The 54,761-nt window shown below is 72.6% G+C and carries 54 protein-coding genes and 1 pseudogene (1 of these 55 running past the window's edge); 27 read left to right on the top strand and 28 right to left on the bottom strand.

The features are described from left to right. A protein-coding gene (locus tag DMH12_RS12045) for a serine hydrolase (protein ID WP_125491565.1) crosses the window boundary here: on the top strand, nucleotides 1-1,173 show its 3' portion. Its footprint begins 21 nt before the window's first position; only the last 1,173 of its 1,194 coding nucleotides appear in the window; the start codon falls outside the window, past its left edge; the stop codon is at nucleotides 1,171-1,173. 9 nt (nucleotides 1,174-1,182) lie between these two features. Here DMH12_RS12045 and DMH12_RS12040 read toward each other — a convergent pair whose 3' ends face one another. Continuing rightward, entirely contained in the window at nucleotides 1,183-2,205 is a 1,023-nt protein-coding gene (locus tag DMH12_RS12040) for a helix-turn-helix transcriptional regulator (protein WP_185832272.1), read from the bottom strand. A gap of 146 nt (nucleotides 2,206-2,351) precedes the next feature. Between DMH12_RS12040 and DMH12_RS12035 the strand changes: the two genes are divergently transcribed. Beyond that, nucleotides 2,352-2,759 (top strand): VOC family protein, encoded by a 408-nt coding sequence (locus DMH12_RS12035; protein ID WP_125491563.1) that lies wholly within the window; start codon nucleotides 2,352-2,354, stop codon nucleotides 2,757-2,759. 18 nt (nucleotides 2,760-2,777) lie between these two features. On the opposite strand, the gene DMH12_RS12030 is transcribed toward DMH12_RS12035, so the two are convergent. Together DMH12_RS12030 and DMH12_RS12025 are read right to left on the bottom strand one after the other, a co-directional pair. After that, nucleotides 2,778-3,767, bottom strand: coding sequence for a ferric reductase-like transmembrane domain-containing protein (locus tag DMH12_RS12030; protein ID WP_125491562.1), 990 nt, complete (start codon nucleotides 3,765-3,767; stop codon nucleotides 2,778-2,780). A gap of 165 nt (nucleotides 3,768-3,932) precedes the next feature. Continuing rightward, nucleotides 3,933-5,339, bottom strand: coding sequence for a short-chain fatty acyl-CoA regulator family protein (locus DMH12_RS12025; protein ID WP_125491561.1), 1,407 nt, complete (start codon nucleotides 5,337-5,339; stop codon nucleotides 3,933-3,935). 381 nt (nucleotides 5,340-5,720) lie between these two features. Here DMH12_RS12025 and aceA point away from each other — a divergent pair, with 381 nt between their 5' ends. From aceA to DMH12_RS12010, 3 genes are read left to right on the top strand one after another with little or no spacing between them, the layout of a single operon-like run. Further along, entirely contained in the window at nucleotides 5,721-7,004 is a 1,284-nt protein-coding gene (gene aceA, locus DMH12_RS12020) for an isocitrate lyase (protein WP_125491560.1), read from the top strand. A gap of 60 nt (nucleotides 7,005-7,064) precedes the next feature. Further along, complete coding sequence (gene aceB / locus DMH12_RS12015; RefSeq protein WP_125491559.1) at nucleotides 7,065-8,663, top strand: malate synthase A; 1,599 nt, start codon at nucleotides 7,065-7,067, stop codon at nucleotides 8,661-8,663. Next, nucleotides 8,660-9,529 (top strand): 3-hydroxybutyryl-CoA dehydrogenase, encoded by an 870-nt coding sequence (locus DMH12_RS12010; RefSeq protein ID WP_125491558.1) that lies wholly within the window; start codon nucleotides 8,660-8,662, stop codon nucleotides 9,527-9,529. Before aceB ends, DMH12_RS12010 begins: the two co-directional genes overlap by 4 nt. Here DMH12_RS12010 and DMH12_RS12005 read toward each other — a convergent pair. The 3 genes from DMH12_RS12005 to DMH12_RS11995 all read right to left on the bottom strand — a co-directional run bounded on the left by DMH12_RS12005 (nucleotide 9,514) and on the right by DMH12_RS11995 (nucleotide 11,824). After that, nucleotides 9,514-10,605: an enoyl-CoA hydratase/isomerase family protein gene (locus DMH12_RS12005; RefSeq protein ID WP_125491557.1), complete on the bottom strand. Its 1,092-nt coding sequence runs from the start codon at nucleotides 10,603-10,605 to the stop codon at nucleotides 9,514-9,516. The two genes, DMH12_RS12010 and DMH12_RS12005, sit on opposite strands and share 16 nt — an antisense overlap. A 67-nt stretch (nucleotides 10,606-10,672) precedes the next feature. After that, nucleotides 10,673-11,137, bottom strand: coding sequence for a spore-associated protein A (locus DMH12_RS12000; RefSeq protein ID WP_125491572.1), 465 nt, complete (start codon nucleotides 11,135-11,137; stop codon nucleotides 10,673-10,675). Nucleotides 11,138-11,290: 153 nt separating this feature from the next. Next, nucleotides 11,291-11,824: a diadenosine tetraphosphate hydrolase gene (locus DMH12_RS11995; protein WP_260474193.1), complete on the bottom strand. Its 534-nt coding sequence runs from the start codon at nucleotides 11,822-11,824 to the stop codon at nucleotides 11,291-11,293. Between the two features lie 162 nt (nucleotides 11,825-11,986). Between DMH12_RS11995 and DMH12_RS11990 the strand changes: the two genes are divergently transcribed. Continuing rightward, the gene (locus DMH12_RS11990; protein WP_125491556.1) at nucleotides 11,987-13,078 is read left to right on the top strand and encodes a DUF4037 domain-containing protein; all 1,092 of its coding nucleotides are present in this window, start codon (nucleotides 11,987-11,989) and stop codon (nucleotides 13,076-13,078) included. Nucleotides 13,079-13,099: 21 nt separating this feature from the next. On the opposite strand, the gene DMH12_RS11985 is transcribed toward DMH12_RS11990, so the two are convergent. The 4 genes from DMH12_RS11985 to DMH12_RS11970 form a co-directional block, all read right to left on the bottom strand. Continuing rightward, nucleotides 13,100-13,882 (bottom strand): DUF899 domain-containing protein, encoded by a 783-nt coding sequence (locus tag DMH12_RS11985; RefSeq protein ID WP_125491555.1) that lies wholly within the window; start codon nucleotides 13,880-13,882, stop codon nucleotides 13,100-13,102. Between the two features lie 165 nt (nucleotides 13,883-14,047). Further along, nucleotides 14,048-14,596: a TetR/AcrR family transcriptional regulator gene (locus tag DMH12_RS11980; protein WP_125491554.1), complete on the bottom strand. Its 549-nt coding sequence runs from the start codon at nucleotides 14,594-14,596 to the stop codon at nucleotides 14,048-14,050. A gap of 52 nt (nucleotides 14,597-14,648) precedes the next feature. After that, nucleotides 14,649-16,040: an amidase gene (locus DMH12_RS11975; RefSeq protein ID WP_125491553.1), complete on the bottom strand. Its 1,392-nt coding sequence runs from the start codon at nucleotides 16,038-16,040 to the stop codon at nucleotides 14,649-14,651. Continuing rightward, a complete protein-coding gene (locus tag DMH12_RS11970; RefSeq protein WP_125491552.1) occupies nucleotides 16,027-16,236 on the bottom strand; it encodes a hypothetical protein in 210 nt (69 codons plus the stop codon). The genes DMH12_RS11975 and DMH12_RS11970 overlap by 14 nt, the downstream gene beginning before the upstream one ends. A gap of 148 nt (nucleotides 16,237-16,384) precedes the next feature. On the opposite strand from DMH12_RS11970, the gene DMH12_RS11965 reads away from it, so the two are divergent. From DMH12_RS11965 to DMH12_RS11955, 3 genes are all read left to right on the top strand, one after another. Further along, nucleotides 16,385-17,260: an MBL fold metallo-hydrolase gene (locus tag DMH12_RS11965; protein WP_125491551.1), complete on the top strand. Its 876-nt coding sequence runs from the start codon at nucleotides 16,385-16,387 to the stop codon at nucleotides 17,258-17,260. Between the two features lie 78 nt (nucleotides 17,261-17,338). After that, a complete protein-coding gene (locus tag DMH12_RS11960; protein WP_125491550.1) occupies nucleotides 17,339-17,722 on the top strand; it encodes a helix-turn-helix domain-containing protein in 384 nt (127 codons plus the stop codon). 27 nt (nucleotides 17,723-17,749) lie between these two features. Further along, the gene (locus DMH12_RS11955; protein WP_125491549.1) at nucleotides 17,750-18,772 is read left to right on the top strand and encodes an NAD(P)-dependent alcohol dehydrogenase; all 1,023 of its coding nucleotides are present in this window, start codon (nucleotides 17,750-17,752) and stop codon (nucleotides 18,770-18,772) included. On the opposite strand, the gene DMH12_RS11950 is transcribed toward DMH12_RS11955, so the two are convergent. Further along, nucleotides 18,744-19,754, bottom strand: a complete 1,011-nt coding sequence (locus DMH12_RS11950; RefSeq protein ID WP_125491548.1) for a homoserine dehydrogenase — start codon at nucleotides 19,752-19,754, stop codon at nucleotides 18,744-18,746. The two genes, DMH12_RS11955 and DMH12_RS11950, sit on opposite strands and share 29 nt — an antisense overlap. 146 nt (nucleotides 19,755-19,900) lie before the next feature. Here DMH12_RS11950 and DMH12_RS11945 point away from each other — a divergent pair, with 146 nt between their 5' ends. Then, nucleotides 19,901-20,656: a DUF427 domain-containing protein gene (locus tag DMH12_RS11945; RefSeq protein WP_125491547.1), complete on the top strand. Its 756-nt coding sequence runs from the start codon at nucleotides 19,901-19,903 to the stop codon at nucleotides 20,654-20,656. Here the strand turns inward: DMH12_RS11945 and DMH12_RS11940 are convergent. From DMH12_RS11940 to DMH12_RS11910, 7 genes are all read right to left on the bottom strand, one after another. Further along, the gene (locus DMH12_RS11940; RefSeq protein ID WP_185832271.1) at nucleotides 20,611-21,279 is read right to left on the bottom strand and encodes a hypothetical protein; all 669 of its coding nucleotides are present in this window, start codon (nucleotides 21,277-21,279) and stop codon (nucleotides 20,611-20,613) included. The two genes, DMH12_RS11945 and DMH12_RS11940, sit on opposite strands and share 46 nt — an antisense overlap. Before the next feature lie 4 nt (nucleotides 21,280-21,283). Continuing rightward, entirely contained in the window at nucleotides 21,284-22,120 is an 837-nt protein-coding gene (locus tag DMH12_RS11935; protein ID WP_125491546.1) for a carbohydrate ABC transporter permease, read from the bottom strand. Continuing rightward, nucleotides 22,117-23,088, bottom strand: a complete 972-nt coding sequence (locus tag DMH12_RS11930; RefSeq protein ID WP_125491545.1) for a carbohydrate ABC transporter permease — start codon at nucleotides 23,086-23,088, stop codon at nucleotides 22,117-22,119. The genes DMH12_RS11935 and DMH12_RS11930 overlap by 4 nt, the downstream gene beginning before the upstream one ends. Next, the gene (locus DMH12_RS11925; RefSeq protein ID WP_125491544.1) at nucleotides 23,085-24,425 is read right to left on the bottom strand and encodes an ABC transporter substrate-binding protein; all 1,341 of its coding nucleotides are present in this window, start codon (nucleotides 24,423-24,425) and stop codon (nucleotides 23,085-23,087) included. Before DMH12_RS11925 ends, DMH12_RS11930 begins: the two co-directional genes overlap by 4 nt. A gap of 142 nt (nucleotides 24,426-24,567) precedes the next feature. Further along, on the bottom strand, nucleotides 24,568-25,293 hold the full coding sequence (locus DMH12_RS11920) for a cupin domain-containing protein (protein ID WP_399187112.1): 726 nt from the start codon (nucleotides 25,291-25,293) through the stop codon (nucleotides 24,568-24,570). After that, a complete protein-coding gene (locus DMH12_RS11915; protein ID WP_125491542.1) occupies nucleotides 25,290-26,222 on the bottom strand; it encodes a PmoA family protein in 933 nt (310 codons plus the stop codon). Before DMH12_RS11915 ends, DMH12_RS11920 begins: the two co-directional genes overlap by 4 nt. Then, nucleotides 26,219-27,367: a Gfo/Idh/MocA family protein gene (locus DMH12_RS11910; protein WP_125491541.1), complete on the bottom strand. Its 1,149-nt coding sequence runs from the start codon at nucleotides 27,365-27,367 to the stop codon at nucleotides 26,219-26,221. The genes DMH12_RS11915 and DMH12_RS11910 overlap by 4 nt, the downstream gene beginning before the upstream one ends. Before the next feature lie 259 nt (nucleotides 27,368-27,626). Here DMH12_RS11910 and DMH12_RS11905 point away from each other — a divergent pair, with 259 nt between their 5' ends. The 4 genes from DMH12_RS11905 to DMH12_RS11890 all read left to right on the top strand — a co-directional run bounded on the left by DMH12_RS11905 (nucleotide 27,627) and on the right by DMH12_RS11890 (nucleotide 31,719). After that, complete coding sequence (locus DMH12_RS11905) at nucleotides 27,627-28,670, top strand: LacI family DNA-binding transcriptional regulator (RefSeq protein ID WP_125491540.1); 1,044 nt, start codon at nucleotides 27,627-27,629, stop codon at nucleotides 28,668-28,670. Between the two features lie 105 nt (nucleotides 28,671-28,775). Then, entirely contained in the window at nucleotides 28,776-29,066 is a 291-nt protein-coding gene (locus DMH12_RS11900) for a hypothetical protein (RefSeq protein ID WP_260474192.1), read from the top strand. A 25-nt stretch (nucleotides 29,067-29,091) separates the two neighbouring features. Beyond that, nucleotides 29,092-30,798 (top strand): cytosine permease, encoded by a 1,707-nt coding sequence (locus DMH12_RS11895; protein ID WP_260474191.1) that lies wholly within the window; start codon nucleotides 29,092-29,094, stop codon nucleotides 30,796-30,798. An 84-nt stretch (nucleotides 30,799-30,882) separates the two neighbouring features. Next, nucleotides 30,883-31,719, top strand: coding sequence for an alpha/beta fold hydrolase (locus DMH12_RS11890; protein ID WP_125491539.1), 837 nt, complete (start codon nucleotides 30,883-30,885; stop codon nucleotides 31,717-31,719). A gap of 54 nt (nucleotides 31,720-31,773) precedes the next feature. Here DMH12_RS11890 and DMH12_RS11885 read toward each other — a convergent pair. Next, nucleotides 31,774-32,830 (bottom strand): annotated as a pseudogene (locus DMH12_RS11885) (phosphotransferase family protein). Between the two features lie 380 nt (nucleotides 32,831-33,210). Here DMH12_RS11885 and malX point away from each other — a divergent pair. The 4 genes from malX (at nucleotide 33,211) to DMH12_RS11865 (ending at nucleotide 37,181) form a co-directional block, all read left to right on the top strand. Next, nucleotides 33,211-34,848: a maltose/glucose-specific PTS transporter subunit IIBC gene (gene malX, locus DMH12_RS11880; protein WP_125491538.1), complete on the top strand. Its 1,638-nt coding sequence runs from the start codon at nucleotides 33,211-33,213 to the stop codon at nucleotides 34,846-34,848. Between the two features lie 2 nt (nucleotides 34,849-34,850). After that, on the top strand, nucleotides 34,851-36,023 hold the full coding sequence (locus tag DMH12_RS11875) for a MalY/PatB family protein (RefSeq protein ID WP_125491537.1): 1,173 nt from the start codon (nucleotides 34,851-34,853) through the stop codon (nucleotides 36,021-36,023). 94 nt (nucleotides 36,024-36,117) lie between these two features. Continuing rightward, entirely contained in the window at nucleotides 36,118-36,288 is a 171-nt protein-coding gene (gene rpmF / locus DMH12_RS11870) for a 50S ribosomal protein L32 (RefSeq protein WP_125491536.1), read from the top strand. 107 nt (nucleotides 36,289-36,395) lie between these two features. Then, complete coding sequence (locus DMH12_RS11865; protein WP_125491535.1) at nucleotides 36,396-37,181, top strand: alpha/beta fold hydrolase; 786 nt, start codon at nucleotides 36,396-36,398, stop codon at nucleotides 37,179-37,181. A gap of 7 nt (nucleotides 37,182-37,188) precedes the next feature. Here DMH12_RS11865 and DMH12_RS11860 read toward each other — a convergent pair whose 3' ends face one another. The 4 genes from DMH12_RS11860 to DMH12_RS11845 are packed head-to-tail and all read right to left on the bottom strand — an operon-like array spanning nucleotide 37,189 to nucleotide 40,578. Continuing rightward, nucleotides 37,189-38,202, bottom strand: a complete 1,014-nt coding sequence (locus DMH12_RS11860; RefSeq protein WP_125491534.1) for a DUF2891 domain-containing protein — start codon at nucleotides 38,200-38,202, stop codon at nucleotides 37,189-37,191. After that, complete coding sequence (gene pcp / locus DMH12_RS11855) at nucleotides 38,202-38,852, bottom strand: pyroglutamyl-peptidase I (RefSeq protein WP_125491533.1); 651 nt, start codon at nucleotides 38,850-38,852, stop codon at nucleotides 38,202-38,204. The genes DMH12_RS11860 and pcp overlap by 1 nt, the downstream gene beginning before the upstream one ends. Nucleotides 38,853-38,887: 35 nt before the next feature. Further along, on the bottom strand, nucleotides 38,888-39,862 hold the full coding sequence (locus DMH12_RS11850; RefSeq protein WP_125491532.1) for a DUF979 domain-containing protein: 975 nt from the start codon (nucleotides 39,860-39,862) through the stop codon (nucleotides 38,888-38,890). Then, nucleotides 39,859-40,578 carry a DUF969 domain-containing protein gene (locus DMH12_RS11845; RefSeq protein WP_125491531.1) on the bottom strand — a complete coding sequence of 240 codons (720 nt, stop codon included), beginning with the start codon at nucleotides 40,576-40,578 and terminating at the stop codon, nucleotides 39,859-39,861. The genes DMH12_RS11850 and DMH12_RS11845 overlap by 4 nt, the downstream gene beginning before the upstream one ends. Before the next feature lie 220 nt (nucleotides 40,579-40,798). On the opposite strand from DMH12_RS11845, the gene DMH12_RS11840 reads away from it, so the two are divergent. From DMH12_RS11840 to DMH12_RS11820, 5 genes are all read left to right on the top strand, one after another. Continuing rightward, nucleotides 40,799-41,551 carry a LamB/YcsF family protein gene (locus DMH12_RS11840; protein WP_125491530.1) on the top strand — a complete coding sequence of 251 codons (753 nt, stop codon included), beginning with the start codon at nucleotides 40,799-40,801 and terminating at the stop codon, nucleotides 41,549-41,551. Beyond that, complete coding sequence (locus tag DMH12_RS11835; protein WP_125491529.1) at nucleotides 41,548-42,210, top strand: allophanate hydrolase subunit 1; 663 nt, start codon at nucleotides 41,548-41,550, stop codon at nucleotides 42,208-42,210. The genes DMH12_RS11840 and DMH12_RS11835 overlap by 4 nt, the downstream gene beginning before the upstream one ends. Further along, entirely contained in the window at nucleotides 42,207-43,064 is an 858-nt protein-coding gene (locus DMH12_RS11830) for a biotin-dependent carboxyltransferase family protein (RefSeq protein WP_125491528.1), read from the top strand. Before DMH12_RS11835 ends, DMH12_RS11830 begins: the two co-directional genes overlap by 4 nt. Before the next feature lie 117 nt (nucleotides 43,065-43,181). Then, a complete protein-coding gene (locus tag DMH12_RS11825; RefSeq protein ID WP_125491527.1) occupies nucleotides 43,182-43,694 on the top strand; it encodes a hypothetical protein in 513 nt (170 codons plus the stop codon). A 40-nt stretch (nucleotides 43,695-43,734) separates the two neighbouring features. After that, nucleotides 43,735-44,784, top strand: a complete 1,050-nt coding sequence (locus DMH12_RS11820; RefSeq protein WP_260474190.1) for a winged helix-turn-helix domain-containing protein — start codon at nucleotides 43,735-43,737, stop codon at nucleotides 44,782-44,784. On the opposite strand, the gene DMH12_RS11815 is transcribed toward DMH12_RS11820, so the two are convergent. Together DMH12_RS11815 and DMH12_RS11810 are read right to left on the bottom strand one after the other, a co-directional pair. Then, nucleotides 44,721-46,013: a hypothetical protein gene (locus DMH12_RS11815; RefSeq protein WP_125491526.1), complete on the bottom strand. Its 1,293-nt coding sequence runs from the start codon at nucleotides 46,011-46,013 to the stop codon at nucleotides 44,721-44,723. The two genes, DMH12_RS11820 and DMH12_RS11815, sit on opposite strands and share 64 nt — an antisense overlap. Further along, a complete protein-coding gene (locus DMH12_RS11810; RefSeq protein WP_125491525.1) occupies nucleotides 46,007-47,383 on the bottom strand; it encodes an N-acetylmuramoyl-L-alanine amidase in 1,377 nt (458 codons plus the stop codon). The genes DMH12_RS11815 and DMH12_RS11810 overlap by 7 nt, the downstream gene beginning before the upstream one ends. A gap of 564 nt (nucleotides 47,384-47,947) precedes the next feature. Here DMH12_RS11810 and DMH12_RS11805 point away from each other — a divergent pair. Next, a complete protein-coding gene (locus DMH12_RS11805) occupies nucleotides 47,948-49,051 on the top strand; it encodes an ABC transporter substrate-binding protein (RefSeq protein ID WP_260474189.1) in 1,104 nt (367 codons plus the stop codon). Between the two features lie 91 nt (nucleotides 49,052-49,142). Here DMH12_RS11805 and DMH12_RS11800 read toward each other — a convergent pair whose 3' ends face one another. Further along, nucleotides 49,143-49,706, bottom strand: a complete 564-nt coding sequence (locus DMH12_RS11800; RefSeq protein WP_125491523.1) for a TetR/AcrR family transcriptional regulator — start codon at nucleotides 49,704-49,706, stop codon at nucleotides 49,143-49,145. A gap of 110 nt (nucleotides 49,707-49,816) precedes the next feature. On the opposite strand from DMH12_RS11800, the gene DMH12_RS11795 reads away from it, so the two are divergent. The 3 genes from DMH12_RS11795 (at nucleotide 49,817) to DMH12_RS11785 (ending at nucleotide 52,670) form a co-directional block, all read left to right on the top strand. After that, nucleotides 49,817-50,725 (top strand): NmrA family NAD(P)-binding protein, encoded by a 909-nt coding sequence (locus tag DMH12_RS11795; protein ID WP_125491522.1) that lies wholly within the window; start codon nucleotides 49,817-49,819, stop codon nucleotides 50,723-50,725. Between the two features lie 90 nt (nucleotides 50,726-50,815). Next, nucleotides 50,816-51,262 (top strand): MarR family winged helix-turn-helix transcriptional regulator, encoded by a 447-nt coding sequence (locus DMH12_RS11790; RefSeq protein WP_125491521.1) that lies wholly within the window; start codon nucleotides 50,816-50,818, stop codon nucleotides 51,260-51,262. Between the two features lie 64 nt (nucleotides 51,263-51,326). Beyond that, nucleotides 51,327-52,670, top strand: a complete 1,344-nt coding sequence (locus DMH12_RS11785; protein WP_125491569.1) for an MFS transporter — start codon at nucleotides 51,327-51,329, stop codon at nucleotides 52,668-52,670. A gap of 120 nt (nucleotides 52,671-52,790) precedes the next feature. Here DMH12_RS11785 and DMH12_RS11780 read toward each other — a convergent pair whose 3' ends face one another. After that, nucleotides 52,791-53,771 (bottom strand): MASE1 domain-containing protein, encoded by a 981-nt coding sequence (locus DMH12_RS11780; protein ID WP_260474188.1) that lies wholly within the window; start codon nucleotides 53,769-53,771, stop codon nucleotides 52,791-52,793. A 58-nt stretch (nucleotides 53,772-53,829) separates the two neighbouring features. After that, nucleotides 53,830-54,660 (bottom strand): PP2C family protein-serine/threonine phosphatase, encoded by an 831-nt coding sequence (locus tag DMH12_RS11775; RefSeq protein ID WP_125491519.1) that lies wholly within the window; start codon nucleotides 54,658-54,660, stop codon nucleotides 53,830-53,832. Nucleotides 54,661-54,761: the final 101 nt, after the last annotated feature.

The raw sequence follows: 54,761 nt of genomic DNA, 5'->3' as shown, positions 1-54,761 counted from the left end.
CGAAGGGCATTCGGGCACGTGGCGGTCGCCGGGGCCGCCGCAGTGGCCACCGGCCTGGCCCTGCCCGCCCGTCGCGCCGGTGCCGCGCCGATGTCGCCGCAGCCGCTGCCGCCCTTGGACCCCGCCGCGCTTCAGGCGGTCATCGACGACCGCGCGGCCCCTCCGTCGACCGCGGCACAGCTCCGGATCGGCGGGACGGCCGGCCACTGGCGTGGCACCTCGGGCCTCGCCGACCTCGGGAGCCGGCGTCCGGTGCGGGCGGGTGACAGGGTCCGGATCGGCAGCGTGACCAAGGTCTTCGTCGCCACGGTCGTCCTCCAGCTGGTGGCGGAGCGCCGGCTGACGCTGGACACACCGGTGCGGCGGATCCTGCCGGGCCTCTTGCCGGACCGGTACCGCTCGATCACCGTGGCCCACCTGTTGAACCACACCAGCGGGCTGCCCGACCACGTCGGCATCCCGGAGCCGGATACCGCCGAGGAGGTGTTCCGGCACCGCTTCGACCACTGGACGCCGCGGGAGTGGGTGGCGACGGCGACGCGCGGTCCGCTGAAGTTCGCGCCGGGGACGCGGCAGGAGTACCGCGGCATCAACTACGTGCTGGCCGCCCTGATCGTCGACACGCTGACCGGCCGCCCGTACGGGGAGGCGGTGGCGGCCCGCGTCCTGCGCCCGCTGGGCCTGGCCCGCACCACCGTGCCGGGAGACGACCCGCGCATCCGTGGCCGGCATGTGCACGGGTACCTCAGGACGGCGGACGGCCGGCTGCGGGACATCACCGAGTACGACCAGTCGTCGGCCCGGGGCGAAGGCGACATGATCTCCACGGTGGACGACGTGGACCGGCTGCTCACCGCGCTGTTCTCGGGCGCACTGCTGCCGCCCCGGCTGCTCCGGCTGATGTTCACCCTGCCGCCGGACGGGGTGCGCATGCTCGACGGCAGCCCCGCCCGCTACAGCACCGGACTGCAGCGGGCCACCGTCAACGGCGTCGACCTGTGGGGCAAGACCGGCGAGACGTACGGCTACAAGAACGCCGCGTTCTCCACCCGCGACCAGCGCCGCCGCTTCGTCCTCGCGTACCACCCGACGACGGTCCGCGACGGTACGGAGAGCCAGATGACCGCCCGGGTCGCCGACCTGTTGACGCGGGAAGCCGGCGGCACCGGGTGACGCACCCGGTCACGGTGGCGGCGACCCGGCGGACGGGTGGGTCTGCGGGGACGGGCGCAGGAAGGCGCGGGCCCGGGGTGTGTGCTGGTAGTGGACGTGCCGGCCGGAGCGGGTGCGGTGCACCAGGTCGGCGGCGAGGAGGCGGGTGAGGTGGAAGGAGACCGTCGCGGGGGCGAGGTGGTGCAGGGCGGCCAGGGCCGTGGTGGTGCGCGGTTCGGTCAGGCTGTGGAGGATCGCCAGTCGGGTGGTACCTAGGACGGGGGCGATGCGCGGGCCCGGGCGGCGTACGGCGCCCATCGGGATGGCGAGCTGGGCCTCCTCGCGTCGCAGGGGGGCGTGCAGGCCGACCCGGTTCAGGAAGAGGCTCGGGATGAGCGTGAGGGGGTGCGTGCCGCCGACCTCGCCCTCGTAGGCCGAGGTGACCTGTAGTGCGCCGTCCTGCCAGCGCAGGGAGGAGTGCAGGGCCGCGAGGGCACCGCCGAGTCCTTCGCGGGCCGCGACGGCGCCGTGCCGTTCCACGAAGCCCTCGAAACTCGCGGTGGTCTCGGACCAGCGCGGTGCCATCGCCTTCGACCACAGCCAGTGCAGCTCGCGGGCGAGACGCTCCCGCAGTTCGCTCTCGCCGACCTCGATCCTGGGCCGCACCCGCTCCTCGGCCCGTTCGAGCTGGCCTTCGCGCAGCCAGGGGCAGCGGCTGCCCCGCGCCTGTCCCCCGGCCAGGAAGGCGGTGAACTGGGTCCCCACCGTGCTCGTCGGGGTCGTGGCGACGGCGTGCAACTGGTCCTCGACCGACGGCAGGAAGGTACGGGGCGCCGGTGTGAGCAGTTCCGGGAGGTAGGCGGTGTATCCGCGGGACACCGCGGCGAGCGTCGGCAGCCGGCCGGAGGACAGCAGGGCCCCGACCTGACGGAGGGCGGGCGGAGGTCTGCGGACCTCGGACACCGCTACCAGCGCGGCCGCCAACTCCCCCACGGGTGACACGGCCCAGCGCAGACCGGCCAGCCGCTCGGCGGGCATGTGCAGGCGAATCACGAGTCCGCTCCCCTGTGCGTTCTCAACCCCGATGAACGGTTCGTCGCAGACCGGCATTCGAACCTGATCGAATCAACGCGTCAGGCAGGCGTTCGGTTCCTAGGCTCCGGGGACCACCGTCACAGCCGTAGGAAGGGCATGACCCCGTGCACCAGCAGATGATCTACGTGAACCTGGCCACCAACGACCTCGAGGCTGCCAGGAAGTTCTTCACCGAACTGGGCTTCGCCGCCGACGACAACTTCAGCGACGACACGACGGCCGCGATTCCCCTCAGCGACACCGTCAACGTCATGCTGCACACCCACCGAAAGTACGCCGAGTTCACGAAGAAGCGGATCGTGGACTCGACATCGTCCAGCGAGGTTCTGCTCGCCCTGAGCGCCGCCAGTCGGGAGGAGGTCGACGCGCTGGTCGAGAAGGCGGTGGCCGCGGGGGGCTCGGTCACCGGTGAGCCCCAGGACCACGGCTTCATGTACGGCCGCGCCTTCGACGACCTCGACGGGCACACGTGGGAGGTGATGTGGATGGACCCGACGGCGGCGCAGGGCTGATTCCGGCGGCCGTCGCGGTCACTCCGACGCCGGGGCGTGCGGGCCGGTCGCCGGTGGTTCGGCCGGACGGTCCCGTCCGCCGTCGCGGCCGGACACCACCACGATCAGGAGACCCACGACGACGGCGGCGGCGACGACGCGTCCGGCGGCTCGCGTCGTCCATCCCGCCCGGGACGCGCCCTCGTGCGTCCCGGGCGCGCCGAGTCGCTCGGCGCGCCGGGCGGGTCTCATCAGACGCAGCAACAGCAATGCCGCCACGGGGAGTTGCAGCAGCCAGAGCACGGTGCGCGGCCACTCTCCGTACCAGACGTTGGTCCCGTACAGCAGGGTGTGCCAGACGCTCAGCACATACACGACGATGACGAACCGGTGCAGTCGCCGCCAGGTGTTCGCGCCGATGCGGTGCCGGACGTAGAACAACAGACCCAGGGGAACGGCCAGGTACAGGGCGGCCTGGCCGATGGGGATGGCGATCCGGCCGGTGCCGGAGTCGTACCAGCCGGGCACGAAGCTGTCCGCGAAGGCGACCCAGAGCCGCTCGGCCCACCCCACCTTCGTCTCGTAGCGCACGAGTTCGGCCGCGAACATCAGCGCGTGCGCGAACATCAGGGCCATCGTGGTCAGGCTGGTCGTACGGTGCCAGCGTTCCAGCACCTGCCGGGATACGGGCAGTTGGGTGGGACGCGGTCCGGACAGCAGCAGTCCGAGCATCACCGTGCCCCACGCCCACAGCAGGCCGGACCAGCCGAACGCCTGGCTGAGCAGGTACATCCAGTAGGTGCCCGGGTCGTCCATGAACGGCATGACCGCGACGGTGGCCGACTCCCCCGACCCCATGCGTGCGTAGAGGAACGCGAACACGGCCGCGGTGACCACCACCGCCGCGGTCGCGTCGGGCACCGCGGACCGCAGATCACCTCGGAGGGCGGGGCGGTCGGCGGGGCGTCGCTCGCCTCCGGTCCGAGCGGCGGCCGGCCCGTCTTCCTCGGGCCTCGCGTTGGACAGCATCAGGGACCTCCCGGGCGCCGCCACCGCCGCGACGGTGCGCGTGTGTCGTGGGGCCATCAGTCTGGCCGACGGGACAGCGGAGCACCGAGTCGCGATCAAGCCATGGCGTCGGAGGTGCGCGGCCGAAAAGGCACGGTGGCGCCGGTACTTCGCGGCACGCCGCGCTCAGCGGGAACCGTCGTTCGTGACCGGATAGGGCACGAAGGTGCTGCTGTTCTGGTCGATGAGCAGCCCGCGGCCCAGCGGTGGCGCGGCCCGCTGGGAGCAGTCGAGGCGCTCACAGACGCGGCAGCCCATGCCGATGGGGGTCGCGGCGGCGGCGTTGCCGAGGTCGAGGCCGTCCGAGTAGACGAGCCGGTGGGCGTGGCGGGTCTCGCAGCCGAGGCCGATGGCGTACGTCCTGCCGGCGTCGTTCCACCGGCCGCGGTGGCGGGTGACCGCCCGGGCGGTCCACAGATAGCGCTGCCCATCGGGCATCTCGGCGATCTGGACGTGGATACGGCCGGGGGCGGCGAACGCCTCGTAGACGTTCCACAGCGGGCAGGTGCCGCCCGCCCGGGAGAAGTGGAAGCCGGTGGCCGACTGCCGCTTGGACATGTTGCCGGCCCGGTCGACGCGGACGAAGGAGAACGGTACGCCGCGCAGCCGGGGCCGCTGGAGGGTGCTCAGGCGGTGGCAGACCGTCTCGTAGCCGACGCCGTAGTGATCGGTGAGCAGGTCGATGTCGTAGCGGGCCTCCTCGGCCGCGGCGTGGAAGGTGCCGTAGGGCAGGATCAGCGCGGCGGCGAAGTAGTTGGCGATGCCGATGCGGGTCAGGGCGTGCGGTGCCGATCCGGGCGTGAAGTCCTCGGCGGCGTGCCGGTCGAGGGCGTCCCCGTGCTCCAGCAGGGCGAGCTGGGTGGCCATGCGGAAGGCGCGCCGCCCGGGACGCAGGCGCGGCGACAGGTAAAGGGTGCGGGTCGCCTCGTCGTAGCGGTGGAGCCGGTCGCCGGCCTCGGCGGCCAAGTGGACGCCGTGGGCCTGGGCGAGTCGGGCGGTGAGTGCGCCGATCACCTCGCCGGGCCGGACGCCGATCTCCGCGGCCAGGCTCTCGGCCGCGAGGTCGGTGTCGTGCAGGTAGTTCTCGCGCCGGTAGAAGAAGTCCCTGACCTCCTCGTGGGGTGAGGAGGCCGCCGACTCGCCGGCCCGGCCGTCCGTGGCACCGGCCAGCCGCTCGGACAGCCGCTGGTTGCGCCGGCCGAGGTCGAGCAGGACGCGGGCCACTTCGGGTGTCCGCGCCGCGAGGTCGGTCAGGTCGGCGGCGGAGACCCGGGATCCGGCGATCTCCGTGGACAGGGCCTCGCGCAGGTCGGCGACGAGGCGGGTCGTGTCGCGTGCCGAGAAGAACCCCGGGTCGACGCCGAACGCCTCGGTCAGCCGCAGCAGCACCGGCACCGTGAGCGGGCGGGAGTCGTGCTCCATCTGGTTGAGGTAGCTCGGCGAGATGCCGAGCACCCGGGCCAGCTCGGCCTGGCTCATCCGACGGTCCTCACGCAGGCGCCGCAGCCGCGCCCCCGCATAGGTCTTGCTCACGGCCACTCCTCCGCACCAGGAAATTGACCGCCAGAGTACGGGACGAGACCCGCCGACGAACCTTCGCAACCTTGGCAGAACCCCCGTCGGAAGATTCGCAGAACTTTGCAATCATCCCTACTTGATGGCACTCAGTGCCAGTGACAGAGTCTTAGAGCGGCCCGCCGGAACCGGTGGCCGGTCAACCGGTAGCGACTTGCGATTTCATGCCCTGACGTCGCACTAGGTCGGTGCGGTTGATCACTCTCACCGCCAGCATTGCTCATCCCCTACTCCAGGGGTCCGGCGGGCTGCAACCACCAGAACGACACGCAGTGCCACACCCGATTCCGATCAGCTCGGGATTGGCAGACACCACAGACCGAGGAGACGGTGACAGTCATGGCAGAGGCGAGGACACAGGCGGCCGAGGAACTCGCGCGGCGCTGGGCCACCGACCCGAGGTGGCAGGGCATCGAGCGCACCTACCGCGCCGACGAGGTGCTGCGGCTCTCCGGCAGCGTCCGCGAGGAGCACACCCTCGCCCGGCGCGGTGCCGAGCGGCTGTGGCGGCAGCTGCACGATCTGGACTACGTGCACGCGCTCGGAGCGCTCACCGGCGGGCAGGCCGTGCAGCAGGTCAAGGCGGGCCTCCAGGCCATCTACCTGTCCGGCTGGCAGGTCGCCGCCGACGCCAACCAGGCCGGACACACCTACCCGGACCAGAGCCTGTACCCGGCCAACTCGGTGCCGCAGGTGGTACGCCGCATCAACAACGCGCTGCTGCGTGCCGACCAGATCGCCACGTCCGAAGGCGCCGGGGACACCACCGACTGGCTTGCGCCGATCGTGGCGGACGCGGAGGCCGGTTTCGGCGGCCCGCTGAACGCCTTCGAACTGACCAAGGCGATGATCGCCGCCGGCGCGGCCGGCATCCACTACGAGGACCAGCTCGCCTCCGAGAAGAAGTGCGGCCACCTCGGCGGCAAGGTGCTGGTGCCGACCTCGCAGCACATCCGCACCCTCAACGCGGCCCGGCTGGCCGCCGACATCGCCGACGTGCCGACCGTGATCGTCGCCCGCACCGACGCGCTCGCCGCCAACCTGCTCACCAGCGACGTCGACGAGCGCGACGCCGAGTTCGTCACCGGCGAACGCACAGCGGAGGGCTTCTACCGGGTGCGCAACGGGATGGCCCCGGTCATCGCACGCGGCCTCGCCTACGCGCCGTACTCCGACCTGATCTGGGTCGAGACCGGCACCCCGGACCTCGCCCAGGCCCGTGAGTTCGCCGAGGCGATCCACGCGCAGTACCCCGACCAGATGCTCGCCTACAACTGCTCGCCGTCCTTCAACTGGAAGGCGGCGCTGGACGACGACCAGATCGCCAAGTTCCAGCGGGAGCTGGGCGCGATGGGCTACAAGTTCCAGTTCATCACCCTGGCCGGTTTCCACTCCCTGAACCACGGCATGTTCGACCTGGCCCGCGGCTACGCCGAGCACGGCATGACCGCCTACGTCGGCCTCCAGGAGAAGGAGTTCGCCGCCCAGGCCCAGGGCTTCACCGCCGTCAAGCACCAGCGCGAGGTCGGCACCGGCTACTTCGACCTGGTCTCCACCGCCGTCAACCCGGCCTCCTCCACCACCGCTCTCGCCGGGTCCACGGAGGAAGAGCAGTTCCACTAGGCAGCCCGGCCGGGCCGCCCGCGCGGCCCGGCCCGCCCTCCCCTCTCCCAGGAGATCGCCATGACCACCCTCGCACCGCCCCACCAACTCCGTGTCCTCGCCGCTCCGGGCCACCGGCACGACGAGATCCTCACCCCCGCCGCCCTGGACTTCGTCGGCCGTCTCGCCGCGGCCTTCGGGGAGCGCCGGCGGGACCTCATGAAGGAACGCCGCCGCCAGGCCCTGCGGCTCGCGTCGGGCTCTCCTCTCGTCTTCCCCATGGTCACCGCGGCGGTGCGGGACGATCCGTCCTGGCGGGTCGCGCCGCCCGCGCCCGGTCTGACCGACCGGCGGGTGGAGATCACCGGGCCGCCGGACCGCCGTATGGCCGTCAACGCGCTGAACTCGGGTGCCAGGGTGTGGATGGCGGACTTCGAGGACGCCACGGCCCCCACCTGGGACAACATCGTCAACGGCCAGCTCACCCTGCTCGACGCCGTCGAGCGCCGTATCGACTTCACCACGCCGGAGGGCAAGGAGTACCGGCTCGCCGACCGCGACCGGCTCGCCACCCTCATGGTCCGCCCGCGCGGCTGGCACCTCGACGAGGAGCACCTGGAGTTCGACGGCGGCCCCGTGCCCGCGGCCCTCGTCGACTTCGGCCTCTACTTCTTCCACTGCGCGCGGCTGCAGATAGACGCGGGCCGCGGCCCGTACTTCTACCTCCCCAAGCTGGAGAACCGCTACGAGGCCCGCCTCTGGAACGACGTCTTCCTGCTGGCGCAGGAGTTGCTCGGCATCCCCCGGGGCACGGTCCGGGCCACCGTCCTCATCGAGACGATCACCGCGGCGTTCGAGATGGAGGAGATCCTGTACGAGCTGCGCGAGCACTCCGCCGGTCTCAACGCCGGCCGCTGGGACTACCTCTTCAGCATCATCAAGACCTTCGGGCACCGCACCGACTTCCTCCTCCCGGACCGCGCGAGGGTCACGATGACCGCGCCCTTCATGCGCGCCTACACCGAACTGCTCGTGCGCACCTGCCACAGGCGCGGAGCGCACGCCGTCGGCGGCATGGCCGCCCAGGTGCCGGGCGGCGACCCGGCCGCGAACGAGGCGGCCTTCGCCAAGGTGCGGCTGGACAAGGAACGCGAGGCGGAGGACGGCTTCGACGGCTCCTGGGTGGCCCACCCGGCCCTGGTGCCGGTGTGCCGCGACGTCTTCGACGGCGTGCTCGGCGAACGGCCCCACCAGCTCGACCGCACCCGCGACGACGTCGAGGTCACGGCCGTCGATCTGCTGTCGGTCCGCCGGGTCACCGGCCCGCCGACCCCGGAGGGCGTGCGCACCAACATCTCCGTCGCGCTGCGCTACTTCGCCGGCTGGCTGCGCGGGGAGGGCGCGGTCGCGGTGGACGGGCTGATGGAGGACGCGGCCACCGCCGAGATCGCCCGCGTGCAGGTCTGGCAGTGGCTGCGGCACCGGGTGATCGACCGGGAGACCGTGCTGCGGCTGCTCGACGAGGAGGTCGTCGCGCTCGGCGCGATCTCCCCGTGGGCGTCCTTCGACGACATCCGGGCGCTGTTCGAGCGGACGGTGCTGGCGGGTGAACTGCCGCTGTTCTTCACCCCGGACGCGTACACCCGCCACCTCGTGCGGCGCACGGAGACCGGGTCATGAGCGTCGGCATCCGGCGCGTCGGTGTGGTCGGCGGCGGGCAGATGGGCGCCGGCATCGCCGAGGTGTGTGCCCGGGCGGGTCTGGACACGGTGGTGTGCGAGGCCGACGCCCTCGCCGCCCGCACCGCCCGGGAACGGGTGGCGGCCTCCCTCGACCGCGCGGTACGGCGCGGGAAGCTGGAGCCGTCGGGGGCGGAGGACGCGCTGGCCCACCTCGTGTTCACGGGCAGCCTCGACGACCTCGCCGACCGTCAGCTGGTCGTCGAGGCGGTGGTGGAGAACGCGGACGCCAAGGCGGAGGTCTTCGGCGCGCTCGACAAGATCGTCGAGGATCCGCGGGCCGTGCTGGCCACCAACACCTCCTCGCTGCCGGTCATGCGGCTGGGCATGGCGACCGGCCGCGCGGACCGGGTCGTGGGCCTGCACTTCTTCAATCCCGTGCCGGTGCTGCCCCTGGTCGAGGTCGTCTCGTCCCTTCACACGTCGGCGGACACGGTCTTGCTCGTCGAGGACTTCGCGACCCGCGCGCTCGGCAAGACGGTGGTCCGGTCGCAGGACCGGGCGGGATTCGTCGTCAACGCGCTGCTCGTCCCGTACCTGTTGTCCGCCGTGCGGATGGCGGAGTCCGGCTTCGCCACCGCGGCGGACATCGACGCGGGCATGGAGCTGGGCTGCGCCCATCCCATGGGGCCGCTGCGGCTGGCCGACCTGATCGGTCTGGACACGGTCGCCTCGATCGCGGAGTCGCTGTACGACGAGTTCCGCGAGCAGTTGTACGCCCCGCCGCCGCTGCTCCAGCGCATGGTGGAGGCGGGGCTCCTCGGCCGGAAGAGCGGCCGGGGGTTCCACACCTACGACCGGGTCTGACCGCCGGGTTCCGGCGCGGCGCCGGCCGTGGTGGCGAGCCCGAGCTCGCGCTCGCCGAGTGGGGTGAAGAACCGCTCGACGTCCGCGTCGGTGACGTCGGCGAGGGCGGCCGGCGTCCAGCGGGGGGCGCGGTCCTTGTCGATGATCTGGGCGCGGATGCCCTCGACCAGGTCGGGTGCGGTCAGTGCCGCGCAGGAGACGCGGTACTCCTGGTCCAGGACGCGTTCCAGGGAGCCGAGGCCGCGGGCCCGGCGTACGGCGGCCATGGTGACCTTGAGGGAGGTCGGCGACCTGGTGAGCAGGGTCTCGGCGGCCTCCTTGGCGGCCGGATCGCCGTGGTCGTACAGCCGCCGCACCGCCTCCTCGACGGCGTCCGTGGCGTAGCAGGAGTCGATCCAGGTACGGTGCGCGGCCAGGACACCCGTCGGGGGCGCCTGCGTGTACCGGGCCAGGGCCTCGGCGGCGGGCAGCTCGGCCAGCTCGTCGACGAGGTCGCCCAGCGCGGCGGAGGGCACGTAGTGGTCGGCGAGTCCGCAGAGCAGCGCGTCGGCGGCGCCGATCTGCGTGCCGGTCAGGGCGAGGTGAGTACCGAGTTCGCCGGGGGCGCGGGCGAGCAGATGGGTTCCGCCGACGTCGGGGACGAAGCCGATGCCGGTCTCGGGCATGGCGATCCGGGAGCGTTCGGTGACGATCCGGTGACTGCCGTGCGCGGAGATGCCGACGCCACCTCCCATGACGATGCCGTCCATGACCGCGACGTACGGCTTCGGGTAGCGGGCGATGCGGGCGTTGAGCCGGTACTCGTCACGCCAGAAGGCGGCCGAGGCGGTGCCGTCGCCGTCGCGGGCGTCGTCGTGGATGGTCCGGATGTCGCCGCCCGCGCACAGGCCGCGCTCCCCGGCGCCGGTGACGACGACGGTCTCGACGGCCGGGTCCCGTTCCCATGCGGTCAGCGCCTCGTCGACGCGGAGCACCATCTCGTGGGTGAGGGAGTTCAGGGCCCTGGGCCGGTTGAGGGTGATGTGCGCGGCGCGGCCGGTGGTGTGCAGGAGTACGGGTGCGTCGGTGCCGTTCATCTCGACACCGTACTCGGCGGCACGCGAGGAGGGGGCTCCGCCCACCGGCGGAGCCCCCTCAGGGCCGTCACCGGTCGCCGGCGAACCAGTCCTTCTGCGGGGTCTTGGCAGCGAGCGCGCCGCAGTTGGAGCCGTAGTTCCAGGCCTGCAGGTTGTCGATGACGCCGCCCCACTCCACGCAGGCACCTCGCGCGAAGGCGTACACCGGCCCCGCGTACGAGCGGTACTCGCCCGCGTCGTACGCGTCCTCGCCGCTGTCGACGTTGCGCACGTAGGCCACCATGTACTTCGGTGCGCCGGTGCTGTTGCGGATGGTCACCGTACAGTTCTTGCCCGTTGCCGAGTTGTAGGTGAGGTAGACCGTGCCGGTCTTCCCGATCGGCATGGAGTTCACCACCTTGTAGCCGGAGCCGCAGACCCCGTTGTACGCGGCGGTCGCGCCGTTGGTGGCCGCGCCGGCGGCGGGGGCGGTCACCAACAGCCCCGCTCCGATGACCCCGACGGCGATCAACGACGTACCCACGGCTTGCATGGAACGCTTCATGGCACCTCGATCCGTGAATTCGGACTGGCCTCCCCATGGTGTTGCTGAAGCCACCCGTTGAGACCTTTGCGCCCGTTCGGTGGTTGTAAGCCGTTGACAACTGTTTACGGCCATTCGCGAAGAAGATCGCGGAGTGGCCGCCTACTTCCCGTGCGGGTCGGTCGCGTCGAGTGCGGCCACGACGTGGTCGTCGTCCCCGCCGGCCCCTCCCAGCTCGTCCAGTTCGCGGACGATCGAGGCGCGCAGTGCGTCGTGTCGCGGCCCCAGCCGGAACCTCTCGTCGCTCCACCGGTCCCGGGGATGCAGCCAGACGGGGGCACCGACCAGGTCGGCCGGCTCCCAGTCGTAGCGCGGCCACACGTGCGCGTGCAGGAAGGGGTCCGTGTTGCCGAGGATCTCCAGGTTGACCCGGCGGAAGGCGGGGTCCAGGTGCCGGCAGGCACGTTCCACCGCTTCGCCGAGCCGGTCCATGTCGGACAGGAACGCCAGCCGTTTCGCCCTCGGCAGGCCGGACAGTCGCTGCACACCCGGCTCGTCGACGAGGAGTACCGAGTAGCCCGGCAGGAACTGGACGTCCCCGATCACCGCGAACCCGGCCGCCAGTCGCCGCATCACGGTCGGGTTCTCACCCCTCAGCGCGGACCCGATCCGATCCGTCCGCCAGTCATCAGCCATGGCCTGAACCTACCTTTGCCGCCACCGCCCTCGAAGACGGTGGAACGCTGAGCCGCTGACACGCGCCGACAGCCGGTGTCAGGCCGCCACGGTCACGCGTACGGACGGTGAACCCGGGAAATCGCTTCGCCCGATGCCTCCCCGTCCGGCAGTCTCCCGGGTATGACCACACCGCCTTTCGTGCCCGGCCTGGAGTTGTCCCGCCGTTTCTATGCCGAAGCCGTCCGGCCCCTTCTGGACGCGGCGGCTCCCGGGGTCGCTCACTCCGCCGCGCGGGTGGGCGGTGGTTCGGAGGTGCTGGGGTTCGACACCCCGCGCTCGGCCGATCACGAGTGGGGGCCTCGGCTGGAGCTCTTCCTGCGGCCGCAGGACGTCGAACGGCAGGGCGCGCGGATCAGGGACGTGCTCGCGGAGCGTCTGCCGAAGAGCTTCCACGGGTATCCGACCCACTTCGCCGCCACCGCGGAGGACGGGATCCGGGTGATGCGGGCGACCGACGGGCCGGTCCATCACCGTGTCGACATCACGGATGTGGGCGGGTGGTTCACCGAACGGCTGGGGTTCGATCCCGGCCGGGGCGTCACTGTGGCGGACTGGCTGTCCGCCCCCACTCAGCGGCTCGCCGAGGTCACCGCCGGCGCCGTGTTCCATGACGGGCTGGAACGGCTCGGTCCGGCCCGGGCGATGCTGGACTGGTATCCGCACGACGTCTGGCTGTACCTGCTCTCCTGCCAGTGGCGGCGCGTCTCGCAGGAGGAGGCCTTCGTCGGCAGGTGCGGCGAGGTGGGCGACGAGCTGGGTTCCGCCGTCGTCGCCGCGCGGCTGGTCCGCGACCTGATGCGGCTGTGCCTCCTGATGGACCGTCGCTACCCGCCGTACAGCAAGTGGCTCGGCAGTGCGTTCGCCCGCACCGTGCACGCGGCGTCCCTCACGCCTCACCTCAAGGCCGCTCTCGCCGCCACCGACGCGCAGTCCCGCGAGGACAGCCTCGCTCGCGCCTACGAGGTCGTGGCCGACGCGCACAACCGGCTCGGGCTGACCGACCCGGTCGACCCCGCCACGCGCCCCTATCACGGGCGGCCGTTTCGGGTCCTGCGCGCCGAGCGCTTCGCCGAGGCGCTGACCGCCCGTGTCGCCGACCCGTCCGTCAGGGCGCTGCCACCGGCCGGTGCCGTCGACCAGTTCGCCGACAGCACCGAGGTGCTGAGCCATCCCGGGCGGGCACGGGCACTCTCCGAGGGCCTGAGCCGCTGACGCCGTGACGGCGGCGCCGCCTCAGCCGCAGGGGCCGAGTCGGCCGAGGGTTTCCTCGGGGGTCGCGCCGGGGCGCGTCCACTGGGGAACGGGGCGGCTGGTCGGGCCCCAGGTGGCGTTGCCGTCCGCGTCGGAGCGCCACGAGTAACACGGCTCGCCGCCCTCCGGCCACCCCTCGGGCTTGTCCTCCCATGCTTCGCCGCGGCCGTACGGCGTCATGTCGAGCAGGCCGAGGGAGCCGTTGACTCGCTCGTTTCCGCGGCCCGTCGTGGAGTAGGTGAGGAAGACACGGTCGCCCTCGCGCAGGTAGGAGGTGAGGTAGCCCATGTCGCCGCCGGCCGGTCCGTCCACACCGCGGATCGAGTACCAGGGCTGGGTGTAGCCCATGAACTCGACGTAGGCGGCGACCTCCTCCCAGCGGCCCGTGGTCACGACGGCGAACGAGACGCCGCGGGCGTTGAGGTAGACGGGGTCCTTCAGGTGCCAGACCGTGGTGGTGCAGCCCTCGCACTGCCCCTGGTGCGGAGCGCCGTCGTACCACATGTGTTTGTAGACCACGAGCTCGTCGCGGCCCTGGAAGAGGTCCAGGAAGGGGACCGGCCCGTCGGGTCCGACGACCTCTGCCGTCCCGTCGAACTCGACCATCGGCAGCCGGCGACGGGCCGCCGCGAGGGCGTCACCGGCACGGGTGTGTGCCTTCTCGCGGACCAGCAGCTCGTCACGGGCGGCCTGCCAGGTGGCCTGGTCCACCACGGGCGGACGGCCGGACGGCGCGGTGGTCGGGTCACTCGGCGTGTGCGTCATGACATCCTCCGTGGTGTCTCGTGCCGGGCGGCGTCGCGCGCGGGCATACGACGCTCACCAGGTTCAGACTCGCGCCGCGGCCGGAACTCATCGCGGGGTGCCGTTCACCACGTTCATGGACGCACCGCCCGACCACACGCTGATGGCCCCCGGCCCCCGTGGTGGCTACAGCACCGTCGCCACGAGACGGCGGGCGTGGGCGGCGTCGAGACCCTCGGGGCGGAAGAGGATGCGGTACATCAGGGGGGCCACGACGCGGTCGACGACCGTCTCGGTGTCGGGCGTCCGCTCGCCGCGCGCGGCGGCGCGGCCGAGGATGACGTCGATCTGCCCGGCGGCGTAGGCGGAACACTGCCCGGCGTTGCTGCCGTCCGGGTCTCCGAGGAGGGCGTCGCGGATGTAGGCGCGGCCGGAGGGGGAAGCCATCTCGTCCAGGAACTGCTCGGCCCACGCGGTCAGGTCGGCGCTCAGGTCGCCGGTGTCCTCGGGTGCCGTCTCGGGGCGCAACCGCTCGACCGCCACGTCGGAGAGCAGCTCCTGGAGGTCGCCCCAGCGCCGGTAGATCGTCGACGGCGTCACACCGGCGCGCTGGGCGACCAGTGGGACGGTCAGGGCGTCCCGGCCCATTTCCGACGCGAGTTCGCGTACGGCGGCGTGGACCGAGGCCTGGACTCGGGCGCTGCGCCCGCCGGGGCGCACCATCGGGCGGCTCATGGCTCCAGCCTAAAGCAAACGCGTTGCGTCTACGGGGCCCGATCCACGTCGCTCATGCCACCGGCGCCGGCTTGCGGGCGGGCATGGTCGCCTCGTACGCGCGACCCGCCCGCAGCAGTACGCCCTCGCCGAAGGGCCGGGCCATCAACTGCATGCCCACCGGCAGGCCCGCGGAGTCGTGGCCGACCGGAACGGACAGGGACGGCAGCCCGGTGATGTTGGCCGGGGAGGACAGCCGCACGTAGGCGTCGGAGACGCTCTCGACGGTGCCGTCGGGCCAGGTGAAGGTCTCGCAGCCGGCGGTCGCGGCGGTGGCCGGGACCGTGGGGGCTGCCACGACGTCGACCTCGTCCAGCAGACGGGCCCAGGCCTGCCGCATGAGCGTGCGGGCGCGTTGGGCGCGCAAGTAGTCACCGGCGGGCATGAGTTCACCGGCCTCGAGGAGGACGCGGACGTCCGCCTGGTACAGCTCGGGGACCGTACGCAGGGTCCGTTCGTGGTAGGCGGTGGCCTCCGGCACCATCAGCCCCCAGTGGACGGCCTGGACGTGGCGCGCCATCGGGACGTCGACGTCGACGAGGAGCGCGCCGAGGTCCTGGAGCCGGGCGATCGCGTGCCGTACGGCCGCCTCCACCTCCGGGTCGACGTGGTCGAAGTAGTAGTTGCCCGGCACGCCGACGCGCAGCCCGGTCAGGTCCGTGCCCTCGCCCGGCCGGTCGTCCGGCCGTGGTGCGGGCACCGAGGCGGGGTCGCCGGGGTCGTGGCCGACCAGCGCCGGCAGGACCAGGGCCGCGTCCTCCACGGTCCGGGTGACGGGGCCGACGTGGTCCAGGGACCAGGACAGTGAGGTGACGCCGGTGCGGGGGACGAGGCCGTAGGTCGGCTTGAGTCCGACGACGCCGTTGAGTGCGACGGGTACCCGGATGGATCCGCCGGTGTCGGTTCCCAGGGCGAAGGTGGCGGCACCGGCCGCGACGGCGACGGCGGATCCGCCGCTGGAGCCGCCGGCGATCCGGTCGGGGTCCCAGGCGTTGCTGGTCTGCGGGGTGGTCAGGCCGTAGGCGAACTCGTGGGTGTGGGTCTTGCCGACCAGGACGGCGCCCGCCGCCGACAGACGCGCGGCCACGGTGCTGTCGCTCGGCGCGCTGTGGCCCGCGCGGACCCGGGAGCCGGCGGAGGTCGCCGTACCGGCGACGTCGATCAGGTCCTTCAGCCCCAGCGGGATTCCGTGCAGCGGCCCCCGGTGGCGTCCGGCCGCCATGTCGTCCGCCGCCCGGCGGGCGGCGCGGCGGGCCTGCTCGGCCGTGACGGTGGCGTAGGCGTTCAGGTGCGGCTCCACCTCGTCGATCCGGTCGAGGACGGAGTCCACCAGCTCGACCGGGGACAGGCGTCGCGACCGGATCGCGTCGGCGGCGGCGGCCAGGGTCAGTTCATACGGCCGCATCGGGCTGCTCCTCCCCCGCGCGGTAGGCGGGTGCGGGCGGGGTGTCCCGGAAGTCGATCTCCCGGAGGGCGGCGACCACGGAGTGGATGTGGTCTGCGGTGGCCGCGACCGCGTCGAGGCGGTCGGCCGGAAGCGGGAGCCCTGCGCGGGCGGCCCAGCGGTACGCCTCCGGCGGCGTGAGTTCATCGGCGGACACGGGCGTTTCTCCTGATCGGATCGACGACGAGCGACAAGCGCAGCGGGGTGACCCGCCGCAAAAGCTAACTGTTTGCCTTAGCGGACCTTAGAGCCTACGGTTCTTTAACGCAAACAGATTGCTTTAAGCTAGAAAGGCTCGATCCGCCATGCCGACCCCCTCCTGGACCGTGGGCGACGTCACCGTCCACCGCGTCGACGAGATCCCCCTGCCGCCCGCGACCGGGCCCTGGCTGCTGCCCGGCGCGACCGCGGAGGTCGTCTCACAACACCCCTGGCTGCGCCCCGACTTCGCCGAACCGGACGGCACCCTGCGCCTCGACAGTCACAGCTTCGCCTTCGTCGTGGACGGGCTGCGGGTCCTCGTCGACACCGGCATCGGCAACGGCAAGGAGCGGGCCAACCCGGCCTGGCACGACCTGCGCACGGACTTCGTCGAACGCCTCGCCGCCGCCGGATTCCCCCCGGACTCCGTCGACCTGGTGATCCTCACCCACCTGCACGCCGACCACGTCGGCTGGAACACGCGGGAGGTGGACGGCGCGTGGATCCCCACCTTCCCCAATGCCCGCTACGTCACCTCACGCACCGAGCGGGAGTTCTGGGCCACGTACGACATGGAGGAGGCCCGCCGGCAGATGTTCCGCGACTCCGTGATCCCCGTCGAGGAGGCGGGCCTGCTCGACCTCGTCGACGTCCCGGGCGAGGGCGTCGGGATCACTCCGGGCCTGCGCCTGGTCCCCACCCCGGGCCACACCCCCGGCCACGTCGCCGTCGAGCTGACCGCGCGGGGGCGGACGGCGCTCATCAGCGGCGACTGCCTCCACCACCCCGTCCAGCTCGCCCGACCCGGGATCGGGGCCTGCGTGGACATCGACCCGGAGCAGGCCGAGGCCACGCGCCGCCGGCTGCTGGGCGGCCTCGCCGACACGGACACACTGCTGCTCGGCACCCACTTCGCACCGCCCACCGCGGGCCGCGTCCGCGCGCACGGGGACGCCTACCGACTGGCGCCGGTGCCGTAGCGGTCGGCGGGGTGGGGCGGGCGGTTCGCCGGGGCGCTCTCTTGTCGATACTCGGAAACCGTAGGAGAGTATGGGCGAATGGGTTCCAAACAGCTGCTCAAGGGACTGCCCGAGGACGCCGACCTCAGGCGCGCGGACTCCCTCGCCCGGGAGATCTTCTCCGACGTCGCCAACAAGTGGGCGCTCCTGATCATCGAGGCGCTCGGTGAACGCACCTTGCGCTTCAGCGAGTTGCGGGACGAGGTCGAGGGCGTCAGCCACAAGATGCTCACCCAGAACCTCCGCATGCTGGAGCGCAACGGCCTGGTCGAGCGGACGGTGCACCCCACCGTGCCGCCGCGGGTCGAGTACACCCTCACCGAGCCGGGGCGGGCGCTGCGCGCCACGGTCGACGCCATGTGCGGCTGGACCCAGCAGTACCTCGGCCACATCGAGGACGCACGCGGTCGCTTCGGCGGCTGACGGGCGCCAGGGGGGAAGGGGCAGGCGGTGAAGGCGGTGGTCCAGGAGCGCTTCGGCCCGCCCGAGGTGCTGCGGCTCGAGGAGATCGACCGGCCCCGGCCGGGGGACGGTCAGGTGCTGGTACGGGTGCGCGCCGCCTCGGTGAACCCGTACGACTGGCACATGATGCGCGGCGACCCGTACGCGGCTCGGCTGACGGGTGGCATGGGGTTCAGGCGTCCGAAGTGCCGGGTGGCCGGCATCGACGTCGCCGGGGTGGTCGAGTGTGCGGGCGCGGGTGTGGAAGGGATCGGACCCGGCAGCGAGGTGCTGGGCTTCTGTCCCGGTTCCTACGCCGAGTACGGGTGCGGCCCCGCCGGGCTGCTGGTGCCCAAGCCGGCCGGCCTCACCTTCGAGCAGGCCGCCGCCGTACCGATGGCCGGGGTGACCGCGCTGCGCGGCGTCCGGACCGTGGGCCGGGTCAGGTCCGGGCAGCGGGTGCTGGTCAACGGCGCGGGCGGCGGCGTGGGCACCTTCGCCGTGCAGATCGCCGCTGTGCTGGGCGCCGAGGTCACCGGAGTCTGCGGCGCCGGCAACGCCGACCTGGTGCGGTCCCTGGGCGCCGCGCACGTCGTCGATCACGCCCAAGAGGACTTCACCGCCGGAGGAGTTCGCTACGACGTGATCCTGGACAACGTGGGCAACCACCCGCCCGGCCGACTGCGCCGGGCGCTCACCCCCACCGGGGTCCTGGTGGCCAACGGGGGCGGCTCGCCCGGCCGGGTCTTCGGCGCGATCGGCTCCATGCTGAGGGTGACGGCGGCCAACGCCCTCACCCGGCAGCGGCTGGGCCCGATCCTCCCGGCGACCCCGGCCGGACCGGCGCGCGCGGACCTGCTCGCCGTCACCGCCCTCATCGAGGCCGGGCAGGTCGTCCCCGTGGTCGGCCGGACGTACGCGCTGGCCGACACGGCGGACGGGGTACGCCACGTGGAGGAGGGCCACGCCCGAGGCAAGACCGTGATCACCGTGTCCGGCGGCGTCAGTGGAACCCCGTCCGGTCCGCCGTGACGTCGATGGTGTCCTTCACCATCGCCAGGGCCGCCCCCGTCGGACTCGACCGTCCGCCGCTCACGGTCACGTCGCCCGCGTCCGGGCAGCCGAAGACCACGGCCTTCTCCGGCCCGGTGAGCGCGTGCAGCGGATCCCCGGGTTCCGTCTCCTCCAGGCGTACGTCCACGAGGAGGGGCCGGTCCAGGGAGGCGACGGCGACCGCCCGCAGGCGACGCGAGCGGGAGGCCGCGCTCAGGGCCGCACCGGCGGTGCCCTCGTCCACGGGCTGCGCGCGCACCCGCACCGACGCCGGGTCCCAGCCCCAGGCCAGTGCCGCCAGGAGACGCACCTTGGTGGCGGAGTCCGCGCCGGACAGGTCGGCGGACGGGTCCGCCTCCGCGATCCCGCGCCGCCGCGCCTCGTGGACCGCGTCGCCCAGCGAGTCGCCCTCGGCGAGGCGGTCGAGGACGAAGGTCACGGTGCCGTTCGGGCAGGCCCGGACGGTCCGGCAGCCCATGCCGCGCAGGGCGGTCCGCGACAGGTCGCCCGCGGGCAGCGCCGCCCCGGTCGCGCCGGAGATCCTGATCATGCTCCGCCCGGCGCGGGCCGCCGCGCCGAGGTCCCCCCAGTGGGCGAGCAGGTGGCTCTTGGTGGCCGTCACGACGTGCACGCCCCGGCGCAGCGCGGTGACCGCCTCGCGCGCGGCGAGCGCGCGCAGCTCGGGCGAGGAGGGCAGCGCCTGCGCGAACACGGCGGCGCCGGTCCGGTCGAGCGTCTCGTCCAGTGGCTCCGGCGGGTCCCAGGACGGGCGCGGTGGCACCGGCTGCCCGTCGTCTCCCAGCAGGCACTGGCCCGAGCTCGCGCGAACGGCGCGGACCACCGGGCGTACGCCGTGCAGGCGGGCGAGTTTGTCCCCGTGCCCGGCCAGGTGGTCGACGTACGCCCGGCCGACCGGGCCGTATCCGGAAAGGACCACGCCGGTCCGCGTCGCTTCGCCCATCGATCCGGGCTCCTCTCACCTGGTGCCGCCGGTCCGCCGAGTGGCGCCCGACCCGGATGAGATCACACCATCGGAAGGGTGACGGCGCGAGGGCCCGACCGGCCCGCGCCCCCCGAACCGCATCGAACGAACCGAGGTGAGGACCGTTGGCGACCGAGTCCGTGCGGTACCCGGGTGCGATCGTGCCCGTGGGGCACGTGGAGCCCGTGCCGCGCCGTGTCCGTGGGCTGATCGGCGGCCGTGCCGTCTTCGACACGCGACGTGCGCTGTACGTCTGGGAGTGGCCCCCGTACCCGCAGTTCGGCATCCCGCTCGACGACCTGGCCGAGGGGGTGGTGCTGACCGCCGACGGGGAGACCCGAACCCTGGGCGCCTGGCCCGCCCGTCGCCACTCGCTGCGCTTCGGGTCCGAGGTTCGCGAGGCGGCGGTCTGGGTCTGGGGCGACGAGGCGCCGGAGCGGGTGCGCGGCACCGTCCGCTTCGCATGGGAGGCGCTGGACGACTGGTTCGAGGAGGACGAGCCGGTCTTCGTGCATCCGCGGAGCCCGTACTCGCGGGTGGACGCCCTGCGCTCCTCCAGCAGCGTCCGCGTGGAGCTGAACGGCGAGCTGCTGGCGGACGCACCGCACTGCGTGACCCTGTTCGAGACGGGGCTGCCCACGCGCTACTACCTCGACCGCGCGTACGTCGACTGGACGCGGCTCCTGCCCTCGGACACGGTCACCCGCTGCCCGTACAAGGGGACGACGAGCGGCTACTGGTCCCTGCGCTCCGATCCCGGGGCCCACCCGGACCTGCTCTGGGCGTACGACTTCCCGACCGCGCAGGTCCAACGGATCGCCGGCCTGGTCGCGTTCTACGGCGAACGGGTCGACCTGCGCGTGGACGGCAGGCCGGGCTGACGTCCGGGTCGGTCCGCCCGCCCCTCCCCCGTGCCGCGCATGTCCACGACGGTGGCCGCGAAGGCCAGCGGGCCGGGGAGCAGCGGGATCAGTACGGGTATCGCCCAGGCGAGCAGCGCGGCCAGCACCACCGCCGCGGCCAGCAGCAGGGTGCCGCGGGGGCCCGTGACGGAGCGCAGGAAGCCCTCGCGCGGCGAGAGCCGGTGCGGGGCCGGCAGCGCGGTGGTGCGCAGGGCGACCACCGCCAGGCCGAGGGTGAGCAGGACCAGCGCCGGGGCCATGAGGCCCGCCCCGGGCAGGCTGCCGCGGATCAGCGCCGAGTCGACCAGCAGGGCGACGACCAGCAGCGGGACGGCCAGGCCGCCGGCGAGCGAGCCCGGTGTCAGGTAGGCGCGCAGCTGCCCCAGGTAGCCGCCCGCCACGACGGGCGTGCCGTCCTCCGCGGCCCGGCGCAGGGTCGCGGACGCGGCGGCGAAGGCGGCCGGCGCGGTGACGACGGGAAGGCAGGCGGCGCTGGTGAGCACGCCCACCAGCAGCACGTCCGCGAAGAGGGTGAACCCGGCCGAGAAGACCTCCCCGGGTTCGCGGCGGTCGGCGGGCGGCAGGGTCGGTGCCTGGGTCATGGTGTCAGCCCTTCAGTCCGGAGGTGGCCATGCCCTGCACGAGGTAGCGCTGGAAGACGAAGAAGAACAGCACGATCGGCAGCACGGAGATCACCGACATCGCGAACATGGGCCCGTACGCCGAGGTGCTGGACTGGTCGACGAAGCTGCGCAGCGCCAGGGTGATGGTGAACTTCTCCGGGGCGAAGAGGTAGATCATCTGCGTGAAGAAGTCGTTCCACGTCCAGATGAAGGTGAAGATCGCCGTGGTGATCAGCGCCGGCCGGCTCAGGGGCAGCGTCACCGACCAGTAGGTGCGGAAGGCGCCGCAGCCGTCGATGCGGGCGGACTCCTCCAGCTCGCGCGGCAGTCCGCGCATGAACTGGACGATGAGGAAGACGAAGAACGCCTCCGTGGCCAGGAACTTCGGCAGGATCAGCGGCCAGTAGGTGTCCACCATGCCGAGCCGGTTGAAGATGATGTACTGCGGGATGAGCACGACGTGGTGCGGAAGCATCAGCGTCGCCACCATGAAGGCGAACATCACCTTGCTCATCCTGAAGCGCAGCCGGGCGAACGCGTAGGCGGCCAGCGAGCAGGAGAGCACGTTGCCGACCACCGCGCCGCCGGCGATGAGCACGGTGTTCCAGAGCAGCCGGGTCACGGGGACCCCGGACACGCCGTCGAGGGCGGTCGTGTAGTTCGACCACTCCAGGTGGCTGGGCCACAGGTCGAGGCTGGTCACCACCTCGTCGGCCGGTTTGAGTGACGTGGCGAGCAGCCAGGCCAGGGGGTACAGCAGGACGAGCAGGCCCACGACGGCGATCGTGTGCGGGATCCATCGCCTGGTGGTGAGGTTCATCGTCCCTCCTCGTCCGCGTAGAAGACCCAGGACCTGGACGTCCTGAAAAGGATCAGGGTGATGACGCCGATGGCGATGAGCAGCAGCCAGGCCATGGCCGCGGCGTAGCCCATGTGGGAGGCTGTGAAGCCGCGTTCGTAGAGGTAGAGCGTGTAGAACATGGTCGAGTCGGCGGGGCCGCCCTCACCGCCGCTGACCGCGAAGGCCGGAGTGAACACCTGGAAGGACTGGATCATCTCCAGGACCAGGTTGAAGAAGACCACCGGGGACAGCATCGGCACGGTGACGGAGACGAACTGCCGCCAGCGGCCCGCGCCGTCCAGTGCCGCCGCCTCGTACAGCTCGGGCGAGATCTGCTGGAGGCCGGCGAGGAAGATCACCATGGGGGCGCCGAACTGCCACACCGTCAGCAGGACGATGACGTAGACCGCGAGATCGGGGTTGCCGACCCAGCCGCCGGTGTCGATGCCGACGGAGCCGAGGATGTCGACGACCGAGCCGCCGTCGTTGAACAGCGCGCGCCACACCAGGGCGATCGTCATGCTCGCGCCGAGCAGCGAGGGCGCGTAGAAGGCGGAGCGGTAGAAGGCGCGGCCCCGGCCGAGGTTCTTCAGGAGCATCGCCGCCCCGAGTGCGAGGAGCAGCTTGAGCGGGACGGCGACCACGACGTACAGCAGCGTGGTGCCGACCGACCGCCAGAAACGGGGGTCCTCGGTGAGCATCTCCCGGTAGTTGCGCAGGCCCACCCACTGCGGTGGGTCGAACAGGTTGTAGTCCGTGAACGACAGGTAGAGCGACACGGCCATCGGCACCAGCGTCAGCACCGCCGCGCCGAGCATCCACGGTGTCAGGAACACATAGGCGGGCCACTGCTGTTCGCGGCGGCGCGGGCGCCGGCGTTTGGCCGGCGGCCGTGACCGGGCCGGGCGGTCGGCGCCTGCGGGCGCCCTGGTCGACACTGTGCTCATGACCGCAGCTCCCGTTCGGCCTCGTCGATGAATTCCCGCGCCGCCTCGCGCGGCGAGGTCAGTTCGTACATCACGCGGTGGTAGGCCCGCTTGAACGCGGTCTGGATGGCGACGTCCCCCCGCGGCGGTGCGGGGGGCGGGGCGTCCAGACCGTACTTCTCCATCTTCTGCGCGTACTCGTAGATCTCCTTCTCCGCGCCGTCGAGGGTCTTGGCGACGCGGGCGGCGATCGTCCGGTTGGGGGGTGTGGAGCGGGTGAAGCCGAGGATGTCGCCGGCCCGCTCGTCGTTGAGCAGGAAGTCGACCAACTCGGCTGCCTCCTTCGGATGTTCACTGTTGGCCCCGACCCCGAGGAGCATCGAGGGCTTGAAGTACGCGCCCTGGCGCCCGTCGGCGGTGGGGACGGGCGCGAAGTGGACCTGGTCGCCGAGGAGTGCGGGGTACCCGGGGAAGGGCGCGTCCCAGGTGAAGTCGGCGGCGGCGAGCCCGCGGCCCATGGGCGACAGCTCGGTGGTGCTGGCCTGCGAGGTGTCCTTGGCCTCGGCGACGACACCTTCCTCGCGCAGCTCGTCGCAGAAGGTCCAGAACTCGGTGAGGTCGTCCTCGGTGAACCCGAGTTCGGTCTGGCTCTTGTAGAGCTTTCCGCCGCGGCTGCGCAGCCAGTCCTCGAAGATGTCCTCGTTGACACCGTTGTCGTTGGCGCCCACCATGTCGCGTCCGTCGGGGGACTTCAGCCCCAGGGCGGCGATCTTCCGGTTGGCCTGCGCCCACTCCTGCCAGGTCCAGCCGGGCTGCGGGGTGGGGATGCCGGCTTTCCGGTAGACGGTGGAGTCGTAGGCGTAGCCGGTGATGCCGCGGCCCATCGGCAGGGCGTACTGCTTGCCCTCGAACGTGCCCGTGCGGACGAACTCCTCGTCCATCTCGGAGGTGCGGATCGTGCCGTTCGCGACGGCCTCGCCCAGCGGCAGGAGCGCGCCGCCGCCCGCGTACTGGGAGATCTGCCGGTAGTCGAGCTGGGCCACGTCCGGGATGCCGCCGCCCGCCGCCTGGGTGGCCAGCTTCTGCATGTACGAGCCGAAGTCCGCGTTGGAGGTGCGGACCTCGACGCCGGGGTGTTCCTTCTCGAACAGCTCCACCGCCTTCTTGGTGCGTGCGGCGCGGTCGTCGTTGCCCCACCAGGAGAACGTGAGGGTGACGCCGCCGGACGACACGTCGTCGGAGGAGGGGGAGCACGCGCTGAGCGATGCCGTCAGTGCGGTGCTGAGACCGACGGCGGCGGCCGCCAGGACGGCCCGGCGGCTCAGAGGCCGGCGCCGGCCGCTTCGGGGCTCGGGCATGGGTGACTTCCCAGGGTTGCGAGGACGGATGGACGAGGGCGGCGGCGGGGCGGCGTGGCCGGGTCCGCCGGGACGCCGGAGGGGGCGGCCGGTGGGACGCGCCGGAGGAGGCGGCCGGTGGGACGCCGGGGTGGGTGCCCGGTCAGATGCCGGGGTAGACGGCCAGCCGGCCGCACATGCCGAAGCGGCCGCTCGCCCTCGGGCCGGTGGCGGACACCCGGGCCTCGGCCAGGTGCCCGTCGTCCTTGCCGCGCAGTGCGTCGAGTTGGGCCCGGGTGGCCTCGGCGGCGGCATGGGCGCCGTCGAGCCAGCGCTGTTCCCAGTCGTCCAGGCGGGGCCGCACCAGGTCGGCCGCCGCCCGCTGGAACGCGGCCAGGGGCTCCGGGTCGCCCTTCTCGGCCGCCTCGCGCAACTCCAGGAAGCGCCGCGTCGCCAGATCACGGCGGGCGCGGGCGATCCGCGCCTGCTCGGCCTCGGGGGCGTCGGCGGGGATGCGGACGGCGTCGGCGTACGTGCCGGGGTCGGTGAGCAGGTCCTGGGGCAGGGTGAGCACCGCGTCGCCCGCCTCGGGCAGTCCGCTGTTCTGCATCACGACGGTGATCTCGAGACCTCCGTCGTTGAGCAGGCGGTGGATCGTGCCGGGCGTGAACCAGGCCACCGTGCCGGGCTCCAGCGGGGTCTCCCGGAAACCCGAGGTGGTGAGGGTCTGCACCGCCCCCCGGCCCGCCGTGACCACGTACCCCTCGGTGCACGTGAGGTGGAGGTGCGGGGTGCCTCCGCCGGGCAGGCCCTCGACGGTCGGCCAGTCGTACACGGTCAGGCGGGAGACGCCCACCGCGCCGGGGAAGCCGTCGTACGCCGTGCTCACCACGTGAGTCCCTCCAGGTGTGCGGCCACCTGTGCGCGGTCCCAGGCGCCGTCGGCGACGACCACGCGGTAGGCGCGGGCGAGCGTCTCGCCGGGCGGCAGGACCAGCTCCTCGTGGAACGCCCAGGACGGGGCGACCGCGGCGAACGGGTCGCTGCGCACGAACCAGTGCGCCGGGTGCGTGCCCTTCTCGCCCGAGTGGTCGTTGGAGGGCGCGTGTTCGAAGACGACCGTGGCGTGGCCGTCCCGTCCGTCGTGCTCGCCGACGTAGGCGAGCCACGGGGCCTGGGTGCCCATCAGGTCGCCGTCGGCGGAATCGGCGGACTCGGCGGTGAAGACCCGGCCGCCCCGGAAGGCGCGGGGGCCGCGCCAGAAGAGGCCGGTGTATCCGGCGGCGGGGCGGCCGTGGGTGGTGGGGCTGCCGAACCGCAGGTCCTCGTCCCGCCGGTTGGTCACCGCCGACGTCCAGGTGAGCGTCCAGCTGCCGGTCCCGGTGTCGACGTCGCGCACCTCGACGCGGCGCTCCTCCTCGGCCCACAGTCCGCCGTCGTGCGGGTGCCAGGTCAGCCGCTCGGCGATGACGGCGCGGTCGCCGGAGGCGCCGACCTCCTCGAAGGACACGTGGGCCATCGAGCCGACCTTCTCGGGCAGGGCGAGGTACCCGTCGCCGTGCACGTAGGTGTTGCCGCCCCACAGGTTCTGGCCCGACAGGTGGGAGGCGGTGAGCTGGAGTCCCTTGTGCCAGCGGTGGTCGTTGGGACGGTAGTCGGTGACGAGCCCTCCGGAGAGGGTGCGGACCGGGTGCAGGTACGGCTTCGGCGCCTCCCAGCCGGCCTCGGGCCGGTACACGTACGAGAACAGCTCGGTGCCGTCCTCCCCATGGGCCACGGTGATCCGGTCGCCGTGGACGTGGGTCAGTGAGAGCGTCATGCGTGGTCCTCTTCCTCGCGGGTACCGGCCGGCGCCCAGCCCGGGGCGCCGCCGTGCAGTTCGGTGTAGTACGGGTCGCCGGGGCCGATGTCGCCCGCGCGCACGGTCGTGTCGGTGAACGCCGACTTGTACAGGGCGGTGATCAGCTCCAGCGTGCGGCGGCCGCCCGCGCCGCTGGTCGCGTGGCGCCGGCCGTTCCTGATGTCGTCGACCAGGACGCGCAGCTGGGCCAGGTGCGAACTGGGTTCGTCGGCGCCGAAGTCGCGCCAGGCCGCCGCGGTCTCCTCGGGGACGCCGGGCGCGGGGATGATGCGCCAGTCGGCGTTGCGGTAGCCGTACAGGTGGGTGACCTCGACCGTGGCCAGTTCGCAGTCGATGCGTATCCGGCTGACCTCGTCGGGGCTCAGCACGCTGTTGACGAGGGTGGCGACGGCTCCGTCGGCGAAGCGCACCAGGGCGGTGGAGACGTCCTCGGTCTCCACGTCGTGCACGAGCCGGGCCGCCATGCCGCGCAGCTCGGTCCACGGGCCCATCAGGTCGAGGAGCAGGTCGGTCTGGTGGATGCCGTGGCCCATGGCCGGCCCGCCGCCCTCGGTGGCCCAACGGCCCCGCCACGGCACCGCGTAGTAGGCCTTGTCGCGGTACCAGGTGGTCTGGCAGTGGGCCACCAGCGGCCGGCCCAGCGCCCCGCCGCGCAGCAGGGCACGGACGTGCCGTGCGCCCGAACCGAAGCGGTGCTGGAACACGATGGAGGCGTACGGCGCCGCGTCGTCTCCCGACTCGGCCGCCTCGACGGCGTCGTAGTCGGCCAGCGAGGGGCAGGGCGGCTTCTCGCACCACACCCAGGCACCGGCCCGGAGCGCGGCCACGGACTGGTCCCGGTGCACGGCGGGCGGGGTGCACAGCACGACGAGATCGGGACGCACCTCGGCCAGCATGGCGTCGATGTCGGTGGACGCGTGCGCGATCCCGTACTCGTCGGCGAACGCGTGCGCGGCGTCGCCGTTCACGTCCACCGCGGCCACGATCTCCACTTCGCCGTCGGCGGCCAGTTTCTGCAGGGCGGGCAGATGACTGGACCGCGCGATGGATCCCGTACCGACCACCGCCGTACGCAGGGGTGCGGGCGAAACGTGCGAAGACATGCGGACCCTCTCGTGAGCCGGACGGGCGAGCACTGCGGGCACAGGGGTGATGTGCTGATGTGGGGCGGCCCCGGATTCGGATCACCGGGCGGCAACCCGTTCGTAGCAACCGCTTGCTACCGTGTTCCAACGTTGTAACCGCCGTGCGTCCGCAAGGTCAACCCTCTGTGCGGAAAAGGCTCGACGCCGTTTACCGCGTCCTGACAAGTGGGGTCGGTGGGTGCATAATCTGCGAAAACCTGGATGAGGGGGACGGACAGTGGCCGCGGCGACACTCAAGGACGTGGCGGAGCGCGCAGGGGTTTCGATCAAGACGGTGTCCAACGTTGTACGCGGCGTCCCGCGAGTGTCGGACGCGACCCGTTCGCGGGTGCTGCGGGCGGTGGACGAACTCGGCTACCGGCCCAACCCCTCGGCCCGCAGGCTCCGTACGGGCCGCAGCGGTCTGATCGCCCTGGTCGTCCCCGAGCTGGCCACTCCGTACTTCGCCGAACTCGCCCACCACGTGCGCAGGGAGGCCACCCTGCTGGGCCTGACCGTCCTGACGGAGGAGTCGCTGGGGGACACCGCGGAGGAGCTGCGTCTGGCCAACGGGGTGGGCGCGTCGCTGCTCGACGGTGTGATCCTCTCCCCACTGCGGGTCACCCCCGACGAACTCGCCACCGTCACGGACGAGTTCCCGCTGGTCCTGCTCGGTGAGCGCACCTACGGACGGGACCGGGTCGTCGCCGACCACGTCCTCATCGACAACGTCGCCGCGGCCCGTGACATCACGGCCCACCTGATCGGGCTGGGGCGGGGCCGGATCGCGGCGATCGGGGTGGACCACCAGGGCTCGGCGACCAGCCGGCAGCGCCTCGAGGGGTACCAGCAGGCCCTGCACGCCGCCGGACTGCCCTTCGACCCGCGACTGGCGCCCCGGGTGGAGGAGTTCGACCGCCGCAACGGCCTGCTGGCGATGCGCTCCCTCGCCTCCCTGCCCGCCGCCGAACGGCCCGACGCCGTCTTCTGCTTCAGCGACCTGCTGGCGGTCGGCGCGTTACGCGCGTTGCACGAGGCCGGCCTGGACATCCCCGGCGACGTGGCGGTGGCCGGCATCGACGGATCCGAGGAGGCGCGGTACAGCACCCCGTCCCTCACCTCCGTGGTCCCCGACAAGGCGGCCATCGCCGCACTGGCCGTCAAGTGCCTGGCGGCGCGGATACGGTCGCAGGCACCGCTGCCGTTCGAGGTTCATGTGGCGCCGCACTGGCTGGAGGCCAGGGAATCCACCCTGGGCGGGTGTCACGCGGTCCGCGCCTGAGCCGTCCGCATGATCGTGAGGGCAGAAATCCTTGCCCTCACCGCTGCTCAAGGGCGCTCGACGAGACACTGAGCGCCGCGACCCGCCCTTCTAGGCTCTGCGACCATGGACATCCCGAGACGCCTCGTCGAACTCCAGCTGGCCGTCGAGGCGGCAGAGAATCGCTACCGCAACAACTCCGGAGACAACGCCACCATCGCCCTGGCCGTCTGGTCCGACGCCACCGCCGCACTGGTCCGGGGCATCACCGCCCTCTCCGAGGAGACGGGTGTGCCGCGCCGGGAGCTGGAACGGGCGGTGGAGCGCGCGGCACGGCCCCTGGCCCCGGCCCTGCCACCGGCACCCCGCCCCGCGGGCGCGAAACGTGGCCGTCATGCCGCGGTGAGCGACGGGTAACGCGCCCCACCTACGGTCGTCCGCCATGGACACGACGAGAGCGCAGGACGCGCCGGTGACGAGCGCGGCGCCGCACACGGCGGAGACCACCGGAGCGGAGCCCGGCCGGAAGGCCGGACCGGGCACCGACCAGGCCGTACGGGAGACCCTGGAGGACTACACCCTGCGCTTCGCGCCGCGCAGTTACCGGCGCTGGAGCCCGATGGTCGTGGCCACCACCGCACTGGGCGGGATCGCCTACATGGCGGACTTCTCCATCGGCGCGGGCATCGGCCTCACCCATGGCACCGGGAACGCGCTGCTGGCGATCGCGGTGGCCGCCGTCGTCATCTTCGTCACCGGCTTCCCGCTCGCCTACTACGGCGCCCGCTACAACATCGACCTCGATCTGATCACCCGCGGCTCCGGCTTCGGCTACTACGGGTCGGTCCTCACCAGTGTCATCTTCGCCAGCTTCACCTTCATCTTCTTCGCCCTGGAAGGGTCGATCATGGCCCAGGGCCTGGAGTACGGCCTGGGGATGCCCCTGTGGCTGGGCTATCTGGTCTCCACCGTCATGGTGATCCCGCTGGTGATCTACGGCATGAAGGCGCTGAGCAGGCTCCAGGTGTGGACCACCCCCGTCTGGCTGCTGCTGATGGTCGCGCCGCTGGTCTACCTGGTCGCCACGGACCCCGGCACGGTCGACCGCTTCCTCGCCCACGCGGGCACGGACGGCGACGGCGGGGTCGACACCGCTTCGGTACTGCTGGGCGCGGGCGTCTGCCTGTCGCTCATCGCCCAGATCGGCGAGCAGATCGACTACCTGCGCTTCATGCCGCCCAGGACCGAGGCCAACAAGCGCGGTTGGTGGACGGCGGTCGTCATGGCCGGGCCCGGCTGGGTGGTGCTGGGCGCGCTCAAGCAGGCCATCGGCGTCTTCCTCGCCGTGTACGTCCTGTCCGAGGTCGGGCCGGCCACCGCGACCGAGCCCATCCAGCAGTTCAGGAGCGCGCTGGACGCGATGCTGCCGTCCTGGACGGTGGTGCCGCTGGCGGTGGCGCTCGTCGTGATCAGCCAGATCAAGATCAACGTCACCAACGCCTACTCCGGTTCGCTGGCCTGGACGAACTCCTTCACCCGGGTGACCGGGAACTACCCCGGGCGGCTCGTCTTCGTCCTGGTCAACCTGGGGTTCGCCCTCGCGTTGATGGAGGCCGACATGTTCAGTTTCCTCAACAGCCTCCTCGGGTTCTACTCGAACTGCGCGATCGCCTGGGTGGTCACGGTGGCCACCGACATCGGCGTCAACAAGTACCTGCTCGAACTGTCCCCGCGCGCACCCGAGTTCCGGCGCGGCATGCTGTACGCCGTGAACCCGGTCGGGGTGGTGTCCTTCGTCGCCGCCTCCGGGCTGTCCATCGCGATGTACTTCCACGTCCTGGGCGACGCCATGCAGCCCTACTCCCCCGTCGCCGCGGCGGTGATCGCCTTCGTGCTCACCCCCCTCATGGCCGTCGTCACCAGAGGCAGGTACTACCTGCGGCGCACCGACGACGGCATCGCCGAGCCCCTCCTGGACCCGGAGGGCAACCCGAGCGGGGTCACGTTCGAGTGCCACGTGTGCGGGGAACGCTACGAACGCCCCGACGTGACGGCCTGCCAGGCCCACGGCGCCGTCGTCTGCTCACTGTGCCTGAGCACCGACAGGCCCGGCGTCCACGTACTGCCGGCGTCGCCCGCAGACGCCTGAGCGGGCTTCCCGTTGACATGGGTGGCTAACAGCGATAGCTTGCGGCTAACAGCGTTAGCCATCGTGATCGATACGGGGAGTGTCATGACCGAGTACCTGGCCGTCGACGGCGGCACGATCGCGTACGAGGTGTCGGGGTCCGGGCCGCTGGTCGTCCTGGCGCACGGCATGGGCGACAGCCGCGCCGCGTACCGTGCCGTGGTCCCGCCCCTGGTGGAGGCCGGGTTCCGGGTCGCCGCGGTCGATCTGCGCGGCTGCGGCGAGTCCAGCGTCGACTGGCCGGCCTGGAGCCGCACCGACATCGCCGCCGACCTGCTCGCCCTGGTCCGGCACCTGGGCGGCCCGGCCGTGCTGGTCGGCCACTCGATCTCCGGCGGCGCCGCCACGATCGCGGCCGCCCGGGAGCCCGCGCTGATCACCTCGGTCGTCGAGCTGGCGCCGTTCACCCGCAAGCAGTCGATCCGCCTCGGCGACCTGCGCGTGCGGCGCGTGCGGCGCGGCATGCTGCGGCTGGCCGGTGCCGGTGTGCTCGGCAGCCTGCGGCTGTGGCGCTCGTACCTCGACGTGGCCTACCCCGGTCCCAAGCCGGCCGACTGGGCCGAACGGCTGGGCCGTATCGACGCGTCGCTGCGCGAGCCGGGCCGGATGAAGGCACTCCAGAGCATGGGGCGCAGCGCGCCGGGCGACGCCGGCGCGCAGTTGGCCCACGTGCGCTGCCCCGTCCTGGTCGTGATGGGCACGCTCGACCCCGACTGGGCCGACCCGCGGGCCGAGGGCGCCGCGATCGTCGACGCCCTGCCGTCCGGCCTCGGCCGGCTGGAGATGATCGAGGGCGCCGGACACTACCCGCACGACCAGTTCCCCGACGAGGTGACCTCCCTCGTCCTGGCCTTCCTGCGGCCGGACACCGCCCGCGCCTGACCGACCGACGAAATCCGAGGCTGTGAGGGAGGCCGACGTCGACCGAGCGGCGACCTAATACCAGGGGCGGGCATCGTGTGCGGGCAGCGGACGCAGCTGCGGCCAGCGTTCGAGCAGCCGGCCGGCCAAGGCCGAGCAGAGGCGGCCGACGGCGTGCAGGTGATCGTGGTCGCGGGTCATGTCGGCGACCACGCCCAGGCGGTGGACGAGCCGCTCACGGGCGGACACGTAGCCCCATTCGAAGTCCTCGGCGGGCACCCGGGCGAGCTGATCGGCCGTGCCGCGATGAGCCCGCTCGACGAGCGCGTCGCCCATGATCAGCCAGCCCGCGCACGCGTCGGCGAGGTCACGGCAAGTCCCTCCCGGTGAGGTCGCGCCAAGTGGTCCGGTAGACGTCCTCGACCTCCGCGAGGGGAGCCGCAGCGACCGACAGGGCACACCAGCAAGTCGGGAAGCCGATGCGGAAGTAGGCGAGCTCGATCAGGCCGTTGCCGAGCGAGGCGCGCTCGAAGTCGACGAAGCGAACACCGTCGGCGGTCCGCAGGTCATTGCCGGGGCAAGGGTCACCATGCAGCAGCGCATGGTGACGGGCAGGGTCCAACCGCTCCAGGAGAGCGTCGAGTTCGCTGGGGACCGTGGACGGTACGGGCACCTCGAGCGCCCTGGCCAGAGCGAGGAAGGACTCCGCGTCGGTGGCCGTGGGCCCCGACCAGGCCGGTAGCGCCCCCGCGTCGGCGGGCCCGGTCAGCGCATGCAGCCGGGCAAGCGCCTCGGCGTACCCCGGCATCCAGTCGTCCGTCTCGCCGAGGTCGTCCACGTGCTCGAGGACCATCACTCGCGAGGGCCGGTCCGTGGCGAGCACCGCGGGGGCCACGGCCGGTCCGGAGGCCCGACCCGCCAGGCGCAGCCCGGTGACCTCCCGCGCGAAGCGCGTGTTCGCGTCGGCTCCCGTGTCCCCACCGTCGGTGATCTGCTTGACGATCACCAGCCGCCGGTCGGCCAGCCGCACCCGCCACACCCGTGACCGCGGACTGCTGTCCAGGAGCTTGGCCTGCTCGGGAGTTCCCACGCCTGCGAGCAGAGCCTCGTTGAACGGAACACGATGGGGCATGCCGACGAGCGTAGCGGTCCTCACCGCACCCCATGCCTGCCGTTCCGCGGCGACTTCGCCCGTCGAGTCACAGCGGCTCTGTGCCCGGGCCCGCCACCGATCGGACGGACCGCCGTCGCGCGCTCCGGCGCCGAGGTGCGTTCGGCGCCACGCACACGCCGCGTTCGACACGGCCGGCCGGGCCGTGGCACACCTTTCCCGAGCCCACACAGGAGGGGGTCCTCTGCCGTGCGACGGCCCGGGGACCGCGCGCCCGGATGCGCCGGTCCCCGGGCCGACGTGGCTTCGCGGCTCCATGGACAGCCCCCAACCTGCTGTGATGTGATCCGTGCGGCGGACGGACGGGTCCGTCCCCCCTCAGGCTCGAAAGTTCCGTACACATGCAGAAGACCAAGGCCGCACTCTGGGAATTCCTCCAAGGGCTCGGTAAGACGTTCATGCTCCCGGTGGCCCTGCTCGCGTTCTGCGGCATCATGCTCGGCATCGGCTCCTCCCTGTCCAGCGAGGCGGTCACTGACAACGTTGCCTTCCTGAAGGGCGAGGGCTGGCACCTCGTCTTCACCTGGATGGCCAACACCGGTCTGGTCGCCTTCACGTTCCTCCCGGTGCTCTTCGCGATGGCGATTCCGCTCGGTCTCGCACGTGAGGACAAGGGGGTGGCGGCCTTCTCGGGCTTCGTCGGCTTCGCCGCCATGAACCTCGCGGTGAACTTCTACCTCACCGCGCAGGGCGTCGACTTCGAGGACGAGAAGGCGATCGAGCACTACGGCATAGCCGACGTGCTGGGCGTGCAGTCCATCGACACGGGGCTGCTCGGCGCCGTGGCCGTTGGCATCGTTGTCAGCCTGCTCCACCGGCGCTTCCGTACCCAGCGGATGCCCGACGCGCTCGCCTTCTTCGGCGGGCTGCGCTTCGTCCCGATCGTCTCCGCCCTGGTCCTGAGCGTGCTGGGCCTCCTCATCCCGCTGGTCTGGCCGACGTTCAACGGCTGGATCACGGCGGTGGGCCGGGGCATCGGGCACACGGGGGTCTTCGGGCCCTTCTTCTTCGGCATGGGAGAGGTCCTGCTGCGGCCGATCGGGCTGCACCACATCCTCGTGGCCATGTTCCGCTTCACCGATGTCGGCGGCTCCGGAGCCGTGTGCGGCGACCACGTCTCCGGCGCCCTGAACATGTTCTACGCCCAGTTGGACTGCTCGGCCGCGCCGGGCTCCGCCGTCACCGACGCGACGCACTTCCTCTCCCAGGGCAAGATGGCGGCGTACCTGGGCGGTCTGCCGGGTGCTGCGCTGGCGATGTACCACTGCGCGAAGCGGCGGATGCGCCCGGAGATCAAGGCTCTGCTCGTGTCCGGTGTCGTCGCCTGTGTCGTGGGCGGCATCACCGAGCCGCTGGAGTTCCTGTTCCTCTTCGTCGCCCCGTGGCTGTACGCCGTCCACGCGGTCCTCGTCGGTCTCGGCTTCCTCACGGCGGCCGTGCTCGGCGTCTACATCGGGAACACCGACGGCAACGTCATCGACTGGCTGGTCTTCGGCGTGCTCCAGGGCTCGACGACCAAGTGGTACCTGATACCGGTCATCGCGGCGGTGTGGTTCGCCGTGTACTACTTCCTCTTCCGCTGGGCCATCAGGCGCTTCGACCTCAAGACTCCCGGCCGCGAGGACGACCCGGACGAGGGCGGCGAAGCGGACGCGGAGCAGCGGGACGAGGACGACGGTGCGGCGCCCGCCGGCTCCGCCGAGAAGGCCGCGCCCCCGCGTGAGCTGGTCGCGGGGAAGTACGACGCCGTCGCCATCCTCGACGCGATCGGCGGCGCCGGCAACATCCGGTCCCTCGACAACTGCATCACGCGCCTGCGCATGACGGTCGAGGACGCCGAACGGGTCGACGAGGCGCGGCTGAAGAAGCTGGGTGCCGTGGGGGTCGTCAAGCTCGACGCACACAGCGTGCAGGTCATCATCGGCCCGCAGGTGCAGTCGGTGAAGGACGCCATCGCCACGATGATCCCGGTGGGCTGACCATGGTCTCGTCACCCCCCTACGACTTCGACACGCCGGTGGACCGGCGCGGCACCTGGTGCACGCAATGGGACTACGTCCAGGACCGGTTCGGCGTGCCGGACCTGCTGCCCTTCACGATCTCCGACATGGACTTCGAGACGGCCCCGGAGATCCTGGCCGCGCTCCGCGACCGTCTGGACCACGGAGTGCTCGGCTACTCGCGCTGGCGCCAGAGCGACTTCCTCTCCGCGATCACGCACTGGTACGCCACGCGGCACGCCACAAAGGTGGATCCGGAGTCCATCGTGTACGCCCCCTCCGTCGTCTACCAGGTCTCGCAGTTGCTGCGCCTGTGGTCGCGGCCCGGTGACGGCGTGGTCGCGCACACCCCGATGTATGACGCGTTTCCCAAGACGGTGGCGGCCAACGGGCGCCTGCTGCGGGAGTGCCCCCTGGACGACTGGGCGGAGTTCGAACGGCTCCTGGCCCTCCCCGACACGGCCGTGCTGCTGCTGTGCTCGCCGCACAACCCCACGGGCCGGGTGTGGTCCGAGGCGGAGCTGGACCGGATGGCCCGGCTGTGCGCGCGGTACGGCGTCGCGGTAGTCAGCGACGAGATCCACTCCGACCTGGCCTACGCCCCGCACGTGCACCGCCCGTGGGCCCGGCATGGCGGCGAGGGCCGCTGGGCCGTGCTCAGTTCCGCGTCCAAGTCGTTCAACATCCCTGCTCTGACCGGGAGTTACGGGATCATCGGCGACGCGCCCTCCCGCGAGGCGTATCTGCGGCAGCTCAAGGACGCCGACGGCCTCTCCTCCCCCGCGGTGCTGTCGCTGGTCGGGCACATCGCCGCGTACCGGAGCGGGGCACCCTGGCTGGACGCCCTGCGCGGGTACCTCGCGGGCAATCTCGCGATGGTCGCGGACCGGCTGCGGGCGGCGTTCCCGGCGCTGGGCTGGGAGCCCCCGCAGGCCGGGTACCTGGCCTGGATCGACCTGCGCCCCCTCGGGATCGACGACGACGCGCTCCAGCGCGAGTTGGTGGAGGTGGAGAAGGTGGCCGTCATGCCGGGGGCCGCCTACGGCTCCCCGGGGCTGGTGCGGCTCAACGTCGGGTGCCCCCGGTCCAAGGCGGAGGCGGGCGTCGGGGCGCTGGTGCGGGCGGTGCGGCGGATCGCACCCGATTCCCAATGAACATGATTTTCATGTAGCGTCGGGAGCCGGCCCTGCTCCGCCGCGCGCCGGGCGCGCGGAGCTCAGCCGGCCGTCTCCCGAGAGGACCCGTTCCATGGCCGTTCCCAAGCGCAAGATGTCCCGCAGCAACACCCGCCACCGCCGCGCCCAGTGGAAGGCGAGCACGCCCGCCCTGGTGCCCGTGACGGTGGACGGGGTGACCCACCGGGTCCCGCAGCACCTGGTGCCCGCCTACCGTCGGGGCCTGCTGCGGCCGGAGGACTGAGCGGGGCCCGCGGGCCGACGCACCACCGCCGGGCCCCCGCGTTGCAGCCCCCCAGGTCCAGGCGGACACTGGCCGGAACTGGCAGCCTGCCGGAGAGGGCCTGGACGATGGGTGACTACGCGGACCTTCCTGGTGTCAGGACCTGGTACGAGAGCGAGGGGACCGGCGATCCGCTGGTCCTGCTGCACGGCGGCTTCTGCACCAATGACACCTGGGGAGCGCAGCGTGCCGATCTCGCCGCCGCGTACCGTCTCCTGCTGCCCGAGCGGCGCGCCCACGGGCACACCCCCGACGTCGACGGGCCGCTGACGTACCAGGACATGGCCGACGACACGGTGGCGTTCCTGGAAACGGTGGTGGACGCGCCCGCGCACCTGGTCGGCTGGAGCGACGGGGCCGTCGTCGCGCTGCTCGTCGCCCTCGCCCGGCCGGAGCTGGTGCGCCGGGTCGTGCTGATCGGGGCCAACTTCCGGCCCGGCGGAGAATGCTTCGTCGAGCCGGGCATGCTCGACGCGATGACGCCCGACAGCCCGGACATGGCCTTCTTCCGCGAGATGTACGAGGCCGTGTCGCCGGACGGTGCGGACCACTGGCCGGTGGTGGCGGTGAAGATGATCGACATGTGGCGCACCCAGCCGGTCCTCACCGAGCGCGAGCTGGGCCGGGTCACCGCCCCCACCCTGGTCATGGCCGGCGACGACGACCTGATGACACTGGAGCACACGACCGCCCTGTACCGCGCGCTGCCCGACGCGCGGCTTGCCGTGCTGCCCGGCGCCTCCCACCTGGTGCCGCTGGAGAAGCCGGCCCTGGTCAACGGGCTGGTCCTGGACCACCTCGGTCAGGAGGCGGCGGTCGAGACGATGATGCCGGTCCGTCGCCGGAGCGGGTGACCCGGCGTCAGGGCCGGGCGACCGGGTCGAGGGCCAGGGCGGCGAACGTGGCCAGCCAGTGGTCGGTGGTGAAGTCGCCGCGCTCCACCGCCGGCATGCCCGCCGCGAGGTGTTCCTGAGCGGCCGCGTCCAGGCGGGCGCGGACGGGGCCCTCGGGCAGGGCGTCCGCGAGGGCGCGCAGCGCGGCCGCCCGGCTGAGCGTCAGGCCGAGCAGGTGGCCGATCTGCGGGTCGGCATGGTCGGAGACCACCGGCACTTGGAGCAGCGGGCAGGGCGCACCGGAGGCGAGCGCGGGCAGGAAGCGGTCCAGCCATGCCGCGAACCGGTCCGGCGGGAGCACCCTGCGCATCGCGTCCGCCTCGGTCAGCGCCGGGGAGAGGAAGTCCTGTCCGGACGGCTCCCAGTGCGCGGGTGCGTCGTGGTCGTCGGCGAACCAGGTGAGCAGACGTTCCCGGACAGCCCGGTCGGTCGCGGCGGACAGTTCTCCCGAGTCGAGGGCGAGGCTCAGCGCGAACGCGCTGTTGGGGTGGTTGCCGTGGCGTACGGGATAGGTGGCCCTGGGCAGCCAGCCGGCCAGCAGTCCGTCGACCGCGGTGACGGCGGGGGCCAGTGCCTCCGCCCAGCGGGTGCCCGCCGGTCCGCCGTGGGCGCGGCACTCGGCGGCCAGGGCGAGCAGCCACGCCCAGCCGTAGGGCCGCTCGAAGGAGGGGTGGTCGCTGAGGTAGGCGGCCTCGGTGGCGAGGTGTTCCGGGGTGAGGTGGCGGTCCAGCGCGTCGATGGCCGGTGCGGTGTCCGGCAGTTCGGGGGTGCCGCCGTGGCGGCGGAGCAGCCGGACGAGCAGCCAGTGCATGTGCACCGAGGAGTGCCAGTCGTAGGCGCCGTAGAAGGCGGGGTGCAGGGAGGTGGGCGCGGGGTTCTCCCGCTCGGAAGTGATCAGGTGGGCCGGGAAGTTGGGGTATGCGCGGGTGATGTTGGCCAGGGCGATCCTGGCGAACGGGGCCGCGTGGGCGCCGAGCGGCATCAGTGGGTGGCTCCTTCGGTGACTTTCAGGTCGTGCTCGGCCGGGGTGCGGGCGGCGGTGGCCAGCATGGCGCGCAGACCGTGGGCGACGGTGGCGGGCGGCAGGGACGGGGCGGTGCCGTCGGCCACCTGTTCCGGCGCCCAGGGCACGTGCGCGAACCCGCCCCGCACGTGCGGGAACTCGGTGGCCATGAGGTGGCCGAGGCCGTAGGCCACGTGGTTGCAGACGAAGGTGCCGGCCGTGTTGGAGACGGCGGCCGGGACGCCCGCCTCGCGCATCGCGGCGACGCACGCCTTGACGGGAAGGGTGGAGAAGTAGGCGGCGGGGCCGTCCGGGACCACCGGTTCGTCGATGGGCTGTCCGCCGGCGTTGTCGGGGATGCGCGCGTCGTCGACGTTGATGCCGACGCGTTCGACGGTGACGCCGGGACGGCCGCCCGCCTGGCCCAGGCAGAGGACCAGGTCGGGCCGGGCCGCCCGGACGGCGTCGCGCAGGGCGGCGAGGGACTCGCCGAAGACGCAGGGCAGTTCGACGGCGGTGACGGTGAGCCCGGCGGGCGGTTCGGCGGCCACCAGGGAAGCCGCCTGCCAGGACGGGTTCACGCGTTCGCCGCCGAAGGGGGCGAAGCCGGTGATGAGGACACGGGTCATGGGCGTTCCTTGCCGTGCGGGTCGGGTGGCCGGGGTCAGAAGGCGAAGAGCGCCATGATGACGGTGCAGCAGCCGAGCAGGGCGATGCCCGTCGGCAGCTGCGCCTTGATCGGGCCGTACTGGTCCTTCAGTTCGAGCAGTGTGGCCGGGACGATGTTGAAGTTCGCGGCCATCGGGGTGCACAGGGTGCCGGCGAACCCGGCCAGCATGCCGATGGCGAGGACGGCCGGCTCGTTGCCGTGCATCTGCTGGATCAGTACGGGCCAGCCGATGGCCGCCGTCATGACCGGGAACGCGGCGAACGCGTTGCCCATGATGACGGTGAACAGGAACATGCCCACGCAGTACGCGAGGACGGCGAGGTACTTGGAGTCGTCCGGGAGGACCTCGTTCATGATGTCGCCGACCTGATCGCCGACCCCGGCGACGGCGAAGATCGAGCCCAGCACGGCCAGCAGCTGAGGCAGCAGCAGGGCGGAACCCATCGCCTCCAGCATGGAGCGGCCGGAGTGGACCGGGACGGACAGCTTCTTCTCGCCGGTGACCAGCATGCCGACGACGAGCGCGACGACACAGCCGAGGCCGAGTCCCAGGAGGGTGGCCTTGCCGGTCTCGAACAGGCCGGACTCGTCCAGCACCGAGGCGCAGACGATGGCGACGAGCGGGATGGTCAGCGCCGGGATGAAGATCTTGTTGCCGAGCCGGGCGGCGGACGCCTCGCGCTGCTCACCGGTGGTGGTGACCGGGACGCCCTTGCCGAGGAAGTTGAAGCCGGCGAGCACGATCAGGGCGAGGACCGCGACGCCGAGCGGTTCGGCGGGCAGGGTCCAGTCGCCGTTCTTCGCGGTGGCGTTGGCGACGCCGGTGCCGTAGGGAAAGGTGAGGCCGAGCAGTCCCCAGAACGCGGCGGACGTCCACCGCTTGGGGTTGCTGCGGTCGGCGGCCATCTGCACGGCCATGACGACGAAGACGAGGCCTATCAGCCAGTAGAGCCATTCGACCTTGATCACTTGTCGGCCCCCTCGGGAAGCGGCAGCTCGTGTTCGGCGGCGGCGAGCGCCATCTCGCGCTCCAGCTGCCGGTCCATGAGCAGCAGCCGGGCACCGTGGATGACGAAGGCGCAGACGGCCAGCGGGATCGCCCACAGGGCCAGCTGGGTCGGTTCGATGTCCTGGTGGTACGTCGAGTTCACGAAGCCGGTGATCAGGAGGATCGAGCCGATCGCGATGAAGCAGTCCTCGCCGAAGAACACACCCACGGTGTCGGCCGACGCCGAGTAGGAGCGCACCTTCTCGCGCCACCGCTCGGGCAGTCTGGCCCCCGTGGAGCGTTCGGCGGCCGCCTCGGCCATGGGCGCGACCAGGGGCCGCACGGTCTGGGCCGGGCCGCCGATGCTGTTGAGTCCGAACGCCGCGGTGACCTGCCGGACCAGCAGGTAGACGGTGAGGAACCGGCCGGCGCTGAGCCTGCCCAGGCGCCCGATGAGATGACGGGCCTGTTCGCGCAGGCCGTAGCGCTCGAGCAGGCCGATCACCGGAAGCACGATGGCGTAGACGGTGACCGAGCGGCTGTCGGCGAAGGACCGGCCGAAGGCCGCGAGGACCTCCAGAGGGTCCATCTTGCCGAGCAGTCCGGTGACGATTCCGGCGACACCCACCACGAGGACGGGGTTGCGGCGCGTGACGAATCCGAGGATCACCACGACCACACCGAGGAGAACGATCATTCGGTGGCCTTCTTCAGGCATGAGGGGGCGGGGCAGCACGGATCCGGAGCTCTCGGAGCCGTGGCTTCAGCGGTCCCCGGACCATAGCTCCAGATGCGTGGCAGATGCACGGACACTAGCGATCGTTCAACGATCTAACAAGAGGTGGATTTTCCTCGTCCGCTTGGGCGGTCGCCGTCGCGTCTTGTCGGATCGTTCAACGATCGTCTACTTTCGGCATGTGATCGACCTCAACGCAGACCTCGGCGAGGGCTTCGGCCGCTGGACCCTCACCGACGACGACTGCCTGCTCTCCGTCGTCACCAGCGCCAACGTCGCCTGCGGCTTCCACGCGGGCGACCCCTCCGTGATGCGGCGCGTCTGCGCCCTCGCCGCCGAGCGCGGGGTCCGGATCGGGGCGCAGGTGTCCTACCGCGACCTGGCGGGCTTCGGACGGCGCGCCATGGACGTACCGGCGGGCGAGCTGGCGGCCGAGGTCGCCTACCAGATCGGCGCGCTCAGGGTCTTCGCCGAGGCCGCCGGGTCCGAGGTGGCCTACGTGAAACCGCACGGCGCGCTCTACAACCGCACCGTCCACGACGCCGAGCAGGCCCGTGCCGTCGTGGCGGGGGTCGAGCTGGCGGGCGGCGCGCTGCCCGTGCTGGGTCTGCCGGGCTCGCGACTGCTCGACGCCGCCGGGGAGGCGGGGCTCACCGGTGTCCCGGAGGCCTTCGCGGACCGCGCCTACACCGCGCGGGGCACCCTCGTCCCCCGCGGCGAGGCGGACTCCGTGGTGACCGACGCGGACGCGGTGGTCGGCCGTGCGCTGGGGTTCGCGGTGCGGGGCGAGGTCGAGGCGGTGGACGGCACGACCGTCGCGGTCGCCGCCCGTTCGCTGTGCGTCCACGGCGACACCCCGGGCGCGGCCCGGATCGCGGCGCGGGTGCGCGAGGCACTGGAGGCGGCCGGAACCGGCATCGGGGCGTTCGCATGACGGCCGCCCGGGCCCGCTCGGCCCGCCCCGCCGGCCGCCACGCGCTCCTCGTCGAACTGCCCGACGCCGAACACACCGCGGCCTTCCACGCCGAAGTGCTGTCCCGGCGCGCCGCCGGGACCCTGCCGCCGGTGACGGAGGTGGTCCCGGGGGCGCGGACCGTGCTGCTCGACGGGGTACCGGACCCGGAGGCGCTGGCCCGCGAGGTCACCGGGTGGGAGGTACCGCCGGTCCCCGACGACGACGGGGACGTGGTGGAGGTCCCCGTGCGCTACGACGGTCCGGACCTGGCCGACGTGGCCGTCCTGTGGGGAGTCGCTCCCGACGAGGTCGCCGCCCTGCACGGTTCCCGGACCTACCGGGTCGCGTTCTGCGGGTTCGCGCCCGGCTTCGGCTATCTCACCGGCCTGCCGCCCCGCCTCCACGTCCCCCGCAGGGCCACCCCCAGGACCCGCGTGCCGGCCGGCGCGGTGGCGTTGGCCGGCCCCTACAGCGCGGTGTACCCGCGCTCCACACCGGGCGGCTGGCAGCTGATCGGCACCATGCCGGACCCGCGGCCGCTGTGGGACCCGGCTCGTGCGCGTGCGGCGCTCCTCACACCGGGGACCCGGGTGCGATTTGTCACAGCTGACGGCGCCTCGACGGAGGCAGCCGCATGAGGGCCAAGTTCACGACCGTGCGTGCCGGGGCGCTCACCACCGTGCAGGACGCGGGCCGGCCCGGCCACGCCCACCTCGGCGTGCCACGTTCCGGAGCGCTGGACGCGCCCGCGATGCGCCTCGCCAACCGGCTGCTGGGCAACGATCCGGACGCCGCCGTCCTGGAGACCACGCTGACCGGGTGCGCCCTGCGGCCCGACCGCGGCGTCACCGTGGTCGTCGGCGGCGCGCCCTGCCCCGTGACCGTCGACGGGCGGCCCGCCGCCTGGGGCGCTCCGGTGCGGGTGCCCGCGGGCGCGGTCCTGGACGTGGGGGCGGCCGCCACGGGGGTCAGGTCGTACGTGGCCGTCGCCGGGGGCATCGCCGTCGATGCCGTCCTCGGCAGCCGCTCGACCGACCTCCTGTCGGGGCTGGGGCCTCTCCCCCTGCGGGACGGCGACGTCCTCCCGGTGGGCACGCCCGCACGAACGGTGCCGCCGCCCGTGGCCGCCCCCTGGCCCGGTCCGCCCGCCGAACTGGTCCTGCCGGTACGCCTGGGCCCCCGCGCCGACTGGTTCTCCCCCGCCGCCCTGCGCACCCTCGTGTCGGCCGCCTACCGCGTCTCGCCGCACAGCAACCGCATCGGCCTGCGCACGGAGGGGCCGCCGCTGGAACGCGCGGCGACGGGCGAACTGCCCAGCGAGGGCATGGTTCTGGGCGCCGTACAGGTCCCGCCGGACGGCCGCCCCGTGATCTTCCTGCACGACCATCCGACAACCGGGGGTTACCCGGTCGTCGCGGTCGTCGCGGAACCCGCCCTCGCGGCGGCGGCGCAGGCCGCAGCCGGAACCCCGGTGCGTTTCACGCCCGGCTGACGGCTCCCCGCCACTGACGCCCTATGGCGTACGCGCGTAGACCTCGGGCACCATCGTCCTGCACCGCATGCTCAACCACCCCACAGGAAGCATGACGTTCTGCATGGAGGTTCCACCATGAGGGCTCCAACCACGCGCATCCGGGCGGTCGTCACGGCGCTCGCCCTGGTCGCCGCACCGGGCGCGGTCGTCGTCGCCGGCGCCGGCGACGCCTTCGCTGCCACGAAGATCAGTCACGCCACCGCCACGTCGATGTTCCGCGACGTCGGCATCACCTGGTCGTCCTCCGGCAACTGCTCCAACCGGAACAACGGCACCTGTACGTCGTTCGACCAGCTCAACCTCGCCACCGCGCAGGGCGCGCAGACCCTCAAGCGGGCCACCGGGTGCGCGCTGAACATCACCGGCGGTACCGAGACCGGGCACGCCTCCGGCACCTACTCCCACTGGAACGGCTACAAGCTCGACTTCGGCAAGACCACCTGTGTCGGCAACTACATCAAGAACACGTTCACCTACATCGGCGTGCGCGGCGACGGCGCTCCGCAGTGGCGGTCCGGTTCGGGCAACGTCTACGCCGACGAGGGCAACCACTGGGACGTCACCTACTACAACTGTGGCGGCTGCTGAGCCGTGACCGCGGCCGGCGGGGGGAGGCACAGTGCTTCACGTGGACTTCGACGAGGGCGCGTTGACCCGGATGGGCGTGGCCCGGGGCGCCGACCCGTTGTGGGAGACGGTGCTGAGCCTCCACCTGCTGCAGAACGACCAGGAGCCACTGACCTACGACCCCTGGCGGCGCGAGGTGCGCGGCGCCCTGCACCGTGGTGGACTCGCCGACGACGTACGGGCGTTGATGCGGCTGTGCCCGCCCACCGGGTACTTCCCGGACTTCCTGACGCCCGGTCGCGGTGACCTGGACCTGGCGGAGGGCGTGGACCGGGTGCGCTCCACTCCCCGGAGCAGACTCGTCGCCGAACTCACCCGGCTCTGCGCGGACCTGCGCGGCCCGGTGCCGCGCAGTGTGCGGTGGGTGGCCTCCGGGGACGCGACCGCGCTGCGCTGGCTGGGCGGCACGCTGCACCGCTACCACGCCGTGGCCGTGGCGCCGTACCTGCCCGTGATCCGTGCCCGGGCCGGGGAGGACCGCGCCCGGCGTGCCGAGGCGGCGCTGAGCGGTGGCGCCGAGGCCCTGCTCGCGAGTTACACCGACCTGCCGGGCTGGCGGCGGGACGGCACCCTGCTCGCCGCCCCCTACCCCGAACCCCGGTCGCTCAGGCTGGGCGGGCGCCCGCTGACGCTGGTGCCCGCCTTCTTCTGCGTAAGGACCCCGCTGGCCCTGGTGGACGAGTCGCTGCCGCCGGTGCTGGTGCACCCGCTGCGCCCGGAGCCGGGCTGGCTGCCGTGCCGGCGCGCCGGTGCGGCGAGGCCGTCCGTCGACCGGCTGACCGGCCCGTCGCGGGCCCGGATGCTGGAGTCGCTGGAGACGCCGATGACCACGACCTCGCTCGCCGCGGCGCTGTGCCTGGCACCGTCCACGGCGAGCCGCCACGCGGCCGTACTGCGTGAGGCGGGGCTGGTGGCGACCCGCCGCGAGGGCAACCGGGTGCTGCACCGGCGTACCGCGCTGGGGTCGGCGCTGCTGGACGGGGCCGTTCAGCAGGTGGGCACGCCGGGGAGCCAGGAGTCGGCGACGTCGATGAAGATGTTGGAGACGTAGCCGCCGTAGTCGGGCAGGTAGGACCAGGCGTCGTTGCTGTAGCCGTCGTAGTTGACCAGCTCGCCGTGGACCTGGCAGCGGACCCGGACGGTCGTCGGTCCGGCCAGGCTCGCCACCCGGGTGGAGCCGGTCGTCGCCTGCTGACGGATGCTCACGTCGGTGCCCCAGGTCGGGAACGACGTGGTGTCGCCGCCGGCGTCGGTCCACAGGTAGGTGACGGTCACCCAGCCGTTGTCGTCGAGGCCCACGTTGTAGAAGGTGCCGTCGGCCAGGTCGATGCCGGCCGGGTTGGCGACCTGGCGGCCGAACTCGTCGCGACCGCCGTTGTAGCCGTCCTCGTACGCCGCCTGCGCCTCGGGCAGGCCGCGTGGCAGGTCCTTCCACTGCTCACGCTGCGTGGAGGGGTTCCAGTGGTCGTCGTGCGTGTTCCACGGGCCGACGTCCCACACCGGCGCCGTCTCGCAGCGGGCGGGACCGCACACCTGCACCGAGTACTGTCCGCTGCCTTTGGGCGACAGGGCCCGCCGGGAGGGGAGCGCCACGAAGTGGTCGTTCGCCTTGATGACGTGGCCGTTGGCCGTGGTGTGGCCGACGAGGCCCTCGCGGGTGGCGTAGACGCGGGCGGAGAAGGCGGCGGCCGTCGGCGTGGACCCGGCGGAGACGCTGCCCGTGTCGTCCGCCGTCAGGGTCAGGGCGCGGACGGCGGCCGTGGCCTCGCCCCTGGCGTTCCACAGGGTGAGCCGGGCCTGGACGTCGACGACGTCGCGCGGCAGTCGCGCCGGGCTGCCGGCCGCCGCCCGCCGCCACTCGGTCCAGGTTCCGTCGGCGGCCCGTCCGCGCACGTCGACCTCGACGTCCGCCGCCTCGGGCACGGTCGCGTCGAGGTCCACGGTGACCCGGTTCACCGGCCGTTGGACGTGGTGGGTCTCCAGGACGGCGGAGGCGTAGCCGCGGTCCCGGTCCAGGGAGGCGGGGCTGACGGAGCCGTCCCGCACCCGCAGGGCGCCCTCCCCGTACCGGACGTTGACGTCGTCGCCGCCTGCCGGGGACAGGTCGGGGCGCCAGGACTCCGAGGCGGGCGCGGCGGTGGTGCCGGCGGCCGGCGCGGGAGCCGCGGCCAGTGCCGTGCCGGCGAGGGCGAGCAGGCACACGGTGCCGGTCAGGGCACGCGTGGGACGCGGTCCGCGGCGTGGGACGGAACCCGGGCGCGGGGTGGGAGGGGTCAGCATGTGGGCACTCCTGGGAGCCAGGCGTCGTCGACGTCGATGAAGATGTTGGACACGTATCCGCCGTAGTCCGGCAGGTACGACCAGGCATCGTTGCTGTAGCCGTCGTACTCGACGAGCCCGCCGTGGACCTGGCAGGCCACGCGGACGGAGGTCGGTCCGGGCAGACTCGCCACCCGGGCGGAGTCCGTCGACGGCTGCTGACGGACGCTCACGTCCGTGCCCCACGTCGGGAACGGCGTGCCGGTGCCGCCGTCGTCGCCGCGGACCAGGCTCATGTAGTAGGCCCAGTCCCAGTGCGGGCCGGGGTCGGTGTGGTCGTTGCCGGGCACCTCGCTGTGTCCCACGATGTGCGCGCGGTCCCGGGGGATGCCGTACCTGTCGGTGAGGTGACGGGTCAGCGCCGCCGACGAGCGGTACATGGCGTCCGTGAACCAGGCGGGGTCGCTGACGTACCCCTCGTGTTCCACTCCCACGGAGTAGGGGTTGGCCGAGCGCGCGTGCCAGGCGGTGTCGCCCTCGCGGACGCTCTGGGTGATCTGGCCGTCGGAGGACCGCACCACGTAGTGGGCGCTGACCTGAGCCGACGGGTTCTGGAACCAGCTGATGGAGCCCGCGTAGGAGCCCTGCGTGACATGGACGACCACGGTGGTGATCGCCGAGTTGCGGCCCGCGGTGTAGTTGCCGGAGTACGCCGGGTTCCAGAGGGCCGGCGGGTAGTCGGCGGACGCGCTCGCCCCGGTGCCGGTGTCGGTCCCGGCGTACTCTCCGCGCTGGGGCCGGACCTCGCGCGGGGTGACGGTGACCTGCTCGCCGCCGTCCGCACGGGCCCGGACGCCGTCGCCGAGGACGTCGTAGACGGCGTCGGCGTACAGGCGCGCGGCGGCGTCGCTGCCGGAGGCACCGTAGCGGGCGGCGACCGGATACCAGGCGCCGAGGCGGTCCCGGTCCGCGGCGTCGAGACCGGCCGCGTCGGCCAGGGCGCGCAGCACGGCGGCGCCGCCGTGGATGTTGGCACCGGTGTCGCGTTTCAGGTCGGCGACGCTCTCGCCGGTGAGTCGCGCGGCCTGTTCCAGGGTGTGCCGTTCCGGGTTGCTGACCAGGTGCATCATGCCGTAGCCGTTGTCCTGGCTCGGCAGGCCGTCGTGGCCGTCCAGGCGGGTCTCGCCGTAGCCGACGGCGACCAGCAGGTCCCGGGGGACGTCGTAGGCGACGGCCGCGCGCTCGAACGCCCGGTTGACGGAGTCGTCCGGTGCGTGGGGCGCGGGTGCGGCGGCGGCCGGGGACGGCTGGCCGGTGAGGGCCAGTACGGCCGCGGCGACCGCGGCGCACAGTGCGGTTCTCGCGCGCCCGGCGGGGAGTGGGGAGGACATGTGGGGGTGCTCCGCTCTCTCCGGTGCCCACGGGGTGTGGGGGCGGTTCGCGTGCGGCCGGGAGTCTCCTGGGGGCGGCCCGGCGGTGGCCGCGCGGGCACCGGGGTGCGCGGCCGACCGGTCTCGCGAACGGGCCCGCGCGGGAGGGGAGTTCGCGCACACCGGTCGCCGCATGATGGATCGCGCGGCTTGTCGTGAGCAAGTCATTGCAGCCTGAGCGAAAGACCGCACCACCGTCCGGTCCGCGCTCCCGTCAGCCGGGTCGGGGACGGACGACCACCGCGACGGCTCCGATCCGGCCGCTGTGTTCGAGGCGCAAGGCGAAGGGCACCAGGTCTCCGTCCCCGCCCACGTCGCCGGTGTGCGGCGACACGCCGAGGGCGGCGCCCGCGGGGACGGACGGCGCGTCCGCTTCCCGGCGGTACGCGGCTGCGCCGGGTGCCGTCCGGTGCCCGCTCGGGACGATCCGCCTCCGGGTTCCGGGCGGGACGCGGGAAATCGTTTGCCCTTCGACCGTGGCAGGATGCAATGGCCTCAACGGTCAACCGAAGGAGACGTCGTCGCGTGAACACGCCCTTCGAAGCAGCGCGGGCCGGCGGGCCGTCCGTCCGGATCGGCGCTCTTGTTCCGCTGACCCGGCCGGGCTGGGCCGAGGCGGGCCGTCACCTGCTCGCCGGCCTCGAACTGGCCGTGCACGAGCTCAACGACAGCGGCGGGGTCGGCGGCGGACCGCTGGAGCTGGTGGTCCGGGACACCGCGGCCGATCCGCCGAAGGCCGCCGCGGCCGTGGAGGAGTTGGCCGGTCTCGGCGTGGCCGCCCTGGCCGGTGAGTACCACAGCGTCGTCGCCCGTGCAGCTGCTTCCAGAGCCGACGCGCTCGGCATGCCGTACCTCTGCTCCTCGGCGGTGCTGGACACGCTCACCGATCGGCCAACGGACCGGGTGGCGCGGCTCGCACCGGCGCAGTCCCACGGGTGGCGCATCTACGGGGACTTCCTGCTCGGCGAGGGCCACCGCCGGGTCGCCGTGGCGACCCAGCCGAGTGTGTACTGGGCGTCCGGGACTCGCCTCCTGCGGGAGCACCTGGCTCCGCACGGCGGCACCGTCACCGAGTTCGACATGAACGCGCTCTCCCCCACGGCCCTGTGCGACGCGCTCGCCGACCAGGGCGCGACGGCCCTTCTCCTCCTGCTCGGCCACCCGGATCCCGCGGTCCCCGTCGTCAGGGCCGTGCGCGGCGACCCGCGACTGGCCGGGCTGAGGATCGGTGCCCCGGCCGGGCAACCGGAGTTCGCCGAATGGGCCGGGGCGCTGGGCGCCGACGGTTCCGAGGTCCCGTTCCTGCGCTACCTGCCCGAGCGGCTCGGCCCACTCGGCGCACGCGTCGAGGCGGCCCTTCGCGCACGGCTGGCCGAAGCGCCCTCCTTCGTCGCCTTCGAGGGTTACGACACCGTCGCCGTTCTCGCGGAGGTGCTGCGCAGGGCGGGCACGGATCCGACGGACATCACCGCGTCCTGGTCCGGGGTCGACGTCGAAGGCACCCGGGGCCGGATCCGGTTCACCCGTACGCCCGGTATCGGCATGTGGCAGTGGGCCTGGCCGCCGGTCCAGGTCGTGGACCGGGACCCGGCGCGCCCCAACCGCTTCCGCGTCCTGCACACCGGCTGAGCCCCCGGCTTCCGGGTGCGCTCGGCCACCGCCGGAGCCGCGTCGCACGAGGGTGGCGTGGGCCGCACTCGGGACGGCTCCGGGCTCCCGGTCACCTCGTGGGGCTGAGGCCCTCCACGGTCAGTGCGAGCAGGCGGCGCGCCTCGGCCGCCGGGTCGGCGTGGTGCTCCGTGGCCAGGGCGATGCCGGTGACCAGCGTGAGCAGGTCGGTGGGGGTCACGCCCGGCGCCACCACGCCCTCCGCCGCGGCGCGCCGCAGCAGGGGCTCGACCGCCCCACCGAGTTTCGCCGTACAGGCGTTCACATGCTCCGGCTCGACGAGCCTGTCCTGTGCCAGGGCGTCGGCCATGCCCCGCGCGGAGGCGGCGTACTCGGTGAGGGCACGCAGCCAGTCCAGGAGCGCGGTGCGGGCGTCCTCCGCCTCGGCCGCATCGACGGCACACACCCGCAGGGCCTCGATCCGCTCGGCGAAGACCGCCTCCAGCAGCGCGCGGCGGCCGGGAAAGTGCCGGCGCACGGTCGCCGAGCCGACACCGGCGATGCGGGCGATGCGTTCCAGGGACGCGTCGGCGCCGTGTTCGGCGACCTCCTGCTCGGCGACGGACAGGATCCGCGCGTAGTTGCGCCGTGCGTCCGCGCGCTGGTGATCAGGCATGGCGTCCTCTCGCATTGCTAAATGGCGGGCCCCTCCGTATCGTACCGGGAAGTTAAGTGGCGGGCCCCGCCACTTAGCTGCCGATCCCTGCGCAACCTCCGGAGGACACCATGACCACTGATCCCGCGCCCGTCCTGGTCACCGGCGCGACCGGCCGACAGGGCGGCGCCACCGCCCGCGCCCTGCTGAAGTCGGGGGTACCGGTCAGGGCGCTGGTCCGCGACCCCTCGACCGACCGGGCGGCGGCGGTCGCGGCGCTCGGCGCCGAACTGGCCGTCGGGGACCTGGACGACCTCGGCTCCCTGACCCGCGCCGCGGAGGGGGCCCGCGCCGTCTTCTCGGTCCAGATGCCCGACCTCGACGGAGCCGCCTTCGCGGGCGAGGTCGCGCAGGCCGCCCGGCTGATCGAGGGCGCCAGGGCCGCCGGGGTGCCCCAGTTCATCCACACGTCGGTCTCCGGCGCCGGGCAGCACACGAGCTGGGTGCGGGGCCGATGGGCCGCGATGGAGCCCTACTACACGGCGAAGGCCGGCATCCAGGACCGCGTGCGCGAGGCCGGCTTCGCCCGCTGGACGCTCCTCAAGCCGAGCTTCTTCATGGAGAACTTCCTCCCCGCCGAGGCCATCGTGTTCCCGCGCGGCCTGGAGGGCGGCCTGGTGAGCCTGCTCAAGCCCGCGACGCGGCTGTCCCTGGTCGCCGTCGACGACATCGGCTCGGCCGCTGCCGCCGCCGTGGCCGAGCCCGAGCGCTTCGACGGCGTGGAGCTGGAACTGGCGAGCGACCACCTGACCATGACGGAGATCGCCGAGGTCCTCTCCCGCCACCTCGGCACGACGGTCGCCGCGCCCGACATGAGCGAGGAGGCGGCGGTCGCCGCCGGCATGCCCGACATGGGGTTCGGACAGTCGTCCCTCAACGAGTTCCCGCAGCCCGCCCGCCCCGAGTTCGCGCGGAAGCTGGGGCTGTCCGTCACGCCCTTCGCATCGTGGGTACGGCAGCACATGCCGAGCGCGCCCTGACACCGGCGGGCGCCCGGGCGAAGCCGCTCCCGCCGCCGAGTTGTACAGGTTTATCTGTACAGCTGAGGCTGTGGAAGTTAACCTGTGCGCATGAGCGAGAACCAGTACCTGTCGCCGTCGGCGGTCGAGGCGTCCCGCGAGGTCCGCGCGGTCATCAGGCGTCTGCGGCGCCGCATCCTGAAGGCGTCCGAGGCGGAGGACATCACCGTGGGCCAGGCCACCCTCCTCGCGCGCCTGTCCGACCGCGGCGGGGTCACGGCCAGCGAACTCGCCGCCGGCGAAGGGGTGCGGCACCAGTCGATGACGGCGACCATCGCTCCGCTCGCCGCCCTGGGACTGGTGGAGCGGCGGCCCGACCCGGACGACGGGCGGCGCCTGCTGATCACGCTGACCACCGAGGGCCGTCGGCGGGTGGAAGAGGACCGGCAAGCGCGCAAGGAGTGGCTCGCCGGCCAGTTGCAGGACAAGTGCACGGAGCAAGAGCGCCGGGCGGTGATCGCGGCCATGGCCGTCCTGGAGCGACTCACCCGTGACTGAGCGGACGGCGGCCCGGACGCGCGACGAGGACCGGCCCGGCTTCGACCGGCGGCTGCTGCCGCCGATGCTGCTGGGTTCGGTCCTCAACCCGATCAACTCGACGATCATCGCCGTCGCCCTCGTCCCCATCGGCAGCGCCCTGGGAGCGCCCGCCTCGCAGACCGCCTGGCTGGTCTCCGCGCTCTACCTGGCCACCTCGCTCGGACAGCCGGTCGTGGGCCGGCTCATCGACCTCTTCGGTCCGCGCAGGCTCTTCCTCCTCAGTACCGGCCTGGTCGGCGTGGCCGGAGTCGTCGGCGCCCTGGCACCGAACCTCGGCGTACTGATCGCCGCGCGGGTCCTGCTCGGCTTCGGCACGTGCGCCGGCTATCCCGCGGCGATGGCGCTGCTGCGCGGCGAGGCCGAGCGCACCGGACGGGACAGTCCCGGCGGGGTACTGACCGCGCTGGCGGTCGCCAACCAGACCATCGCCGTCGTCGGCCCGCTGCTGGGCGGTCTGCTGATCACCGCCGGCGGCTGGCGCACCACGTTCGCGCTGAACGTGCCCCTGCCCGTCGCCGCGGTGGTACTGGGGATGCTGCGCCTGCCCAAGCCGGCCGACGGGGCGGGGCGACCGCGACACGGACGTCCGGCCGCACAGCTCGACCTGCCCGGCATGGCCCTGTTCGCCGCCACGCTCGTCTCGCTGCTGCTCTTCCTGATGAACCTGCACCTGCGCGACTGGTACCTGATGGCGATCACCGTCGCCGCGGGTGCGGCCTTCGCGGCACGGGAGCTGCGGGCCGCCACCCCCTTCATCGACCTGCGGGTCCTGGGCGGCAACACCCCGCTGCTCGCCACGTACGGGCGCGCGCTCGTGGCCTACGTCGTCGCCTACGCCTTCCTCTACGGCTTCACCCAGTGGACGGAGGAGGGTTTCGGGCTGTCGCCCTTCCACGCCGGGCTGGCGCAGATCCCGATGTTCCTGCTGGCGATCGGCGTCTCGGTCGTCTCCGGGCGCACCGGGAGTGTGCGCGGGAAGCTGCTGCTCGGCGCGGCGGGGCAGATCGTCGCCTGCGTGCTGATCCTCACCCTCACGGCCGAGAGCCCGCTGTGGATGCTGCTCCTGGTCGCCCTCGTCTTCGGCGTCCCGCAGGGGCTCAACAACCTGGCCCTGCAGAACTCGGTCTACTTCCAGGCCGATCCCGAGCGCACGGCGTCATCCGCCGGTCTGCTGCGGACCTTCGCGTACGTCGGCTCGATGATCGCCTCCGCCGCGAGCGCGGCGGCCTTCGGTCACCACGCGGACACCGGCGGCATGCACACGCTGGCCTGGGTCATGCTCGGCGCCGGGGTGGTGTACCTCCTGCTGACCGTCTTCGACCGCACCCTGGGCCGCGGGACGGCCCCGGACGCACGGGCGGCGTGAAGCTCACCGGCCTCGGCGCCCCCGACGACGTGCGCCCGTGCACAGAGGACGGGACCGTGGACCTTCCTGCTGGGGACCCTGCCGAGCCCGGGGAGCCGGCGGGGCACGCCGCCGCCGCGCTCAGCGGACGTCCCCGCCGGGTGCTCCCGGGTTCTGGGAGCCCCCGGCGTTCAGGTGCTGCAAGGCCTCGACCAGTTCCTTGCAGGCCCGTTCCACCGACCGCCTGGTGTTGAGCTGCTCGCTGATCACCGCGGACAGCAGGAGCGCGGTGAGCCCCAGCGTGCCGTTGAACGCCTGGAGTCTCATCAACGTCTCGATGTCACTGAGCGTGCCGAAGGCGCCGACCTCCTCGCGGGCCACGACGGTGGCCATCACCGAGGCGAACAGGGCGCACGGTATGCCGCCCGCCAGTTGGAAGCGCAGCACGGACAGGATCAGCAGGGGGTAGACCAGGAAGAGCAGGCTGACCGTGCTGTACATGATCAGCGGCACCAGTACGCAGACGACGACGGCGAGCCCCACCGCCTCGGTCCACCGGGCGGACGGCGGCGGCAGCCGGGCACGGTGCAGGAGCAGCAGCAGCGGCGTGACGAGCACGACGCCCATCGCGTCGCCGACCCACCACGCGAGCCAGACGAGCCAGAGGTCGCTCGACGGCAGCTTGTCCGACAGGACGAGCATCCCGACACCCACCGCCGAGCTGATCAGCATGGCCGTCAGCGCACCGAGGAAGACGAGCGACAGCCCGTCGCGCAGGCGGCTCAGGCTCACGCGGAAACCCACCGCCCGGAGCATCAGGTAGGAGCAGACGGGGGCCGCGGTGTTGCCGGCCACGATCCCGACGGCCGAGAGGCCGGGCCTTCCGAGGGAGATGATGACGAGCAGCGCGCCGAGCGCGATGCCGGGCACGCACCGTGGTCCGAAGAGCAGCAGACAGGCCACCGCGAGGCCGGTGGGCGGCCAGATGGGCGTGACGACAGCGCCGTCGGCGGTCAGCTGCTGCGACAGGCCCAGCCGACCCGCCGCGTAGTAGACACCGGCGACGAGCAGCGTCTCGCAGAGGAGGACGACCGGTCGCGGCCATGCACGGATATCCACCACAGGGCCATCAGACACCGGCCCCGGCCGGTCAGCGAGGTGAGAGGCGCCCCGTCCCGCCCTACGGCGTAACGACGGGTCCGCCATGGCCGACGACGAGCACGGCGGCGTCGTCCTCGTGTCCGATCAGCTCGGCGTTCTTGAGGACGGCGGCCGCGAGGGACTGCGCCTCCATGCCGGCGACGGCCGCGAGGCCCGCCAGCCGCGTCACCCTGTCGAGCCCGTCGTCGATGCTCAGGGAGGGCCCCTCCACCACGCCGTCCGTGACCAGGACGAGCACGCCGCCCGCGTCGAGCCGGTACCGGGTCTCCGGATACTCGGCCCCCGCCAGGACGCCCAGCGGCGGGCCGCCCTCGTCGTGGCAGACCTCGGCCCTGCCGTCCGCGGCGGCCCGGACGCAGGGGATGTGGCCGGCCCGCGCGCTCTCCAGGACACCGGTGGCCGGGTCGAAGCGGATGAAAGTGCAGGTGGCGAAGAGGTCCTTGTTCAAGGACAGGACGAGGTCGTTGGTCCAGGCGAGCAGCTCGCCCGGCCGGCTCGTCACGGAGGCGAGCGCCCGCAGGCCGACGCGGACCTGACCCATGAACGCCGCCGCGTCGATGGCGTGGCCCTGCACGTCACCGACGGACAGCCCGACGCGGCCGTCGGGCAGCTCGAAGGCGTCGTACCAGTCGCCGCCCACGTTGAGGCCGGCGTAAGCGGGCGCGTAGCAGGCGGCCAGATGGAAGCCGGGCACCGTGGGCAGGTCGGCGGGCAGCATGTCGCGTTGCAGGGCGATCGCGAGCTCCACCTGGGACCTGCGCAGCTCGGCCAGCTCCCGGGCCTGAGTGGTCAGCGACGCCAGCCGGGCCAGCAGCTCTTCACCGTCAGGTGCGGGACGCTTGCGGAACATCGACCACTCCCGGACCAGGACGCCTCCGTACGGGCGTCAGCCACCCGCGGGCCTGGCCAGTGCAAGTGTGTCACCGGGCTCGGGGAAGGGCATGTCGGAGC

The sequence above is a fragment of the Streptomyces sp. WAC 04229 genome (assembly GCF_003947455.1).
Classification (GTDB): Bacteria; Actinomycetota; Actinomycetes; order Streptomycetales; family Streptomycetaceae; genus Streptomyces.
This window is presented reverse-complemented; position numbering and strand designations above follow the sequence as displayed.

What these genes read in the sequence shown, in the direction of transcription:
- DMH12_RS11895 (WP_260474191.1), top strand. Translation starts at nt 29,092, where the DNA reads ATGGACACGACGAGAGCGCAGGACGCGCCGGTGACGAGCGCGGCGCCG.
- DMH12_RS11790 (WP_125491521.1), top strand. Translation starts at nt 50,816, where the DNA reads ATGAGCGAGAACCAGTACCTGTCGCCGTCGGCGGTCGAGGCGTCCCGC.
- DMH12_RS11825 (WP_125491527.1), top strand. Translation starts at nt 43,182, where the DNA reads ATGAGGGCTCCAACCACGCGCATCCGGGCGGTCGTCACGGCGCTCGCC.
- DMH12_RS11975 (WP_125491553.1), bottom strand. Translation starts at nt 16,040, where the DNA reads ATGCGGCCGTATGAACTGACCCTGGCCGCCGCCGCCGACGCGATCCGG.
- DMH12_RS11795 (WP_125491522.1), top strand. Translation starts at nt 49,817, where the DNA reads ATGACCACTGATCCCGCGCCCGTCCTGGTCACCGGCGCGACCGGCCGA.
- DMH12_RS11860 (WP_125491534.1), bottom strand. Translation starts at nt 38,202, where the DNA reads ATGCCGCTCGGCGCCCACGCGGCCCCGTTCGCCAGGATCGCCCTGGCC.
- DMH12_RS11915 (WP_125491542.1), bottom strand. Translation starts at nt 26,222, where the DNA reads ATGACGCTCTCACTGACCCACGTCCACGGCGACCGGATCACCGTGGCC.
- DMH12_RS11775 (WP_125491519.1), bottom strand. Translation starts at nt 54,660, where the DNA reads ATGTTCCGCAAGCGTCCCGCACCTGACGGTGAAGAGCTGCTGGCCCGG.
- DMH12_RS12010 (WP_125491558.1), top strand. Translation starts at nt 8,660, where the DNA reads ATGAGCGTCGGCATCCGGCGCGTCGGTGTGGTCGGCGGCGGGCAGATG.
- DMH12_RS11900 (WP_260474192.1), top strand. Translation starts at nt 28,776, where the DNA reads ATGGACATCCCGAGACGCCTCGTCGAACTCCAGCTGGCCGTCGAGGCG.
- DMH12_RS11835 (WP_125491529.1), top strand. Translation starts at nt 41,548, where the DNA reads ATGACGGCCGCCCGGGCCCGCTCGGCCCGCCCCGCCGGCCGCCACGCG.
- DMH12_RS11845 (WP_125491531.1), bottom strand. Translation starts at nt 40,578, where the DNA reads ATGATCGTTCTCCTCGGTGTGGTCGTGGTGATCCTCGGATTCGTCACG.
- aceB (WP_125491559.1), top strand. Translation starts at nt 7,065, where the DNA reads ATGACCACCCTCGCACCGCCCCACCAACTCCGTGTCCTCGCCGCTCCG.
- DMH12_RS11830 (WP_125491528.1), top strand. Translation starts at nt 42,207, where the DNA reads ATGAGGGCCAAGTTCACGACCGTGCGTGCCGGGGCGCTCACCACCGTG.
- DMH12_RS11890 (WP_125491539.1), top strand. Translation starts at nt 30,883, where the DNA reads ATGACCGAGTACCTGGCCGTCGACGGCGGCACGATCGCGTACGAGGTG.
- aceA (WP_125491560.1), top strand. Translation starts at nt 5,721, where the DNA reads ATGGCAGAGGCGAGGACACAGGCGGCCGAGGAACTCGCGCGGCGCTGG.
- DMH12_RS11995 (WP_260474193.1), bottom strand. Translation starts at nt 11,824, where the DNA reads ATGGCTGATGACTGGCGGACGGATCGGATCGGGTCCGCGCTGAGGGGT.
- DMH12_RS11990 (WP_125491556.1), top strand. Translation starts at nt 11,987, where the DNA reads ATGACCACACCGCCTTTCGTGCCCGGCCTGGAGTTGTCCCGCCGTTTC.
- pcp (WP_125491533.1), bottom strand. Translation starts at nt 38,852, where the DNA reads ATGACCCGTGTCCTCATCACCGGCTTCGCCCCCTTCGGCGGCGAACGC.
- DMH12_RS11810 (WP_125491525.1), bottom strand. Translation starts at nt 47,383, where the DNA reads ATGTCCTCCCCACTCCCCGCCGGGCGCGCGAGAACCGCACTGTGCGCC.
- DMH12_RS11980 (WP_125491554.1), bottom strand. Translation starts at nt 14,596, where the DNA reads ATGAGCCGCCCGATGGTGCGCCCCGGCGGGCGCAGCGCCCGAGTCCAG.
- DMH12_RS11815 (WP_125491526.1), bottom strand. Translation starts at nt 46,013, where the DNA reads ATGCTGACCCCTCCCACCCCGCGCCCGGGTTCCGTCCCACGCCGCGGA.
- DMH12_RS11940 (WP_185832271.1), bottom strand. Translation starts at nt 21,279, where the DNA reads ATGACCCAGGCACCGACCCTGCCGCCCGCCGACCGCCGCGAACCCGGG.
- DMH12_RS11985 (WP_125491555.1), bottom strand. Translation starts at nt 13,882, where the DNA reads ATGACGCACACGCCGAGTGACCCGACCACCGCGCCGTCCGGCCGTCCG.
- DMH12_RS12030 (WP_125491562.1), bottom strand. Translation starts at nt 3,767, where the DNA reads ATGCTGTCCAACGCGAGGCCCGAGGAAGACGGGCCGGCCGCCGCTCGG.
- DMH12_RS11950 (WP_125491548.1), bottom strand. Translation starts at nt 19,754, where the DNA reads ATGGGCGAAGCGACGCGGACCGGCGTGGTCCTTTCCGGATACGGCCCG.
- DMH12_RS11925 (WP_125491544.1), bottom strand. Translation starts at nt 24,425, where the DNA reads ATGCCCGAGCCCCGAAGCGGCCGGCGCCGGCCTCTGAGCCGCCGGGCC.
- DMH12_RS11960 (WP_125491550.1), top strand. Translation starts at nt 17,339, where the DNA reads ATGGGTTCCAAACAGCTGCTCAAGGGACTGCCCGAGGACGCCGACCTC.
- DMH12_RS11935 (WP_125491546.1), bottom strand. Translation starts at nt 22,120, where the DNA reads ATGAACCTCACCACCAGGCGATGGATCCCGCACACGATCGCCGTCGTG.
- DMH12_RS12005 (WP_125491557.1), bottom strand. Translation starts at nt 10,605, where the DNA reads ATGAACGGCACCGACGCACCCGTACTCCTGCACACCACCGGCCGCGCC.
- DMH12_RS11965 (WP_125491551.1), top strand. Translation starts at nt 16,385, where the DNA reads ATGCCGACCCCCTCCTGGACCGTGGGCGACGTCACCGTCCACCGCGTC.
- DMH12_RS11910 (WP_125491541.1), bottom strand. Translation starts at nt 27,367, where the DNA reads ATGTCTTCGCACGTTTCGCCCGCACCCCTGCGTACGGCGGTGGTCGGT.
- DMH12_RS11785 (WP_125491569.1), top strand. Translation starts at nt 51,327, where the DNA reads ATGCTGCTGGGTTCGGTCCTCAACCCGATCAACTCGACGATCATCGCC.
- rpmF (WP_125491536.1), top strand. Translation starts at nt 36,118, where the DNA reads ATGGCCGTTCCCAAGCGCAAGATGTCCCGCAGCAACACCCGCCACCGC.
- DMH12_RS11800 (WP_125491523.1), bottom strand. Translation starts at nt 49,706, where the DNA reads ATGCCTGATCACCAGCGCGCGGACGCACGGCGCAACTACGCGCGGATC.
- malX (WP_125491538.1), top strand. Translation starts at nt 33,211, where the DNA reads ATGCAGAAGACCAAGGCCGCACTCTGGGAATTCCTCCAAGGGCTCGGT.
- DMH12_RS11930 (WP_125491545.1), bottom strand. Translation starts at nt 23,088, where the DNA reads ATGAGCACAGTGTCGACCAGGGCGCCCGCAGGCGCCGACCGCCCGGCC.
- DMH12_RS11875 (WP_125491537.1), top strand. Translation starts at nt 34,851, where the DNA reads ATGGTCTCGTCACCCCCCTACGACTTCGACACGCCGGTGGACCGGCGC.
- DMH12_RS11865 (WP_125491535.1), top strand. Translation starts at nt 36,396, where the DNA reads ATGGGTGACTACGCGGACCTTCCTGGTGTCAGGACCTGGTACGAGAGC.
- DMH12_RS12000 (WP_125491572.1), bottom strand. Translation starts at nt 11,137, where the DNA reads ATGCAAGCCGTGGGTACGTCGTTGATCGCCGTCGGGGTCATCGGAGCG.